This window comes from Salipiger bermudensis (assembly GCF_020171625.1).
Classification (GTDB): Bacteria; Pseudomonadota; Alphaproteobacteria; order Rhodobacterales; family Rhodobacteraceae; genus Salipiger; species Salipiger bermudensis_B.
In genome coordinates this window covers 55660-110783 of the sequence record NZ_JAIUZY010000012.1, presented here as the reverse complement: position 1 = coordinate 110783, position 55124 = coordinate 55660, and the positions used below count along the sequence as shown (strand labels likewise).

At 66.2% G+C, this 55124-nt stretch carries 58 protein-coding genes and 2 pseudogenes (2 of these 60 only partly in view); 35 read left to right on the top strand and 25 right to left on the bottom strand.

Annotated features, from left to right (window positions below; genetic code table 11):
* Positions 1–438: the final stretch of a hypothetical protein gene (locus LCM15_RS18250; RefSeq protein ID WP_224858952.1), read on the top strand. 621 nt of this gene lie to the left of the window's left edge; 438 of the gene's 1059 nt are visible here — the last part of the coding sequence; its start codon lies off the left edge, out of view; the stop codon is at positions 436–438.
* Positions 439–448: 10 nt separating this feature from the next.
* Here LCM15_RS18250 and LCM15_RS18245 read toward each other — a convergent pair whose 3' ends face one another.
* Entirely contained in the window at positions 449–1114 is a 666-nt protein-coding gene (locus tag LCM15_RS18245) for a helix-turn-helix domain-containing protein (protein ID WP_224858950.1), read from the bottom strand.
* 158 nt (positions 1115–1272) lie between these two features.
* On the opposite strand from LCM15_RS18245, the gene LCM15_RS18240 reads away from it, so the two are divergent.
* The 7 genes from LCM15_RS18240 (at position 1273) to LCM15_RS18210 (ending at position 7027) form a co-directional block, all read left to right on the top strand.
* Positions 1273–1548 (top strand): MucR family transcriptional regulator, encoded by a 276-nt coding sequence (locus LCM15_RS18240; RefSeq protein ID WP_224858948.1) that lies wholly within the window; start codon positions 1273–1275, stop codon positions 1546–1548.
* Positions 1549–1668: 120 nt separating this feature from the next.
* Positions 1669–2097: a MucR family transcriptional regulator gene (locus LCM15_RS18235; RefSeq protein ID WP_224858946.1), complete on the top strand. Its 429-nt coding sequence runs from the start codon at positions 1669–1671 to the stop codon at positions 2095–2097.
* Positions 2098–2107: 10 nt separating this feature from the next.
* On the top strand, positions 2108–3097 hold the full coding sequence (locus tag LCM15_RS18230) for a flagellar motor protein MotB (RefSeq protein WP_224858944.1): 990 nt from the start codon (positions 2108–2110) through the stop codon (positions 3095–3097).
* A gap of 331 nt (positions 3098–3428) precedes the next feature.
* Positions 3429–4196, top strand: coding sequence for a hypothetical protein (locus LCM15_RS18225; RefSeq protein WP_224858942.1), 768 nt, complete (start codon positions 3429–3431; stop codon positions 4194–4196).
* Positions 4197–4281: 85 nt separating this feature from the next.
* On the top strand, positions 4282–5022 hold the full coding sequence (locus LCM15_RS18220; protein WP_224858940.1) for a sigma-70 family RNA polymerase sigma factor: 741 nt from the start codon (positions 4282–4284) through the stop codon (positions 5020–5022).
* Complete coding sequence (locus LCM15_RS18215) at positions 5022–6338, top strand: flagellar hook-length control protein FliK (protein ID WP_224858938.1); 1317 nt, start codon at positions 5022–5024, stop codon at positions 6336–6338. Before LCM15_RS18220 ends, LCM15_RS18215 begins: the two co-directional genes overlap by 1 nt.
* Positions 6339–6355: 17 nt before the next feature.
* Positions 6356–7027, top strand: coding sequence for a flagellar hook assembly protein FlgD (locus tag LCM15_RS18210; RefSeq protein WP_224858936.1), 672 nt, complete (start codon positions 6356–6358; stop codon positions 7025–7027).
* A 25-nt stretch (positions 7028–7052) separates the two neighbouring features.
* Here the strand turns inward: LCM15_RS18210 and LCM15_RS18205 are convergent, their stop codons facing one another.
* The 5 genes from LCM15_RS18205 to LCM15_RS18185 form a co-directional block, all read right to left on the bottom strand.
* On the bottom strand, positions 7053–7724 hold the full coding sequence (locus LCM15_RS18205) for a hypothetical protein (protein WP_224858934.1): 672 nt from the start codon (positions 7722–7724) through the stop codon (positions 7053–7055).
* An 86-nt stretch (positions 7725–7810) separates the two neighbouring features.
* Positions 7811–8572, bottom strand: a complete 762-nt coding sequence (flgH, locus tag LCM15_RS18200) for a flagellar basal body L-ring protein FlgH (protein WP_224858932.1) — start codon at positions 8570–8572, stop codon at positions 7811–7813.
* Positions 8569–9231, bottom strand: coding sequence for a flagellar basal body P-ring formation chaperone FlgA (gene flgA / locus LCM15_RS18195; RefSeq protein ID WP_224858930.1), 663 nt, complete (start codon positions 9229–9231; stop codon positions 8569–8571). The genes flgH and flgA overlap by 4 nt, the downstream gene beginning before the upstream one ends.
* 4 nt (positions 9232–9235) lie before the next feature.
* Positions 9236–10021, bottom strand: a complete 786-nt coding sequence (gene flgG, locus LCM15_RS18190; protein ID WP_224858928.1) for a flagellar basal-body rod protein FlgG — start codon at positions 10019–10021, stop codon at positions 9236–9238.
* 15 nt (positions 10022–10036) lie between these two features.
* Positions 10037–10786, bottom strand: a complete 750-nt coding sequence (locus tag LCM15_RS18185; protein WP_224858927.1) for a flagellar hook basal-body protein — start codon at positions 10784–10786, stop codon at positions 10037–10039.
* A gap of 135 nt (positions 10787–10921) precedes the next feature.
* Here LCM15_RS18185 and LCM15_RS18180 point away from each other — a divergent pair, with 135 nt between their 5' ends.
* From LCM15_RS18180 to LCM15_RS18165, 4 genes are all read left to right on the top strand, one after another.
* Entirely contained in the window at positions 10922–12745 is a 1824-nt protein-coding gene (locus tag LCM15_RS18180) for a hypothetical protein (RefSeq protein ID WP_224858925.1), read from the top strand.
* Between the two features lie 140 nt (positions 12746–12885).
* Positions 12886–14187 carry a flagellar hook protein FlgE gene (locus LCM15_RS18175; RefSeq protein ID WP_224858923.1) on the top strand — a complete coding sequence of 434 codons (1302 nt, stop codon included), beginning with the start codon at positions 12886–12888 and terminating at the stop codon, positions 14185–14187.
* Positions 14188–14216: 29 nt separating this feature from the next.
* Positions 14217–15629 (top strand): flagellar hook-associated protein FlgK, encoded by a 1413-nt coding sequence (gene flgK, locus LCM15_RS18170; protein WP_224858921.1) that lies wholly within the window; start codon positions 14217–14219, stop codon positions 15627–15629.
* A gap of 14 nt (positions 15630–15643) precedes the next feature.
* Positions 15644–16705, top strand: coding sequence for a flagellin (locus LCM15_RS18165; RefSeq protein WP_224858919.1), 1062 nt, complete (start codon positions 15644–15646; stop codon positions 16703–16705).
* Here the strand turns inward: LCM15_RS18165 and LCM15_RS18160 are convergent.
* The gene (locus LCM15_RS18160; protein ID WP_224858917.1) at positions 16673–17446 is read right to left on the bottom strand and encodes a winged helix-turn-helix domain-containing protein; all 774 of its coding nucleotides are present in this window, start codon (positions 17444–17446) and stop codon (positions 16673–16675) included. The genes LCM15_RS18165 and LCM15_RS18160 overlap by 33 nt on opposite strands.
* A 185-nt stretch (positions 17447–17631) precedes the next feature.
* Between LCM15_RS18160 and LCM15_RS18155 the strand changes: the two genes are divergently transcribed.
* The 8 genes from LCM15_RS18155 to LCM15_RS18120 all read left to right on the top strand — a co-directional run bounded on the left by LCM15_RS18155 (position 17632) and on the right by LCM15_RS18120 (position 23411).
* Entirely contained in the window at positions 17632–18744 is a 1113-nt protein-coding gene (locus LCM15_RS18155) for a flagellar basal body P-ring protein FlgI (protein ID WP_224858915.1), read from the top strand.
* 11 nt (positions 18745–18755) lie between these two features.
* Positions 18756–19067 carry a hypothetical protein gene (locus LCM15_RS18150; protein WP_224858913.1) on the top strand — a complete coding sequence of 104 codons (312 nt, stop codon included), beginning with the start codon at positions 18756–18758 and terminating at the stop codon, positions 19065–19067.
* Between the two features lie 5 nt (positions 19068–19072).
* Positions 19073–19483 carry a hypothetical protein gene (locus LCM15_RS18145; protein WP_224858911.1) on the top strand — a complete coding sequence of 137 codons (411 nt, stop codon included), beginning with the start codon at positions 19073–19075 and terminating at the stop codon, positions 19481–19483.
* 114 nt (positions 19484–19597) lie between these two features.
* Positions 19598–20587, top strand: coding sequence for a flagellin (locus LCM15_RS18140; protein WP_224858909.1), 990 nt, complete (start codon positions 19598–19600; stop codon positions 20585–20587).
* A 116-nt stretch (positions 20588–20703) separates the two neighbouring features.
* The gene (locus tag LCM15_RS18135) at positions 20704–21630 is read left to right on the top strand and encodes a flagellin (RefSeq protein WP_224858907.1); all 927 of its coding nucleotides are present in this window, start codon (positions 20704–20706) and stop codon (positions 21628–21630) included.
* Between the two features lie 143 nt (positions 21631–21773).
* The gene (locus tag LCM15_RS18130; RefSeq protein ID WP_224858905.1) at positions 21774–22211 is read left to right on the top strand and encodes a flagellar biosynthesis regulator FlaF; all 438 of its coding nucleotides are present in this window, start codon (positions 21774–21776) and stop codon (positions 22209–22211) included.
* Positions 22180–22590, top strand: coding sequence for a flagellar biosynthesis repressor FlbT (locus tag LCM15_RS18125; RefSeq protein ID WP_224858903.1), 411 nt, complete (start codon positions 22180–22182; stop codon positions 22588–22590). The genes LCM15_RS18130 and LCM15_RS18125 overlap by 32 nt, the downstream gene beginning before the upstream one ends.
* The gene (locus LCM15_RS18120) at positions 22587–23411 is read left to right on the top strand and encodes a DUF1217 domain-containing protein (protein ID WP_224858901.1); all 825 of its coding nucleotides are present in this window, start codon (positions 22587–22589) and stop codon (positions 23409–23411) included. Before LCM15_RS18125 ends, LCM15_RS18120 begins: the two co-directional genes overlap by 4 nt.
* 22 nt (positions 23412–23433) lie before the next feature.
* Here LCM15_RS18120 and LCM15_RS18115 read toward each other — a convergent pair whose 3' ends face one another.
* From LCM15_RS18115 to fliF, 5 genes are read right to left on the bottom strand one after another with little or no spacing between them, the layout of a single operon-like run.
* Complete coding sequence (locus LCM15_RS18115; protein WP_224858899.1) at positions 23434–24498, bottom strand: flagellar motor switch protein FliG; 1065 nt, start codon at positions 24496–24498, stop codon at positions 23434–23436.
* Between the two features lie 20 nt (positions 24499–24518).
* Entirely contained in the window at positions 24519–25367 is an 849-nt protein-coding gene (gene fliP / locus LCM15_RS18110; protein ID WP_224858897.1) for a flagellar type III secretion system pore protein FliP, read from the bottom strand.
* Entirely contained in the window at positions 25364–25708 is a 345-nt protein-coding gene (locus LCM15_RS18105) for a FliM/FliN family flagellar motor switch protein (protein WP_224858894.1), read from the bottom strand. The genes fliP and LCM15_RS18105 overlap by 4 nt, the downstream gene beginning before the upstream one ends.
* Complete coding sequence (locus LCM15_RS18100) at positions 25705–26379, bottom strand: hypothetical protein (protein WP_224858893.1); 675 nt, start codon at positions 26377–26379, stop codon at positions 25705–25707. Before LCM15_RS18100 ends, LCM15_RS18105 begins: the two co-directional genes overlap by 4 nt.
* A complete protein-coding gene (fliF, locus tag LCM15_RS18095) occupies positions 26376–28061 on the bottom strand; it encodes a flagellar basal-body MS-ring/collar protein FliF (protein ID WP_224858891.1) in 1686 nt (561 codons plus the stop codon). The genes LCM15_RS18100 and fliF overlap by 4 nt, the downstream gene beginning before the upstream one ends.
* Positions 28062–28209: 148 nt before the next feature.
* Here fliF and fliL point away from each other — a divergent pair, with 148 nt between their 5' ends.
* The 4 genes from fliL to LCM15_RS18075 are packed head-to-tail and all read left to right on the top strand — an operon-like array spanning position 28210 to position 30705.
* On the top strand, positions 28210–28794 hold the full coding sequence (gene fliL, locus LCM15_RS18090; RefSeq protein ID WP_224858889.1) for a flagellar basal body-associated protein FliL: 585 nt from the start codon (positions 28210–28212) through the stop codon (positions 28792–28794).
* Entirely contained in the window at positions 28791–29732 is a 942-nt protein-coding gene (locus LCM15_RS18085) for a flagellar motor switch protein FliM (protein ID WP_224858887.1), read from the top strand. Before fliL ends, LCM15_RS18085 begins: the two co-directional genes overlap by 4 nt.
* Positions 29716–30087 (top strand): flagellar motor switch protein, encoded by a 372-nt coding sequence (locus LCM15_RS18080; protein WP_224858885.1) that lies wholly within the window; start codon positions 29716–29718, stop codon positions 30085–30087. The genes LCM15_RS18085 and LCM15_RS18080 overlap by 17 nt, the downstream gene beginning before the upstream one ends.
* 6 nt (positions 30088–30093) lie before the next feature.
* Positions 30094–30705, top strand: a complete 612-nt coding sequence (locus tag LCM15_RS18075; RefSeq protein WP_224858883.1) for a MotE family protein — start codon at positions 30094–30096, stop codon at positions 30703–30705.
* A gap of 254 nt (positions 30706–30959) precedes the next feature.
* Here the strand turns inward: LCM15_RS18075 and LCM15_RS18070 are convergent, their stop codons facing one another.
* The 10 genes and pseudogenes from LCM15_RS18070 to LCM15_RS18025 form a co-directional block, all read right to left on the bottom strand.
* Positions 30960–32519: an acyl-CoA dehydrogenase family protein gene (locus LCM15_RS18070; RefSeq protein WP_224858882.1), complete on the bottom strand. Its 1560-nt coding sequence runs from the start codon at positions 32517–32519 to the stop codon at positions 30960–30962.
* A gap of 1 nt (position 32520) precedes the next feature.
* Positions 32521–33393 (bottom strand): amidohydrolase family protein, encoded by an 873-nt coding sequence (locus LCM15_RS18065; protein WP_224858881.1) that lies wholly within the window; start codon positions 33391–33393, stop codon positions 32521–32523.
* A gap of 12 nt (positions 33394–33405) precedes the next feature.
* On the bottom strand, positions 33406–35280 hold the full coding sequence (locus LCM15_RS18060; RefSeq protein ID WP_224858879.1) for a feruloyl-CoA synthase: 1875 nt from the start codon (positions 35278–35280) through the stop codon (positions 33406–33408).
* A 21-nt stretch (positions 35281–35301) separates the two neighbouring features.
* Complete coding sequence (locus LCM15_RS18055) at positions 35302–36069, bottom strand: crotonase/enoyl-CoA hydratase family protein (protein ID WP_224858877.1); 768 nt, start codon at positions 36067–36069, stop codon at positions 35302–35304.
* Positions 36070–36092: 23 nt separating this feature from the next.
* On the bottom strand, positions 36093–36860 hold the full coding sequence (locus LCM15_RS18050) for an SDR family NAD(P)-dependent oxidoreductase (protein ID WP_224858875.1): 768 nt from the start codon (positions 36858–36860) through the stop codon (positions 36093–36095).
* 11 nt (positions 36861–36871) lie between these two features.
* Positions 36872–38152 carry a TRAP transporter large permease gene (locus tag LCM15_RS18045; RefSeq protein ID WP_224858873.1) on the bottom strand — a complete coding sequence of 427 codons (1281 nt, stop codon included), beginning with the start codon at positions 38150–38152 and terminating at the stop codon, positions 36872–36874.
* Positions 38152–38691, bottom strand: coding sequence for a TRAP transporter small permease (locus LCM15_RS18040; protein WP_224858871.1), 540 nt, complete (start codon positions 38689–38691; stop codon positions 38152–38154). Before LCM15_RS18040 ends, LCM15_RS18045 begins: the two co-directional genes overlap by 1 nt.
* A gap of 82 nt (positions 38692–38773) precedes the next feature.
* The gene (locus LCM15_RS18035) at positions 38774–39877 is read right to left on the bottom strand and encodes a C4-dicarboxylate TRAP transporter substrate-binding protein (protein WP_224858869.1); all 1104 of its coding nucleotides are present in this window, start codon (positions 39875–39877) and stop codon (positions 38774–38776) included.
* A gap of 48 nt (positions 39878–39925) precedes the next feature.
* Positions 39926–40408 carry a MarR family winged helix-turn-helix transcriptional regulator gene (locus LCM15_RS18030; RefSeq protein WP_224858867.1) on the bottom strand — a complete coding sequence of 161 codons (483 nt, stop codon included), beginning with the start codon at positions 40406–40408 and terminating at the stop codon, positions 39926–39928.
* 874 nt (positions 40409–41282) lie between these two features.
* A pseudogene (locus tag LCM15_RS18025) lies at positions 41283–41411 on the bottom strand (IS5/IS1182 family transposase); the annotation flags it as partial.
* Between LCM15_RS18025 and LCM15_RS18020 the strand changes: the two are divergent.
* The 6 genes and pseudogenes from LCM15_RS18020 to LCM15_RS17995 form a co-directional block, all read left to right on the top strand.
* Positions 41412–41579 (top strand): annotated as a pseudogene (locus tag LCM15_RS18020) (transposase); the annotation flags it as partial.
* A gap of 315 nt (positions 41580–41894) precedes the next feature.
* Positions 41895–43400, top strand: coding sequence for an alpha-N-arabinofuranosidase (locus LCM15_RS18015; protein ID WP_224858865.1), 1506 nt, complete (start codon positions 41895–41897; stop codon positions 43398–43400).
* A 3-nt stretch (positions 43401–43403) separates the two neighbouring features.
* A complete protein-coding gene (locus LCM15_RS18010) occupies positions 43404–44477 on the top strand; it encodes an ABC transporter ATP-binding protein (RefSeq protein ID WP_224858863.1) in 1074 nt (357 codons plus the stop codon).
* 68 nt (positions 44478–44545) lie between these two features.
* Positions 44546–45832 carry an extracellular solute-binding protein gene (locus tag LCM15_RS18005; protein ID WP_224858861.1) on the top strand — a complete coding sequence of 429 codons (1287 nt, stop codon included), beginning with the start codon at positions 44546–44548 and terminating at the stop codon, positions 45830–45832.
* A 79-nt stretch (positions 45833–45911) separates the two neighbouring features.
* Positions 45912–46799, top strand: coding sequence for a carbohydrate ABC transporter permease (locus LCM15_RS18000; RefSeq protein WP_224858859.1), 888 nt, complete (start codon positions 45912–45914; stop codon positions 46797–46799).
* Positions 46796–47626, top strand: a complete 831-nt coding sequence (locus LCM15_RS17995) for a carbohydrate ABC transporter permease (RefSeq protein ID WP_224858857.1) — start codon at positions 46796–46798, stop codon at positions 47624–47626. Before LCM15_RS18000 ends, LCM15_RS17995 begins: the two co-directional genes overlap by 4 nt.
* 168 nt (positions 47627–47794) lie before the next feature.
* Here LCM15_RS17995 and LCM15_RS17990 read toward each other — a convergent pair whose 3' ends face one another.
* Positions 47795–48574, bottom strand: a complete 780-nt coding sequence (locus tag LCM15_RS17990) for a FadR/GntR family transcriptional regulator (protein WP_224858855.1) — start codon at positions 48572–48574, stop codon at positions 47795–47797.
* A gap of 266 nt (positions 48575–48840) precedes the next feature.
* Positions 48841–49857 (bottom strand): LysR family transcriptional regulator, encoded by a 1017-nt coding sequence (locus tag LCM15_RS17985; protein ID WP_224858853.1) that lies wholly within the window; start codon positions 49855–49857, stop codon positions 48841–48843.
* 63 nt (positions 49858–49920) lie between these two features.
* On the opposite strand from LCM15_RS17985, the gene LCM15_RS17980 reads away from it, so the two are divergent.
* The 3 genes from LCM15_RS17980 to LCM15_RS17970 are packed head-to-tail and all read left to right on the top strand — an operon-like array spanning position 49921 to position 51841.
* A complete protein-coding gene (locus LCM15_RS17980) occupies positions 49921–50643 on the top strand; it encodes an aminotransferase class IV (RefSeq protein ID WP_224858851.1) in 723 nt (240 codons plus the stop codon).
* A gap of 26 nt (positions 50644–50669) precedes the next feature.
* The gene (locus LCM15_RS17975) at positions 50670–50813 is read left to right on the top strand and encodes a hypothetical protein (RefSeq protein WP_224858849.1); all 144 of its coding nucleotides are present in this window, start codon (positions 50670–50672) and stop codon (positions 50811–50813) included.
* Positions 50810–51841 carry a P1 family peptidase gene (locus LCM15_RS17970; RefSeq protein WP_224858847.1) on the top strand — a complete coding sequence of 344 codons (1032 nt, stop codon included), beginning with the start codon at positions 50810–50812 and terminating at the stop codon, positions 51839–51841. Before LCM15_RS17975 ends, LCM15_RS17970 begins: the two co-directional genes overlap by 4 nt.
* A gap of 85 nt (positions 51842–51926) precedes the next feature.
* Here LCM15_RS17970 and LCM15_RS17965 read toward each other — a convergent pair whose 3' ends face one another.
* Entirely contained in the window at positions 51927–52964 is a 1038-nt protein-coding gene (locus tag LCM15_RS17965; protein WP_224858845.1) for a dipeptidase, read from the bottom strand.
* Positions 52965–53235: 271 nt separating this feature from the next.
* On the opposite strand from LCM15_RS17965, the gene LCM15_RS17960 reads away from it, so the two are divergent.
* Together LCM15_RS17960 and LCM15_RS17955 are read left to right on the top strand one after the other, a co-directional pair.
* Positions 53236–54834, top strand: coding sequence for an ABC transporter substrate-binding protein (locus LCM15_RS17960; protein WP_224858843.1), 1599 nt, complete (start codon positions 53236–53238; stop codon positions 54832–54834).
* Positions 54831–55124, top strand: the 5' end (the start) of a protein-coding gene (locus tag LCM15_RS17955) for an ABC transporter permease (protein WP_224858841.1). 720 nt of this gene lie beyond the right edge of the window; 294 of the gene's 1014 nt are visible here — the first part of the coding sequence; it begins with the start codon at positions 54831–54833; its stop codon lies beyond the right edge, outside the window. Before LCM15_RS17960 ends, LCM15_RS17955 begins: the two co-directional genes overlap by 4 nt.

Sequence of the window (55124 nt, the reverse complement as noted above, 5' to 3'; positions counted from 1 at the left end):
GTCGACATCAAGACCTGCACCCGTCTGGTGCAGGAGGTGGGCTTTCGCGATGACCTGTCGCGCTTCGTTTTGCCGCGCAAGGCGGTCGAGGGATGGCAGCCGGGCGAGCCTCTGGTGATCGACATCCCCGAGGAGCGCTTCCCCGCCGGGCTGCGGGCCCGGTTCTCGGGCGCGGCGCGGGTGGCCGAGGTGACCATCACCGCGCAGGGCGTGTTCGTCGCGCCGGGCGCGGTGATCCCCGAACCCGAGCCCGCGGTGTCCGAGGCGGACCTCAAGGCACCGGTGCGCCGCCGCCGCTTCCTCACGCCGCTGCGCGTCGCGGTGGTGCTGCTGACCGGTGTCGGGCTGACCGCCGGAACGGTGATCAATGCGGTCGCGAGCCCGGACCGACCGGCGGCGGCGGTAAGCCTCGTCGCCTTCGATGACAGCGCGGACTGACACTCCCCGATCAGGACCGCGGCTCGCCGTCCATCACATAACCTTGCGCGCGCACCGTCCGGAGCGTCACCGCGCCCTCGAAATGGGCGTCGAGCTTGCGTCGGATGCGGGCGATATGAACGTCGATCCGCCGATCCCCGTAGCGCCACTCCTCTTCGCCCAGGGCCTCGGCCAGCGCCGGGCGGCTGACGATCTCGTTGCGGCGCGCGTTCAGCACCGAGAAGATGCGTTCCTCGAGCGGCGTCAGCCCGAGCTGCGCCAGCCACGCGGCGCGCTGCCCGCCCTGCGCGGCGTTTTGCAGGCGCGCGGCCAGCCGGGCGCGCAGCTCGGAGGGATCGTGATCGGCGCGCAGGGCATCGTCGGCCCCGGCGGCAAAGGCCTCGGCGGCGCCGCGCGGGCGATTGCCGTGGTCGACCGCAAGGATCACCGCGCCCGGAACCTGTCTGCGGACGCTCGCAATCAGCGACAGCATGGCATCATCGCGCGGCCCGTGCGCCGTCAGCCCGACGATCATCGCGCTGAGCGGCGCATCCGGCGCGATCAGTTCGCTCATTTCAGCCGGGCGGGCGCGGCGGAGAACGCGGCGCAACCCGGCGGCCCTCAACAGGTCCGCCCAGTCATTCCGGCGGGCGGTGTCGCGCTCCAGCACGACCGAGAAGGAAGCTCTTTTCTTCATCTGACCGTTCTGATTGTATTGTGTCCATGCGCTGGCAAGATTCGCGCAGAATTTTGAAACTTTTCACCAACGATTAACCTTACCTTCCTATTTCTAAACCGATGACAAGGCCACGACGTCATCGCGCTTAACAAGTAACAACAAGAAGAGAGCCGGGTATGAGGATTAACCTGCGCCACATATTACAACGTCTGGTCCGCGCGCGCCGCGGAGGTCAGCCACAGTTCGCCATTGGTGACGACCGGCCGGGCACATTGCTTTGCCTCGAAACCGGGCAGCGGCGTCCCCTTCTGCGGCGCCATCTGCGCGAGACATTGGGCATGAGCCCGGAAGAGTATCGCAAGAAGTGGGGCCTTCCGGACGACTACCCCATGGTGTCGGCGGCCTATGCGGCTCGGCGAAATGCCGCCAAATCCATGAAGCTCCAAGGATAAGCTTGGAAAACCGCGGAGGGCCTCTAATTATACTTCACAAGCCCTCGGATGAACTTGCGACCAGCGGGGCGACAGCGCTCCCGGTCCAACAAGTACAAGAATAAAGGCAGGTACCTTAGCATGAGTGCAGAGGATCAGATGCAGGACAGGATCAGCCATATTGTGGCGGCCTACGCCTCGCGCCCCGATGTCAGCCCCGACGAGATCGTGGCGCTATACCGGCGGCTGGCCGGAGAGTTCGACGAAGCACCGCAGGCGGCAACCGTGGTACGCGCCCCGGAAACGCCGGGGCTGCAGCCCGCCCTGCCGCTTGAGCAGGCCGTGACCGAGGACAAGGTGTACTGCCTGTGCTGCGGGCGCGGCTTCAAGATGCTCAAGCGCCATCTCGGGGCAGAGCATGGCATGACCGAGGCGGAGTATCGCACTGCCTTCGGGCTGGCCGAGGACTTCCCGCTCGTGGCGCCCAGCTATTCGCGCAAGAAGGCCGCCCACGCCAAGGAGGCCGGGCTTGGCAAGTATGATCGGACGCATCCGATCGGACAGGTTTAAGCCCTAGCCCATGGCCGGTAACAACGAGCAGACCATCATCATCAAGCGCGTCGAGGAAGAGGACGGGCACGGCCATCACGGCGGTGCGTGGAAGGTGGCCTATGCCGACTTCATGACGGCGATGATGGCGTTCTTCCTTCTGCTCTGGATTCTCGCCGCCTCGGACGAGGAAAAGCTTCGCGGGCTGGCGGACTATTTCACCCCGAGCCTGTCGCAAAGCGGTGGCCGCGGCGACGGCCTGCTCGACGGCACCGTGCTCGCCGCCGACGGCGTGATGAGCGGAACCGACGGGCCGGCCACACCGGTGCAGCTGCCGAGCTTCGGTCAGGAGAACCCGCTGGCGGTGTTCGACAGCCGGCTGCGCGACACCAATCCCAACATCCAGGTCGAGTATGATACCCGCCCGGAGGGCCGTCAGGAAAGCGCCACGATCAACCAGGGCAGCGACCCGATGGAGGACGCCCGCGCCGAGGCCGAAGCCGAGCGCGCCCGGCAGGACTGGGACGCGGCGCAGGATCGCCTCGAGCAGCAGATCATGCAGGAGGTGGTCGGCAGCCCGGAGCTCGAAAGCTATTCCGACAACCTGCGATTCGACCGGACCGAGAACGGCCTCGAAATCCAGATCATCGACAAGGGCGGAGAATCGATGTTCGCCACCGGGAGCGCCCGGATCCAGGACCGCACCCGCGACCTGCTCCGGATCATCGCCGATGCGGTCGTCGATCTGCCGAACGAACTGACGATCTCGGGGCACACCGATTCGGTGCCCTACACGCGCTCTGCGACCTACTCGAACTGGGAGCTGTCAGCCGACCGCGCCAACGCCACCCGCAGGGTGCTTATGGCCAACGGAGTCAGCCCCGAACGCATCACCCGGATCTCCGGTCTGGCGGACACCGACCCGCTGACACCGGGGTCGCCCGACGCACCGGAAAACCGGCGCATCAGCGTCTCTGTGCAGTACCCGCAAGCGCTAACAGGCGCACCCGCGCAAGACTGAGTCCCTATTCCCGGGCTCACTGTTGCAGATTTCACCACATCTAGTGTTGCCGGCGGGCGCTTCTCCATTATATCCACACGTTTTTTTCTGAATGTTAAGGAAAGTCCGAGGGTGTGGAGGGGGATTTTGCGCAATCCCCCTCTTGGCTCGGTGATATTTATCAGGCAAATACAAGGCGTTGACCCGCCGCGCCCGCAATCCCTATATAGCGCTCGGCGCTTCGGCTTCTCCTATATCTTGTCAGATGCTTAACATTTGGTGGCTTTCCCGGTCACGACCCCAGAAATAGGGTTAAGACAGGTTGTCACAGGACATAGGGAAAAGGCCGAATATGCGTAGCGGAGAGGTGCTCAGTCTGATCTGGCAGGATGGCGTCGCGCTTCCCATCCACGATGGCTACCGTGCCTTCGAGACCATGTTCAGCCGCATTCTTCCGGTCCGTGTGGTGTGCCTTCTGGCCGGCGAGTCCTGCCCCCGCCCGCTCGCGATGTCCGACGAACTCGAGCTTGCCCCTGCGCTGCCCCTCGGGGACGTGCTGGTCGAGGAACTGCCGGTCGATCTGCCCTATGGCACGCTTGTCCTGTTCCTGCCCGAGCGTGGCTCCGACCTGTCGTCGCTGCTCGGTGCGGCGGTCGGCGAAGCGCTTCAGCTCATGCTGAACCAGGGCGGCCTGCCGATGGAGCGCGAGACCGATGCGCTCTACCTGCTGGCCCATGCGGCGATGCGCCGGGCGGCCAGCCTGCTGGCGCAGGGCAGCCCACTCGATACCGAAGCCTTTGCGCGGGGGCTCGGCCAGAGCCTCGAGCGGCATTGGGTGGCAGAGCAGGGCGGGCGCCTGCCCGACCCGACCGTGTTCTCGCGGCCCGACTTCCTGTGGCAGCCGTCGCTTCAGGGCTACCTGTCCCGGCTCGATCCGGGATTCACCGCGCCCGATCCGCGCATGGTGAACGGAGACCTGCTGCGCGTGGCCGAAACGCCGCTGGTGCTGCCGGAATGGGTCAGCCGGATGGAGGCGGTGCTGCGCGCGGTGTTGGGCGCCCCGGAGCGCCAGACTCCGACCCTTCAAAGCCGTCTCGCAGCGCGCTTTAACCTCCAGTAAATCATTAAGTCCTTCCGACATATCGGGATTTATGCTTACCTGTTCTTGCAGATAAGGATGGTTTTGCTTTTTCTCCATGATGTCGATGTCGTATCACTCCGCGATGCGCGAGCCGCTGCTCAGCTTCGAGCAGGAGCGGGCGGCGATCTGCGGCTGGCAGGATCGCGGCGACCGCGCGGCGCTCGAGGTGCTGCTGCGCTCTCATGCGCGGCAGGCCTGGTCGCACGCGGCACGGTTTACCGACAATCCGGTGCATCTCGAGGATCTTGCGGCGGAGGGCGTGATGGGCTTGCTGCGCGCCGCTGACAGTTTCGACCGGGCGCAGGACGTGCGGTTCGCGACCTACGCGGCGTGGTCGGTGCGCAACGCGGTGTCGTCGGCGCTGTCGCGGATCAAGGCGGTGATCGACATTCCCGCGCGGACCTATCTCGACGCCCAGATGGGCAAGCTGCCCGACGAGGATGTGTTCATCGTCCAGCTCGCGACGCGCGGGACCGTCGCGCTCGACAGCCATCACGAGGACGCCGGGCGCGAACCGGGGCAGCTTCTGGTCTCGAACGAGCCCGACCCGGAGGAACATGCCAGCCTGAAAAGCCAGCGCCGGATGCTGCTGCGGCTCATCGACGATGCGCTGGCGCGGATGGAGCCCGAGGAGGCCGCGGTGATCCGCCGCCGCCGGCTTGCCGCCGAGCCGGAGACACTGGCGGGCATCGCCGCGGATCTCGGCATCACGCAGGACCGGCTGCGGCAGGTCGAACGGCGCGCAATGATGCGCCTGCGCCGGGTCTTGATCGACTGCGGCTTTTCGCGGACTGTGCTGTCATGATGAAATTTCTTTCTCTCTTCGGAACGATGCCCGAGCCCGCCAAGGGCGCGGATGGCGCGGCGCGGACCGGCGAGGGCGACGGGGCCTTCGCCTCGATCATGGCGTTCCTGCGCAGCGACGAGGGCATCGCGCCGGCGCAGGAGGGGGCAGACCTTCCGGCGATCCTGTCGGAGGCAGAGGAGGCGCTCGCCGATCCCGATCTGACGGATGACGAGCTCGAGGATATCCTTGCGCCGATGCTCGAGGACCTCGCGACGGCGCTGGCGGCGGTCCCAGCCCGGATGGAGCAGCTGCGCACCGCTTTGAGCGAGGCGGGGATCGAGCCTGCGCCAGCAGAGCCGGGCAGCTTGGATGCCCTCAGCCTTCGGGCCGAAGCGGTGGCCACCGGCGCGGCGGTGCCGCTGGCCGGGCTGCGCCCCGAGCCTGCGGCGCCGGATGCCAGCTGGCGAACGCTGGCCGAAGCGATGCCGCTGTTGCGCGCGGCTTTGAAAGAGGCGCCCGTCACACCCAGTGCGCTGACCCGCGAAGTGGCCTCCGAGCCGGGCGTGCAGGCGCTGGTGGGGCGGGTGCTCGGACTGGCGGAAGAGATCGCGCAGCCCGTCCGCCGGGCGCAGCTTTCGGAACTGGCAGTGACGCGCCTGCCCGATGCCGAGCCCGCGCCGGACGGCGCCGCGTTCGAGCGCGCCGAGACACCTGTCGGCATGACCCAGCGCGCCGCGCAGCCGCAGGTGGTGCCGGTCGTGCAGGCCGCAGGCCCGGTCACGCCGGAGGCACCGCAGACCGGCCAGCAGATCCAGGTCGCTGTGGTCGCGCCGATGGCGGGCACCTCGGAGGCCGCGCCGGTGCTGCAGACCGAGGCGCCGCGTCCGGTCCAGACGCCCGCCGCGCCGAGTTCTGACCAGATCCTGACCCAAGTCCGCGCCCAGGTCAGCGAGACCGGGCGCATCCGTGTGGAGCTCAAGCCCGAGGGCATGGGCACGCTCGAGATCGACCTCGCGCCGGACGAGTCCGGCGCGCTCAAGGTGACGGTGCGGGCCGAGCAGGCCTCGGTGCTGACGGCCCTGCGCAGCGACCGCGACGGGCTGGTCGCGCTGCTGCGCGAGGCGGGGCATCAGGTCGATGACCGGTCGCTGAGCTTTTCCGATCTCGGCGCGCGCCAGTCGGGGCAGGGGGCGTCGCACGGACAGTCGCAGGGGCAGGGGGCTCCGGGCGCGCGTGGGTTCGGCCTCACTGCAGAGGCCGCGGGCGCCGAGCCCGAGGTCGAGATGAAACAAATCGTGCTGCCGCTGGCCGGCGGCGTCGACATCCAGGTTTGAAGCAAGAGGAGAGCGCCGTGGCGATCGACCCATTCGGCACCGGAAGTGTAACCGGCGCAAACACCACCGCCTCGTCTTCGATGAGCCAGCTCAGCGCGGATTACGAGAGCTTCATCACGCTGCTGACGGCGCAGATCCAGAACCAGAACCCTCTGGAGCCGATGGACAGCACCACCTTCATCTCGCAGCTCGCGCAGCTCAGCCAGGTGGAGCAGTCGGTGGCGGTGAACGACAATCTCGAGGGGATTGCCTCGCAGCTCTCGAGCATGTCGGCGATTGCCGGGCTCGACCTCATCGGGCGCAGCGTGGTGGCCCCGTCGGAACAGATCGCGCTCGAGGGCGAGGGCGCGGCGGTGGCGAGCTACCGGCTCGCGGGCGAGGCCAGCAACGTCGCCCTGTCGATCGTCTCGGCCGACGGCACCTTGCTGCGCAGCTATGACGGCCTGTCGGGCGCTGCGGGAGAGCTGCACGACGTTGCTTGGGACGGCATGGATTACGAAGGTTTGCCGCTGCCCGAGGGCAGCTATTACATGACCGTGACCGCCACGGATGCTGCCGGCAACAGCGTGCCGGCCCAGACCTATGCCGCCTCGAAGGTCACGGGCATGACCTATGAGAACGGGCTGGCGACGCTTCAGATGGCCAACGGCGACACCACGCTCGCCGGCCTCATCGAAGAGATCCGCTAAGGCAGGATAAACGTGCCGGCGCGGCTTAGCTGCGCGGCACGTCGGCCTTGACCAGCGACAGGAACAGCACGTCCGACACGCCCTCGCCGAAATCGGCCTTGAGGTCGGAGACCAGTGTCTTCGTCAGTTTCTCGGTGTCGATGTTCGGCCCCTGCATGGCCGAGGTTCCGGCGGCCTTGTGCATCGAGGCGAGGATCACGTCACGCAGGCGCGAAGCGTTTTCCGCGACGTTGAACACCTCGGCGGTCTCCCGGTCGCGCATCGCGACGCCGACTTCCGAGACCACGTAGGTCACGCTACTGGGGCGATAGACCGGCACGCTGACGCGGCCAAGGCGCACGACGCTGCTGTCGCCGAAGGGATCCTTGCGGATCAGGCTGACGGACTTCTGCTCGGGATCTGCGCCATGGCCGGCATCGGCCTGGCTCGGGGCGTGGCCGGGGGTGCCGCCCTCTTCCTCGGGGAGGTTGTCGGGTGCGGAGCTGGCGAGGTGGTCGAGCACTTTCTCGGCCTCGCTGCGGCCTCCCGTGTCTTCACTTTGGGCGACGCCGTCAGGACCGGCGCCGGGCGCCGGGGTCTGATGGGCGGTCTCTGCCCCCACCTCGGCCTTGGCGGAGGGGATGAATTGCCCGCCCGCAAAACCGGCGGCCCCGAAAAGGACGGGCAGCGCCGCAAAGGCAATATAGGCTTTCTTCATAACCGAATCCCGCATGTTGCTGGTCAGGGTCGGTTATGCGGGCCAATTCGGGCGACAGTTTTATGCAAACATGGCTCAAACCGGAATTAATACGGCAAGATGATGTCCAAGACGTCCTCGCCGTAGCCCCGTGTCTGCTGGCGGCTGATCGCGCCGCGCCCGCCATAGCCGATCCGGGCCTCGGCCATCTTGTCGTAGGGGATCGAGTTGTCGCGGTTGATGTCCTGCGGGCGAATGATGCCCGAGACGCGCAGCTCGCGCAGTTCCTCGTTGACCTTGACCTCCTGACGGCCGAGCACCACGAGATTGCCGTTGGGCAGCTGCTGCACGACGAGCGCGGCCATGCGCAGCGAGATCGCCTCGTTGCGCTCGACCGAGCCGTCGCCGGAGGCGCCAGTGGTCGAGGTGATGTCGACCAAATTGCCCTCGGGCAGATCCTCGGGTCCGACGCCGGGCAGGATCTTGTCGATCTGGGTGCCGTAGCCGAAGAACTTGGGGAAGGCGAGGGTGCTGCGGCCTGTCCGGCTGCGGTCGGATTCGTTGCTGAGGCGCGCCTCGTCGTCGATCTCGATGATGATGGTCAGGATGTCGCCGACCTGCGTGGCGCGCTGATCGCCGAAAAAGCCCGCCGAGCCGCGCTCCCAGAGCGAGGCGCCCTCGGCGCGGTAGGGCACGCGCACAGCCTCGGGGGGCGGCATCGGCACGGACACATTGCGCGCGGCGGCCAGCTCGCCGGGGTCGACGCCGACCGGGCTTAGCTCGGGGTCGCGGTCGAAGGCGGGGCTGCTGCAGCCGACGAGAACGGTCAGGGCCGAGCCCGTGAAAAGCGCGACGCGCAGGGTTGTCATCGGATCACCTCCACAAGCCCATCCTCGCGGGCGATGGCGGTCAGCGCGTTGTTGCTGACCAGATTGACGATGCGCACGTCCTGCCCGCGATGGGCATCGGTGAGCGCACGGCCCGGGGCGGTTACCACCAGACGGCCATCGTCATAGAGAATATTCACCTTGTCGCCGCGCCCGATCACCAGCGGCTCCATCACCGACTGGCGCATCACCGGGCGGCCCTGCGCGAGCATCCGCCGCACCTGCATCCCCTCGAGCATCTCGGCATCGGTCAGGGTGAAGGCGCCGACGCGGGCGACCGGAAGGTCGACGGTCTTGATGTCGGCCCCCGAAACGATCTCGCCCGGCATCAGGCGGCGGGTCGGCACCGGCAGGCTGAGCGTCGCCAGCGCGAGGCCCTGCAGCCGATGGGTGATGCCGTCCTGCGTCACCGCGTTGGCGAGGAAGCTGCCGGTGTCCTTGTCCATCCAGAACGCCGAGATCAGCTCGGCCTCGTCCACCGGGCCGGCGCTGAAGCGGATCTGGATGCTGGCGTCGACGGGGAGCGTGTCGCCCCAGGTGTCGCGCACCTGCTCTTCGATCAGAACCTGCGTGGTCTCGGCCAGCGCGGGCAGGGCGGTGAGCGTCAGGGCGCAAAGCAGGGCGGCGAGGCGGCGGCGCATGGGCTTACTTGATCTGGTTGGCGGCGGACATCATCTGGTCCGCGGTCTCGATCGCCTTGGAGTTCATCTCGTAGGCCCGCTGCGCCTGGATCAGGTCGGTGATCTGGCGGATGATGTCGACGTTGGAGGCCTCGAGATAGCCCTGCCGCAGGATGCCGACCCCGGCATCGCCGGGCAGCGCCGGAATCGCGTCGCCGGAGGCCACGGTGGCCTCGAGAAGGTTGTTCCCCATCGGGCGCATCCCGGCATCGTTGACGAAGGTGGTTAGCGTGAGCTGGCCGACCTCGACCGGGACCGGGTCGCCCTCGACATAGGCGCTGACGATGCCGGTCTCGCTGATCTCGACCGCGGTGGTGTTGTCCGGCAGCACCACGCCCGGATCGACCTCGAAGCCCTGATGGTTGACGATCTGCCCCTCCGCCGACAGCCGGAACGAGCCATCTCGGGTATAGGCCTGATTGCCGTCGGGCAGGTTGACGGTGAAATATCCGCGCCCGTCGATGGCGAGGTCGAGCTGGCTTTCGGTCTGGGTCAGGCCGCCCTGCGTGTTCAGACGCAGCGTGCCCACCGAGCGCACGCCGAGGCCGATGTCGAGGCCGATGGGGCGGGTGGTGCCCTCTTCGGCGGTCACAGCCCCCTCGCGCGACTGGTTTTCGTAGATGAGGTCGGTGAACGAGGCCCGCGCACTCTTGAAGCCGGTGGTGTTGGCGTTGGCGATGTTGTTCGAGATCACGTCAACATTCGTCTGTTGCGCCATCATGCCGGTGGCGGCGATGCCCAGTGCCTTCATCTTCCAGTCCCTCGCTTAGCTGTTCCGACCGATGCGGGTCAGCATCTCTTTTTTCAGTTCGTCATCCGATGCGACCAGGTTGAGCGCGTGCTGGTAGGCCTGCTGGATGTTGATCAGCCGCGTGACCTCGGTCACCGGCTGCACGTTGCTGCTTTCCACCGCGCCCTGAATGACGCTGGACCCGGTCTCGTCGGGGGCCAGCCCCTGCGCCTCGGCGTTCGGCACGAACATGCCGCTGCCGCCACGGCTCAGCGTCTGCCGGTCGGGCAGCTCGAAGATGCCGACCTGCCCCATCACGCCGCCCTCGGGCGAGGAGATCACGCCATCGTCCGAGATCGTCACCGAGGCGGCGAATTCCGGCGGGATGTTCAGCGGCGCACCGCCAAGGTCGAGGATCCGCGCGCCGCTGGCGGTGGTCACCTGCCCCTGTGCGTCGAGCACGAGCTGGCCGTCGCGGCCATAGGCCATGCCGCCATCGGGCATCTCGTAGGCGAACCAGCCCTGACCGGTCAGGGCAAGGTCGAGCGGATTGCCGGTCTGCACCACGACGCCGGGCGTGTCGTCGACATAGGAGCCGCGGTCGAGCACGTAGTTCGTGCCCTCACCCGTGAGTGCCGCATCGTCCTTCTGCAGGTAGGTCTCGAACAGGACACGCTCGGCCTTGAAGCCGCTGGAATTGGCATTGGCGATGTTGTTCGACGTCACGTCGAGCTGGCGCTCGAGCGCCGTCAGCTTGGAGAGTGCGACGTAGGTCGAATTATCCATGCGCCATGCCTGCCAATGTTTGCCCGTTCATTCTTTTCTTGCGAAGAATGCGGGCTTTGCTAGGATAACGCAAGTATTAACATGGCGAGGCGTTCAAAGAAAGTGGCCTATCCTTGCGTCCTTCGAGGCTCTTTCTTGGCCGGCTTTGCGGGTCTGCTTTGCGCTGCGCCGGCGCTGGCCGAGCGCGAGGCCGCCGTCGCGGCTGCAGCTTTCGACGGGGGCGTTTCGCAGGCGCTGTTCGATCCCTTGGACGGGATCAACCCACCGCCGCTCTATCTCGATCGCCGCGAGGCGCCGCCGTTTCTCGAGGAACGCCGCGCCCTGATGGGCAAGCTGCGCGAGGTCGGTGACGGCACGCCGGCGCAGGCCCGCGCGCTCACCGATCTGGCGGAATTCTACTTTGCGCACGGGCTTGCGTCCGAAGGGCTGTCGGTGCTCGCCGCGGTGCAGGGGCCAGACCTGCCCCTGGCCCACGCGCTGCGCGCCAGTGCTTTCGAGCTGGCCCTCGGTCTGATTGATCCGCTCGAGCGCCCCCTCACCGAACGCGCCCGCGCGCTGCTCGCGCCGCGGCACGAAGAGTGGCCCGACCAGCCGCTGTTTCTGGTCCTGGACCATCTGCGCGAGGGGCGCTGCGAGGCGGCTGGTGCGCTGCTCGACGCGGCGGTGACGCGTCTGGCGCGGTTCTCCAGGCCGGTGCAGGAGCGGGTTCTGCCCTCCCTTCTGGAATGCGCCATCGAGACACGACGGTGGCGGCTTGCCCGGGATCTTGCCGCGGCGTTCGAAGCCTATCCCTCGCTCAAGCGCGGGTCGGCCTATCACTTCCTGCTGGGTCGGGTGGCAGAGGCCGGGGACGCACCGCTCGCGGCGTTCGACAGCTACGTGCAGGCGCAGGGCGGCCATGACCTCTGGTCCCACCGGGCGCGCCGGGCGCTGATCGATCTGGGGCTCGCGCACGACGCGCTCCCGCCGGAGGAGGCGGTTGCGCTGCTGGCGCAGGAAGCCGAGATGTGGCGCGGCGGCGAGGAGGGGGCGCAGACCCTGCGCGACCTCGGGTCGCTGCAGCTCATCGCCGAGGACGCCGCGGGTGCGGTGGAAACCTACGGCCGGATCATCGTGCGCCATCCCAAAAGTCCCGAGGCGCAGGAGGCACGGCAGAAAGCGCGGGTGCTGATCGACGAGCTCTACCGCAAGGGCGCCGCGCACGAGATCACGCTCGGGCGCTTCATGGCCAGCCACGAACGCATCGCGCCGTTCTTCCGCTTCAATGCCGATTTCGCGGAGGCGGCCGAGTTGCTTGCCGACACGTTCCTCAAGGCGGGTGCGACGACGATGGCCGCGCGCGAATACAGCACCACGCATGACTACCTCACCGCCGGGCAGGATCTTGGCATCAGCGATCCGGGCGAGGGCCATCTCGAGCGGCTCAAGGTGAAGGAAGCCGAGGCGCTGGCGGCGGGCGGGCAGTGGGACACCCTCGGCGCGCTTCTGGCGCAGCCCCTGACGCCTGCCGATGCCGCTCTGCGCGAGCGCTACGACATGGTCTCGGCGCGCTACCTGCAACACACCGGCCGGGTGAGCGAGCTGCTCGGAGGCGACGGCGAAGGCGCCCCCGAACAGGTGCTGCGCCTGCGCGCGCAGGCCCGCTTCGACGAGGGCGACTGGCCTGCCGCGGTCGCCGCCTACGGTCGCCTGCACGACCGGCTCGGCGACGCCATGCCGCTGCCCGACAGCATCCGCTACCTGCTTGCGGCGCATCGCAGCGAGGACATGGCGCAGACCGCCGAGATCGCGCGCGCCTTTCCGGCGCTGACCGAGTTGCCCGCGTGGAAGGATATCGAGCGCAGCCTCACCCGGGCCGCGCCCGAGCTTCTGCCGCTGCGCGAAGACACCGCCCGGGCAAGGATCGACGGTGGCGCGGACCTGCTCGAAACCTTGCCGGGATCAGAACAGGTCAACTAACGCGCCTTGAAAGCTCAAATTCTCGCAAGATTCGCGTGAATTTCGCCAAGTAAACAGTTCTTTAAACATGGTGTAACCGGGATCTGGTATTTGGTTCGGGAACGGTGGGCTATCACCGGCACAGAAAAGGCGAGGCGGACATGAGCATTTCCAACGCGATGGCATCCGGGGTCAGCGGCCTGATGGCGAACTCCAAGGCTGTCGAGAAGATCTCCTACAACATCGCGAACGCGGACACCGTCGGCTATCGTCGCAGCTTCTCGCAGATGGTCACGTCCGGCTCGACCTCGGCCTCCGGCAGCTTCTCGACCGGGGTCGCCACCCGGGTGACCCACTCGAACACCGCCGAAGGCGGGTTCATGGACACCGCAGTCGCCTCGAACCTCACGATCACCGGCAGCGGTTTCTTCGTGGTGAACTCGAACATCGACGCGTCGCACACCTCGGGCAACATGTTCACCCGCGTCGGCAGCTTCGAACCCGACGAGAACGGCAATCTGGTCAATGCAGCCGGCCTCTACCTGATGGGCTTCGGCTATGGCGATGACGGCACTCTCGGCGCCGTGGACCGGGCAAGCTTCAACGATCTCGAGCCGGTGAACATCGCCAACCAGACGATCAAGGGCACCGCAACGAGCGCGGTCTCGGTCTCGGGCAACCTGCCGTCGCAGGAGACCGGCCTCGACACCCCGGGCGACGCTTTCGTGACCTCGGCGGAGTATTTCAACGCGCTCGGCGAATCCGAGCGGCTGACGCTCTCGTTCCAGCCCTCCACCAACAACGACGAGTGGGTGGTGACGGTCTCGGACAAGACGACCGAGTACGGCAGCTTCACGATGTCCTTCAACGACACCGGCGCAAATGCCGGTGCGCCGGCGGGCTACGGAAACGTCAACGTCAGTGCCGCGGCGCCGGCGGGCTTTGCCTTCGACCCGGCCACCGGCGAGATGACCCTGACGATCGACAACGGCACCGATCCGCAGGTCCTCACCATGTCGCTCGGCGCGCCCGGCAGCTTCGACGGCCTGACCCAGTTCTCGGGCGACTACACCCCGATGACGGTCAAGCCCAACGGCAGCGAGAGCGGCACGCTCACCCGGGTCGAGTTCGACGAGTTCGGCGATGTCTGGGGCGTGTTCGACAACGGCACCCGCAAGACGCTCTACTCGATCCCGCTGGCGACCTTCGCCAACCCCAACGGGCTCGAGACCAGCAACAACTCGACCTTCCACGTGTCGAACACCTCCGGCAGCTACTACCTCGGCCAGCCCGGCACCGGCGAAACCGGCACGATGACCTCGGGCGGGGTGGAGTCGGCCAATGTTGACATCGCCGAAGAGCTCACCAGCCTGATCCAGCGCCAGCGGGCCTATTCCTCGAACGCCAAGATCATCACCACGGCGGACGAGATGCTGAACGAAACCGTGAACCTCAAGCGCTGATCGGCGCGGTCGCCGGATAGGAATACCCCATGAGCCTGATCTCCGCCCTGAACGCGGCGCGCAGCGGGATGAGTACCAGCTCCCGCTGGGCGGAAACCGTGTCGACCAACATCGCCAACGCCAACAACGCCAGCTACGCCCGGCGCGAGGCGCAGATCACCACCAACGGGCAGGGCGCCGCGCAGGTGAGCGAGATCACCCGCGCCGTCGAGAGCCGGCTCGACGCCATGTACCGGGGCGAGGTTGGGCGCACGGCGCGGCAGGATGCCATCGCGGCGGGGCTCGAAAACTACACGAGCTTGCTCGGCAATACCGAAAGCACCGACACCGTGCTGACCCGCCTGACCGATTTCCAGAATTCGCTCAGGCTTCTGGCGGTCTCCCCCGCCGACACCGCGCTGCAGCGGGCCACCGTGGGCGATGCGCAGGAACTGACGCAGGCGCTGAACCGCGCCGGCGACAATCTCGAGGCGGCGCTCGACGGGGCCGGGGAGGGCATCGCGTCCGACGTGGCGGTGGTGAACAGCACGCTCACGAAGATCGCCGGGCTGAGCGAACGGCTCGCCGGTCAGGGCCAGTCCGCCGAGGCGCGGCTGGCGCTGCAGGACGAGCTTGGCGCCGAGCTCGACGCGCTGTCCGAGCACATGGATTTCACCACCCGCACCGACAGCAAGGGCCGCATCGAGCTGTTCACCGGGGGCGGCACGGCGCTGATCTCCGGCGGCGAAGCGGAGACGTTGAGCTTCGATGCCAATACCGGCATCCTGAGCGCGGGCGCCATCGAGATCACGCCCGGCGTCCCCGGCAAGCGCGGCATCTCGGAAGGGTCCCTGTCTGGCAAGATCGAGCTCTTCAGCACCGTCCTGCCCGAGATGCAGAGCCAGCTCGACGAAGTGGCGCGGGCATTGATCGACGGCATGGTCGAAGCCGATGCCAGCCTTGCCGCCGGCGAGGCGGGCCTTTTCACCGACAACGGCGCGGCGCTCTCGGATCCGTTCGAGCCGGGGCTGGCCAGCCGGATCTCGGTGAACGACGCCGTGGTGCCGGAAGCGGGCGGCTCGCTCTGGCGCATCCGCGACGGCGTGGGCGCGGCGGGCCCCGGCGCCGCCGGCGACAATACGCAGGTGACGGCGTTCATCGACACGCTCGACGGCGCGATGAGCTTCGACGAAAGCCTCGGGCTGGGCGACAACAAGAGCCTGCCGAGCTACATCTCGACGCTGATCGCCAGCCAGAACACCACCCGCGCTAGCGCCGAGACCTCGGCCGAGAGCCTCGCGGCGGGCGCCATCGCGGTGCAGAGCTCGCGGCTGTCCTTCATGGGCGTCAATGTCGATGACGAGCTGCAGCAGCTTGCGTCGATCCAGCAATCCTACAATGCCAACGCGCAGACCCTGTCGGTCGTCTCCGAGATGCTCGACACCCTGCTCGGCGCCATCTGACCCCGGAGCCCGCGATGATCGGTTTCACCCGTGCCCCCTCGACGCTCTACAGCAATCTGCTGCGGCGCAATGCCAATGCCGAGATGCAGACCCAGCTTGCCAAGGCCGAGCAGGAGCTGGCGACCGGCATCAAGAGCGACATCTACAAATCCCTCGGTCCGAGCGCCTCGGAGGCGCTGAACGTGAACGCGGCGCTCGAGCGCGACAAGGCGCAGATCGCCGCCAACGCGCTTCTCGGCGGCCGCCTCGACACCATGAGCGGCGCGCTGGGGTCCATGGGCGAGGCAATCCAGAGGACGCTGGATCTCTCGATCGCCAATGCCGGCACCAATGGCGGCACCGCCGAGGGTATTCAGATCGAGGCCAAGGCCTCCCTCGACGCCCTGCTGTCGATGGCGAACGTCAATTACGGCGGCATCCCGCTGTTCGCCGGCCCCAGCGACGGCACCTCGGCGATCCACGACTACGACAGCCCGCGCGCCGATACCGGCCTGACCCCCAAGGCGGTGATCGACGGCATTCTCGCGCGCGGTCTTGGCACTGCCGCCGAGGCGGGCGCCCGCATTGCGGAGCTTGACGCGATCTTCGACAACACCGCCGCCGACCCGGATCAGACCTTCGATGGGCTGTTCTACACCGGCGCCGCCGGGGGCGCCCCGATGTCGGTGGGCATCGGTGACGGCATCACCGTGACCTACGGCGTGCAGGCCAATGACGAGGCGTTCCGGCAGGTGTTGCAGGGGCTGACGATGCTGGCCTCGACCGACGTGTCCGAGATCGACGATCCCGCCGCCTACGAGACCTGGATCTCGACCGCCAACGATCGTCTCAGCACCGGGCTCGCGGGCCTGCTCGACAGCCGGATGAAGCTCGACACCGCGTCGGTCAGGATCGACGAGGCCAACACCCGGATGGAAGACCGGGCCAGCCTCTACAAGGCGCGCGTGGCGGAGATGGTCGAGGTCGACAGCTACGAGGCGGCGACCACGATCACCGCGCTCGAGACCCAGCTTCAGGCAAGCTACGCGGCCACGGCCAGACTGTCACAGCTGAGCTTTCTGAACTTCATGCGCTGATCCCGAACCGGCGGCGACGCGGAGGCGCGCGGGACGGTCCTGCGCGGTTTCCGCCTCGCTGTCCGGGGCGAGCTTGTAGCCGCGCCCGCGAATGGTGCGGATATGCGGGTCGCCCGAGGGAGACATCTCTTCGATCTTCTTGCGGATCCGGCAGATGTAGACGTCGATCACCTTGTCGAAGGGTTGGTCCTGCGCCATGCCGTAGACCGCGTCGTAGATCACCGATTTCGACACCACCCGCGGCGCCGCCAGCGCGATCTGCTGAAAGATCGCCAGCTCGCGCTGCGACAGCTTCATCGGCTGGCCGCCGACATCGGGGTCGCGGCCGTCGAAATAGGCGGTGATGTCGCCGATCCGCAGGGCACCCGCGGCATGTCCGTGGAAGCGCCGGGTGATGGCGTTGACGCGGCTGCGCAGCTCGAGCCCGGTCACCGGCCCGACGATGTCGTCATCGGCCCCCGCATCGAGCGCATCCATCGCCGCTTTCGGGTCGCGTGCCATGCGCAGCACGAGGATGGGATTGCGGCAACCGGCGCGGCGCAGGCGCGAGATGTGTTCCACCAGGCGCGGATGCTCGGCCAGAAGGACCGGGCGGTCGGCGTAGCCATCCGCGCCGAGCAGGTCGAGCTCGCGGTCGAACAGGTCGTCGTTCACGGCCACCGGCTCCCACTGGGCCTCGTCCAGCCTGGACAGCAGGCCCCTGAATGCGTTGGACCGCGGCTCGTAAAGATAGATATGCACCACGCACTCCCGATGGGCCCTCGGACCTTGTTATCCATGAGCGAACACGACGATCATGCTTTGTTAAGGCGGAGCGGTCAAGCATTAGACAAGGATAGTCTGAGTATCCTTGATTTAATCGTTGCTGATGACCCCTGTTCCATGTTTAATCTTGAGGTAACGCAACACGATCCAACCGGAAGCCCATGCGGATTGCAGCCTGCCTCTTTGCGCTTATCGGCGCGCTCAGCCTTGCCCTGCCGGCGCAGGCCGATGTCCGGATCAAGGATATTGCCACGTTCGAAGGCGTGCGTGAGAACCAGCTCGTGGGCTACGGCCTCGTGGTCGGCCTCAACGGCACCGGCGACAGCCTGCGCAATTCCCCGTTCACCGAGAAGAGCATCGAGGCGATGCTCGAGCGGCTCGGGGTCGGCAACCTGTCCGACGACAACATCAAGACCACCAACACCGCCGCGGTCATGGTCACGGCCATGCTGCCGCCCTTTGCGCGCCTCGGCTCGACCATCGACGTTGTGGTCTCCTCGCTGGGCGACGCCACCTCGCTGCGGGGCGGCACGCTGATCGTCACGCCGCTGACCGGCGCCGATGGCGAGGTCTACGCGGTGGCACAGGGGCCGATCGCGGTGGCCGGCTTCTCGGCGACGGGCGTTGCGGCCTCGATCACCGAGGGCGTGCCCACGGTGGCGCGGATCGAGAACGGTGCCACGGTCGAGAACGAGGTCGATTTCCAGCTGTCGTCGCTGGACTCGGTGCGCATCACGTTGCGAAACCCCGATTTCACCACCGCCGTGCGCATGTCGGACGCTATCAACGACCGGCTCGGCGGCAGCTCGTCGCGCGTGCTCGACTCCGGCACCGTCGAGCTTGCCATTCACGGCGCGGGCAAGGGCGACGTGCCCGGGGTGCTGTCGGAGGTGGAGAACCTGCGGCTCGAGCCGGACAGCATCGCCAAGGTCGTGGTCGACGCCAAGACCGGCACGATCGTGATCGGGGCCAATGTGCGCATCGACCGCGTCGCTGTCAGCCAGGGCGGTCTGACGGTGATGGTGCGCGAGGATCCGGTGGTCAGCCAGCCCAACCCGATCACCATCGGCGGCACGACCGTGGTGGTGCCGCGCACCACCGTGGGCGTCGACGAACAGGAGGCGCATTTCACCATCCTAGAAGGCGCCGACGTAAGCCTGCAGCGGCTCGTCGATGCGCTCAACGCCATCGGGCTGAGCGCGACGCAGACGATCTCGATCCTGCAGGCGATCAAGGCCGCCGGCGCCTTGCACGCCGATCTGGAAATCATCTGAGGGGCCCTGCGATGGACGTGAACACCAGCATGGCCGCGCTTCAGGTCACCGGGGCGCAGGTGGCGCAACCCGGTGCCGCCGCACCCGCGGCGCCCGCCAGCGCGATCAAGGAATTCGAGGCGATGTTCCTCACCCAGATGGTCGACGAGATGCTCAAGCAGGTCGAGATCGGCGATTTCGGAGGCGGGCAGGGGGAAGAGACCTGGCGCTTCTTCCTTGCCGAAGCCTTCAGCCGCGAGATCGTCGATCAGGGCGGGGCGGGACTCTCGGCCAGCCTCGAGCGGGCGCTGTCCGCCTACAGCCAGACCCGAGAGATGGAGTGACGCCGATGTCCGAGATGACCCATGCCGAGGCGACGCAGCTCATCGACCGCCTCGCGCGCCTGCTTCGGGACGAGATCGCCGCCATCGGGCAGGGCCAATTGGCGCGCGTCGAAGAGCTGTATCCACGCAAAACCGAGCTTCTGGGCGAAATTGAGACAGCATTTGGATCGGCAGAAAAATATTTCGGGCGTGACGATCCGCAGAGCCAGAAACTGCGCAATAAGCTCGATGAGCTGCGCGATCTCATCCACACCGATCTGGCGCTTCTGAAGCGAATGACCCAAGCCACAGGGGATGTCGCGCGCGAAATCGAAAGAATCCGGGATCGTCAAAGCCTTCGCGGACTCTATGATCGTGACGGCACCCCCAAGGACGGACCTGTGACTCCCTCGCAACGGTTCGACAAGTCGATCTGAATCGACAAAATCAAAAATTTACACTGTTTCGATTTCGCGTGTTACGCCTGCGATACGGCAGGACCGTTTTCGTCAGAAAGACGAAGGACAACGATAGAAATCGGAGCAGAATAAATGTCCTCTATCAATACCAATGCCAGCGCGATGAACGCGCTGTCGACCCTGCGACAGATCAACTCGAACCTCGAGAGCACGCAGGGCCGCATCTCCACCGGCCTCAAGGTCGAGTCGGGCAAGGACAACGCAGCCTACTTCCAGATCTCCGAGACCATGAAGGGCGACAGCTCGGTCTACGCATCGATCAACGAAGGCCTGACCCTCACCAAGAACTCGGTATCCACCGCACGCCTCGGCGCCGAGACCATCAACGGCCTGGCACAGCAGTTCCTCGACAAGGTGGCCTTCGCGCAGGGCGCGACCGGCGGCCATGCCGAGATCGAGAGCGATCTCGCCGAGCTGGTCAAGCAGATGGAAACCACGCTGAGCCAGTCGACCTTCAACGGTGACGACATGCTGGGTGCGGGCTCCTACACCGACATCGTGGCGGGCACCGGTGGCTCGACCAACGCGGTGGCCGGTGTCGACGGCGCCATGGCGACTGCCGCAGTAAACGGCGCAGCAACCGTGGGCGCTGATCGGGAAGTCGTGACCGGCATCAGCCGTGCCGGCACCTACAAGACCACCTCGATCACCGTGGGCACGCACGACATGGCGTCGCTCGTCGCGTCGTTCAAGGCCATCGTCGAAGTCGCCGGCACCACCAACGGCGGCACGGCTGTCGACGGTTTCGGAGAGACCGCAGCTGCCGCCGACGCAACGGACAACTTCCTTGCCACCGCGCTTGCGACCTCGGAAGACCTTGTCGGCCAGGTGACCGACATCGCAACCAAGCTCGGCCAGTCGGAGAAGTCGATCGAGAACCAGCAGGAGTTTCTCTCCTCGGTGGTCGACAACATCGACGCCGGCGTGGGCTCGATGATCGATGCCAACATGGAAGAAGAAGCCGCCCGTCTCCAGGCGCTTCAGGTGCAGCAGCAGCTGGCAACCCAGTCGCTGTCGATCGCCAACCAGGCACCGCAGAACATCCTTTCGCTGTTCCGCTGATCCAGTACCACCCGATCCGCCAGTCCGGGCGTACCGGGCTGGCGGGTCTCCCCACTTAAAATAATAGGTTTCCGTCAGAATGACGGACAGTAACGATAGAAAACGGAGCAGTTACAATGTCTTCCATTAATACCAATGCAAGCGCAATGAGCGCGCTGTCGACCCTGCGTCAGATCAACTCGAACCTCGAGAGCACGCAGGGCCGCATTTCCACCGGCCTCAAGGTCGAGTCCGGCAAAGACAACGCCGCATATTTCCAGATCTCCGAGACCATGAAGGGCGACAGCTCGGTCTACGCGTCGATCAACGAAGGCCTGACCCTCACCAAGAACTCGGTTGCCACCGCGCGCCTCGGTGCCGAGACCATCAATGAGCTGGGGCAGCAGTTCCTCGACAAGGTGGCCTTCGCGCAGGGCGCCACCGGCGGCCAGGCCGAGATCGAGAACGATCTCAACGAGCTGGTCAAGCAGATGACCACCACGCTGGAGCAGTCGACCTTCAACGGCGACGACATGCTTGCAGCCGGGGCCGCAGCAGGCACCGCGGCAGCAGTCGCTGCCGCGACGGGTGTCCTGACATCCGCTGGTGACTCGGGCGGCGCCGCTCCGACGGACCGCAACGTGGTGACCGGCATCAGCCGTGCCGGCACCTACAAGACCACGTCGATCACCGTGGGCACCCACGACATGCAGAAGCAGGTCGCAAACTTCGCGGCCATCGCGACGGGCTTTGCGGCCAACGCAGAGGCCGCCACCGGCGAGGCCTTCCTTGCCGGTGTTCTGGCGTCGACCGAAGGTGTTGCCGGTGCTGTCACCGACATCGCCACCAAGCTCGGCCAGTCCGAGAAGTCGCTCGAGAACCAGCAGCAGTTCCTCTCCTCGGTGGTCGACAACATCGACGCCGGCGTCGGCTCGATGATCGATGCCAACATGGAAGAAGAGGCGGCCCGTCTGCAGGCGCTTCAGGTGCAGCAGCAGCTGGCGACCCAGTCGCTGTCGATCGCCAACCAGGCGCCGCAGAACATCCTGTCGCTGTTCCGCTGATCCGGCCGGGTGGCGCTGACCACCGGCTGACCTGACAATGGGGGGCGCCTCCGGGCGCCCTCTCACCAACGGAGCTCCGGATCAACCGGGCCCGCGTGACGGAACACCCCGCGACGAGCCGGGGGAGAAAAGGCAATAATCGAATGAGCATCTCGGCATACAAACGCACGATCCGCGAGAGCGCCTCGCCGAAGCAGATCGAAGCCCGCGTCTTCGCCCGCATCACCGGCGCAATGGAGCAGCATCGCCCGAACTGGCTCGCGGCCCGCGACAAGTTCGCGCGCACTGCGGTTCTGGCGCATGGCCTGCGCGACGCCGTGGCGGAGAACCGCGTCCTGTGGAGCAGGCTCCGCACCGATCTGAGCGATGACAACAACCAGCTTCCGGCCGACCTGCGCGCCAACCTGATGTCGATCGCCCTGTGGGTCGATCGCACCTGCGGCGTGGTGATCGGCGGCGGCGACGGCCTTCCGGCCCTGATCGACGTGAACCAGAACATTCTCGGCGGCCTCGCCGGCCAGCGCCCGACCCCAGCAGCGGTGAACCAAGATGGCACTCAATCTCACGCTCAAACCGTTTGAACGCTTCGTCGTCAACGGCTGCATGATGCGCAATGGCGGTCGCAAGTCGACCGTCACGGTCGAGAACCGCGCCGACATCATTCGCGAAACGGATCTGCTGAAACCGGATGCGGCCTCGACGCCCGTCCGGATCGTGTATTTCCTGATCCAGAACGCGCTGATCGAGCCGGCCCGCCGCGAGCGGCTGCTCAAGGAAATCCAGACCCGCCTCGCCGCGCTGGTGCCGGTGTTCGGAGACGAGCTGCGCCAGCATGTCTTCGAGGCGGCCAACAATGTCAGCCGGGGCGAGTACTTCACCGCGCTGCGCGACCTGCGCCCGCTGATGAAGCGCGAGGACGAGGTCTTCGGGCCGAACACGTCGGAGCTTGCCGACGCATGATCTCGATTGCGGGGATGTCGAGCACGGTAGCGCTGCAGCTGATCAACGCCACCGAGGACAAGGATCAGGAGCTGATCCGGAAGGAGCCGCAGCACGCCCGCGAGATCGCGTATTTCCTCGACAACATCGGCGACGTCGAGAATGTCGAGGATCTGACCGGCGATTACCGCCTCTACAGCTTCGTGATGAAGGCCTACGATCTCGAGGACCAGATCTTCGGCAAGGCGATGATGGAGAAGGTTCTTAAGAGCGACCTCACCGACCGCAGCGCGCTGGTCAACCGGCTGACGGATTCCCGCTTCAAGGAGATCCACAAGGCCATGGGCTTCGGCCCCGAGGGGCAGGGCAACCTCAACACCATCGATGCCAGCTGGAAAGCCGCGGTCGTCGACAAATATGTCGACACGCAATACGTCAACGGCAAGGATGACGAGAACGGCGCCATCGGCACGGTGCTCGAGTTCCGCCGCAAGGCCGGCGGCATCAAGTCCGCCTATGACATCCTGCGCAACAGCGACCTGTCCGAGTTCTTCCGCACGGCCTTTGGCCTGCCCGAGGCGCTGGCGGGCATCGACATCGACAGGCAGGCCGCGATCATCAACGACAGGATCGATCTCGAAACCCTGTCGGACCCCGAGGTCGTCGACGATCTGGTGCGGCGTTACGTGGCGATCAGCGATGCGACATCGGGCACCGCCACCAGCTCGAACGCGGCCGTGACCCTGCTGTCGGGTGCGCTCAGCGCCGCGTCGGGGAGCTATATTCCCGCCACCATCGACATCACCGCGATCCAGGGCTTCGGCGGCTACAAGACGCGCTAGCGCCCCGGGCCTCCGGTCAGCCTCAGAAGATGTCCTCGTCGTCCTCGCCGAAGGGCAGGCGGACCTGATCGTCGTCGGCAAGCTGGCGGGCGTAATCGAGCATCAGGGCCTGCGCCGCGTTCACGTCGCGCCGGCGCACCGCGCCCATGGTCTCCATCTCTTCGGTCAGCATGTCGCGCGAACGCGCGGGCAGCGCGGCGAGGAAGGCGTCGCGGGCGATGTCGGTGGCGCCGCGCAGCGCCGTGGGCAGGGTGTTGCCCGGCACGCCGCGCATGATCTTGGCGAGGTCCATCGCCTCCATCTTGGCGAGATCCTCGAAGGTGAACATCTTGGCGCGGATGGCGTTGAACGTGTCGGGGATTTTCTCCTCGAGCTCGGGCGCCATGTTGTCAAAGGCGTTTCGGTCGAGCTTGTTGAACAGGTCGGCCATGCGCTGGTGCTGCTCGGCGGTGGTCGGCTGGGCGCCGGCGTTCATGATGTCGGCCTGCAGCGATTCCTCGATCTGCTGCATCATGTGATGCGGCACCGCTTCCATGCGGATCATCCGCTCGACCACGTTGTGCATCTTCTCCGGGCCGAGGATCGGCAGCACCTTGGCGGCGACGTCGGTGTTCACGTTCGACAGGATCGCCGCGATGGTCTGCTCGTGCTCGCCCTTGAGGTAGTTGGCGATGACGTTCTCGGAGAGCGCGTTGAACCGGGCCCAGAGATCGCGCTCCTTCAGCGGGCCGCGGATGTCCTTGAGGATGCCGTCGACCTTGTCGCCCGGCATCAGCGAGCGCAGCAGGTTCTCCGCCGCCGCGAACGAGCCGACGACGCCGGCGCCATTGGTGATGTCCTGCACGAAATCGGTCAGCACCTGCTCGACGGTCTCGGACGAGATCGAGCCCAGCCCCGACATCGCCCGGGTCATCTGCTGGATTTCGTCGTCGTCGAGCTGCTGCAGCAGCGCCGAGCCGCGTTTCTCGCCCAGAGACAGGAACAGCACCGCGGCCTTCTGCGGGCCGGTCAGCTTCTTCGGGCGCCGGGCCGGTTTTCCCGAACCCGTCGACGAGGAGGTCGCGCGCTTGATGTCTGCAGCGGCCATGGCCTGCACCCTTCCTTACGCTACCCGCCGCCTGCGAGCGGGAGATAGCTTTCCATGAGAGACCCGGCCAGCATGTACCAGCCGTCGATGAGGACGAAAAAGATCACCTTGAACGGCAGCGAGATCAGCACCGGCGGCAGCATCATCATGCCCGCGCTCATCAGCACCGAGGCGACGATCAGGTCGATGACCAGAAACGGCAGGTAGATCAGGAACCCGATCGAGAAGGCCCGCCGCAGCTCCGAGATCATGAAGGCCGGCACCAGCTCGCGCCAGCCCACGTCCTCGGCGCTTTGCGGTGCCGGTGCGCTTTCCTCGGCAGGCACGCGGCCCTCGCTGCGCGCCGCGATATCGCGGAACAGCGCGAGATCCTTCTCGCGCGTGTTGGCATACATGAACAGCTTGAACGGCTCGCCGACCCGCATCAGGGCCTGTTCCTCGGTGATCGAGTTGGCCATCAGCGGCTGCACGCCGCCTTCCCACGCATCCTCGAAGACCGGCTGCATGACGAAGAAGGTCATGAACAGCGCCATCGAGGTCAGCACCATGTTGGGCGGCGACTGGTTCAGGCCGAGCGCCGAGCGCAGCATCGAGAACACGATCACGAAGCGGGTGAAGCTGGTCATGATGACCAGCAGCCCCGGCGCCAGCGACAGCACGGTCATCGCGGCGATGAGCTGGATGATCCGTCCCGACAGCGTGGCGCGCTCGTCCGAGCCCGCTGGCGCCGAGCTCAGCGCGTCGCCGATGGCGCCCAGCAGGTCCGAGCCTGCCGATTGCGCATGGCCCTGCGTCGCGGCCAGCCCGCACAGCCCCGCTGCCAGCAGGCAGAGAGGGACCGCTCTGGAAAGGCCGCCGCACCGGATCATGTCTCGGACACGTAATCCTTGACGATCTCGATCAGCGAAACGCCAAGCCGGTCGTCCTCGAGCTTCACCAGATCGCCGCGCGCGACGAGCCGGTCGTTGATGACCACCTCGACCGGCTGGCCGATGCTCTTGTCGAGTTCGATGATCGAGCCGCGGCTGAGCTTGAGAAGCTGCGCGATCGGCATCCGGGTCTGGCCCAGAACGATCTGCACGTTCAGCCCGACATTGAGCATCGCGTCGATGCTGTTGCTGCCGCCCTTGCTGGCTTCTTCGGCGGCGGCCTCTTCGGCCACGGCCTGCACCACGGTGTCCTGCCCGTCGTCTCCGAGCTCTTCGCTCATGTCCTGCTCTCCTGCCTGTCCCGTTCGAGGCTTCGGTCGATCTCGTCCCGCGTCTTGCCCAGCGAGGACAGGATGCGGGCACAGATGTCCTTGAAGCTGTAGGCCATCACGCCGTGATCCCATTCGGCGCGCACGTCGCCGGCGGCCAGATCCGGGTCCGCCTTGATGTCGATGCGCCCGCCAAGTCCGGCGACCCGCGCGGCGTGCTGCACCTCGGCGCCCGAGCTCTCGACCGCGCCGGGGGCGAACCAGATCCGCAGCACCGCCGAGCCGAGCGCCATGCGCACTGCGTTCTTCGCCTCGCGCTCGGCCTGTCCCGTGGCGAGCGCCGCCAAGACATCCGGGGCGAGTTGCTCGAACACCTCGAGCACGAAGCCCACCATCTGGGCCTCGAGCGTGGCGTGGTGCCGGTCGGCATCATCGATGAGCTGGCGCAGGGCCGGGGTCACCGCCTCGAGCGCAGACAGCTGGCGCTGGCTGGCCGAGGCTTCGGTGGCCTGCAGCGTCTCGGTCTGGCCTTGCGCAATGCCGGCCTCGAAGCCCTCGCGGCGGGCGTTGACCACGGCCTCTTCGAATTGCGCGCGGGTGAACACCGCGCCGATCACCGGCTCTTCGCCGCGGCGGGCGGCGTCGATCTCGGCGTCGAAGTTGCGGTCGAAGACAAAGCTCATGCGTTCGGCCCTTCCGCCAGCCACGATCGGACCACGGTGATCGCGCCCTCGGGTTCGCGTTCAATGAGCTCGCTCACGGTGTTGATCAGGCCGCGCGGCACGCCGCCCTGAACCGCCGCCAGTTCGACCATCTCGTCGACGCCGGGGGGCAGGGGGTCAAGCACGGTGCCGCTCTGGTAGACCGGCGGCTCGCCGCTGCCCTGCGCGCTCGCCCCGCCGGAGGCTGCCGCCGTGCTCGTCGCCGGCAGGTTGGCGGAAGACGAGGCAAGGCTGGGCAGGTCGGCGCCACCAGCGTCGGCCAGCGCCGGCTGGTCGAACACCCGGTTCAGCGCCGGGCGGACGCCAAGCGCCAGCACCGCCGCCACCAGCGCCAGCGCGAACACGCCGCGCAGGATGGTGCCGGTGTTCTCGCTCAGGGTCTGGGCAAAGCTGCGCGACACCGGCTCGCCGACATCCATCGAGTAATCCATGAAGCGCAGGCTCACCACCTCGACGCTGTCGCCGCGGGCCTCGTCGAAGCCGATGGCGCTCTGCACCAGCGCCTCGAGCCGCTGCAGCTCTTCCTGGCTGCGCTCCTCGTAGTCGACCGAGCCGCCATCCTGCACGTTGTAGATGCCGTTCACCAGCACCGCGACCGAGACCTTCTCGATGTCGCCCGGCTCGCGCACCGTCTCGGAGGAGGTGCCGCCGATCTCGTAATTGACGATCTCGTTGGTGCTGTTGGCCGTATTGCGGTTGTTGCCCGGCACGTCGGCGGCCAGCGCCGCGGGGATGTCGTCGGCAACGCCGACCTCGCCCCGTGCAGCGGACTGGTCTTCGCGGGTTTCCTCGCGGGTTTCGGTCGAGCGCACGACGCGTTGCTCGGGGTCGTAGGTCTGTTCGCGCACCACCTGCCGCTCGGTGGTGAGCTCGACGCTGACCTGCACCCGCGCGTTGCCGGCGCCGACGCGGGCGCTCAGGATCTGGGCGATGCGCTGGCCGAGCCGGTCCTCGATCTGGGCGCGGGCCGATTGCAGCGAGGCTTCGCTGCCCGCCTCGCCATCGTCGGAGAGGATGGTCTCGCCGGTGGCCGACAGCACGGTGACCTGCGCCGGCGCGAGATCGGGCACCGCCGAGGCGACCAGGGACCGGATCGCTCGGGCCTGCCGCACGCCGACCTGACGCGAGCCGCGTACGATGACCGAGGCCGAGGGGCGCGGGCGTTCGCGCGAGAACGGCTCGCGCTCGGGCAGGACGAGGTGCACGCGGGCGGCCTCGACCCCGTCGATGGTCTGGATCGAGCGGGCCAGCTCTCCCTCCATGGCGCGGGCACGGTTCACCCGTTGCATGAAGGTGTTCATGCCAAGCCCGCTTGCCTCGTCGAAGATCTCCCAGCCCGGGGTGCCGTCGTTCGGCAGGCCCGCACCGGCCAGCAGCATTCGCGCCCGCGCCATATCCTCGCCGGGGACGCTGACGGCGGTGCCCGCCATGTCGGTCCGGGACCGGATGCCGGCCTGCTCGAGGGATTCGACCATGCGCCCAGCCTCGGCGGGAGAGAGGTCCCGGTAGAGCGCCACGTAGTCCGGCGTGGTGACCGCGGAAAGCCCGAAGAACATGGCGAAAACCATCGCGATGCCAGCCCCGCCAAGGACCGACAGGCGTTTCCATCCCAGCGATTTCAGATTGTCTAGAATGCCCTGCACGCGAAGTTCTGCCTATTCCCCTATCTCGTCCAAGGATAACCATAATTATTCTTGACCGGCAAGAACTAGCTCACCTTTTATACTTGTATTGAATGCTCGTTCTGCGCATTGTGGTGCAAGATTAGAACAGCTTCGAAGAACAGGGGCGATGACCGACTCAACCGGGACATCCCAAGACGCCAAGACGCCGAAAAAGAAGACGCTGCTGCGCGTCCTCGCGTTGCTGTTGCTCTGCGTGGCAGCGCTCGCGGGCGGCTTCGTGGCGTCGGTCGGGCCGCAGGGCGCGCTCAAGCTTGTCGGACTGGCGGGCGAGTCCAAGGACGACGCGGCGGCCTCTGACGAGGCGGCTGCCGACGGTCACGGTGACGGACACGGCGCCGCCGCCTCGTCCCACGCGGGCCTTCCGGGCGAACACATCGTGGTCACGCCGTTCCAGGAGATCATCGTCAACATCACCGCGACCACCGCAACGGGGCGGCAGACCACGCGCTTCCTGAAGCTCAACCTTGCGTTGGCCTATGACACCCGGATTTCCGGCGCCGAGAACATCGAGAGCCGCAAGCTCTTTCTGCGCGACAGCTTCCAGGAATACCTGCGCCAGCTCAACGAGAACGACCTGCAGGGCTCGATCGGACTGGTGCGGCTCAAGTCCGAGCTTCTGCGCCGCGCCCGCGCCATCTCGGACAGCGACGCGCCGCAGGAATTCCTCATCGCGGACCTGATCGTACAATGAGCACCGCACGCGCCCTCACCCCCGACACCCGCGCCGTCGAAGAGCTGATCGTCGAACGCGCGAGACTTTCCTACGCCCGGCAGCCGATGCTCGAGGTGGTGTTCGACCGCTTCGCCCTGTCGCTGGCGCAGACGCTGAAAAGCTATCTCGGCGCGATGGCCGAAGTCAGCCTCGGCGGCATCGACTATCTCAGCTGTCAGGACGCGCTCAAGGACCAGCCCGATCCCGCGTTGATCGCGGTCACCACGGCGGAGGAATGGGGCGGCACCATCGCCGCGATCATGCCCCCCGAGCTGCTCTTCGGGATCATCGAGATCACCTTCGGCGGGCGAACCGTCGCCGCGGGCGAGAAGAAGGCGCGCAACTTCACCAGCATCGAGAAGCGCATCGGTCAGAATTTCACCGAGAAGGTCCTGAGCGAGCTGTCGGACGCCTTTGCCAAGGTCACCCCGGTATCGTTCGCCGTCAGCCATCTCGAAACCAACCCGAAGGCGCTGCTGCTGGCCCCGCCCACCAGCGCCTGCGTGCGCGCACGCCTGACCATCGACATCGAGGGGCGGGTCGGCGAGATGGTCTTCGTCCTGCCCAACACCGCCTTCGAGAAGGTCAGCCACATCCTGTCGCAGCAGTTCACCGGCGGGCAGCTCGGCGGCGACAGCGGCTGGCGGCTCAAGATGACCGACATGCTCGGTCACACCAACCTGCCGATGTCGGCGGTGATGGGGCAAGCGGTCCTGCCGATGCGCGATGTTCTGGCCTGGGCGCCGGGGCAGGTGCTCGATCTCGGCATCCAAGTGGATGACCCGGTGACGCTGTGCTGCGCCGGCAAGGATATCGCCCGCGCCGAGGTCGGCCACCGCAAGAACGGGCGGATCGCGCTGAAACTCTCAGAAAAGCTCTACGAAGAAGAGGACTCCTCCGATGGCCGTCGTGATTGATATCGCTATTCTTGTGTTGCTTGTGGGTACCTTGACCTATGCTTGGGTGGTGGATCGTCGGGTGCGCAACCTGATGCGTGTCCTGCGCGAAATGGAGCCGATGATCGGCACCTTTTCCGAGGCCGTGGATCGCAGCGAGAGCACCGTTTCGGTGCTGCGCTCGCTGGGCCAGCAGGCCGAGCCCAAGGCGCGGCCGCAGCGAGAACGCGAGCGGGAGCCGGAGATGACGCGGGCCGAGCCGTCCTTCCGCACCAGCCGCGAGCGGCCGTCGCGCCCGGCCGGAGCCACCAAGGCCTCGGGCAAGTCCGAGCTGGTGCGCGGCTTCTTCGAAACCGTCCGTCAGCGCGAGGCCTGATCCCGAATGCGTCCGATCACCTTCGTTCTCGCCGGCCTCGCCCTCGCGGTGGTGGCCAAGATCGGCGTCACGCTGATGGATGAGCCCGGCTTTCCGAGCGCCGACGACAACGCGCCCTTCGTGAGCGCCGCCTCCGCAGCCGCCACCGATGACGACACCTCTGCGACGACGCCCGAGCCGAAGGTCTGCAAGGCCCCCGAAGAGCTTCTCGCCTCGATCCAGCAGGAGCGCGACCTGCTCGAGGCGCAGAAGGCGCAGCATGCCGAGCGCGAGGCCGAGCTGGATCTCGTGGCCGAGACGCTCGAGGTGGAGCAGCAGCGGCTCGCCGATCTCAAGACCGAGCTCGAGGCGCTGCTCGACAAGGTGAAGGCGGCGCACACGTCGGATGTCGACCGGCTCGTGGCGCTCTACCGGAACATGAAGCCCAAGGACGCCGCGGCGATCATGAACGATCTCGACATCGAGGTGTCGGTCATGGTGCTCGGCACGATGAACGAGCGCGACGCGGCACCGATCATGGCGGCGCTGACACCGGTGCGGGCGCGGGCGATTTCGCAGATCATCCTCGAGCGCTCCAAGCTGCCGGGCGATCAGCGACTGGGCGACATCAAGCTCTGAGGTCTTCGGGGGTCGGCCCGGTGCTGCAGACCCGCCGGGTCGGCTCGCGTTCCGCTCAGGGGGCCTTGTCCCGGCTAAGGCACAGAGGCGCAGAGCGCGCGGCTTTGCGTCACCGCGCCGGGTCTTGATGATAGCCTTGAAAGCGACCGGCTGGCGCGGACGCCGCAGGGGCGGTCGCGCCCTCCTCCCTCAGGAGACCAGCACCCCCGCTCAAGCACAAAGCCCCATAACATCGCGCAAGAACGCGCGCGGCCCTACCACACCGCGCGTTGTGCTTTGACCTTGCCGGCCAGCCTCTGCAGCCGCGCGGGGTCGGATGCGTGATCGCCGCCCGCGGCGATGCGGGCCCATGCCGCCCTGTAGGCGAGCGCGCAGGTCGCCTCCATGAAGGAATGCGCCTCCTCCCCTGCCTGAGCCGAGGAGGCGATGCGCTTGGCCTCGGCCTCCCATTGCGCCGCGGCCTCTGCAAGCGACGGGTCGCTCTCGCGCAGGAAGGCGGCAAAGGCCTGCGCCCCGGCTCCGTCGTTGCGCGTCAGCGAGCGGGTTGCGGTGGTGCGGGCCTGGATGCCGTTGGTGCCTTCGTAGATGGCGCAGATCCGGCTGTCGCGCCAGTTCTGCTCGGCACCGTATTCGCGCAGGTAGCCGTAGCCCCCCATCACCTGAATGGCGAGATCGGCGGCGCGGCTGCCGGCCTCGGAGCAGAAATACTTGCACACCGGGGTCATGAACGCGACGAAATCCGGCTCGGTGCCAAGCTCCTGCGCGACCAGCGTGATATGGCAGAGCGCCCGCCCGCCAAGTGCCAGCGCGTCGCACGCGTCGATCATCCGCGCCACGTCCGGGTGCCGGTCGATGCTGACAGCCGCCCCGTCCCCACCGCGGCTCTGCTTGCGCTCGGCGGCGTAGGTCTTGGCAAGGTCTGCCGCGCGGGCCGCGTGGGCGACGCCCTGCAAGCCCACGTCGAGCCGGGCGTGGTTCATCATCGCGAACATGGCCGCGAGCCCGGCCCCCTCGGCCCCCACGAGCTCGGCCTGCGCGCCATCGAAGGCAAGCTGGCAGGTGGGCGAGGCGTGCAGACCGAGCTTTTCCTCGATCCGGGTCACGGTGACGGCATTGCGCGATCCGTCCTCAGCGATGGCCGGGCAGGCAAACAGGCTGAGCCCGCGGATCCCGTCCTCGGGGGCGCCGGTGCGGGCGAGCACGAGATGCAGGATGTTGTCGGTCATGTCCTGATCGCCGCCCGAGATGAAGATCTTCTCGCCCGTGAGGCGCCAGCGCGCGCCGTCGCGGGTCGCCTTGGTGCGGATCGCCGACAGGTCGGAGCCGGCGCAGGGCTCGGTCAGGCACATGGTCGAGAGCCACGCGCCCGAGGCGAGCGGGGGGATATAGGCCTGCTTCTGCGGCTCCGAGCCAAAGCGCAGCAGCAGCGAGATCGCACCGTGTGCAAGCGAGGTGACCATCTGCAGCGAATGGTTGGCGCCGGTGAAGATCTCGCTCACCGCCGCCAGAACCGGCCCGCCCAGCCCCATGCCCCCGAATGCCTCGGGTGCGGCGATGCCCTGCCAGCCCCCCGCCGAGAGTTCGGCATAGACCTCGGCAAAGCCGTCCGGCATCCGCACGCGCCCGTTCTCGAGCCGACAGCCCTGTGCGTCACCGGGCGCATCGAGCGGCGCGATACGGCCTTCGGCAAACGCGGCGAAATGGCTGGTGATCTCGCCGGCCAGCGCATCGTCCCAGTCCGGCAGACGGTCGGCGCGGGCGACGTGGCGCAGCGAGAACAGGATGTCGTCGGTGGGGGCGTGGAACGTGGTCACGTCAGGCGATTCCGAGCAGCCGCATGGCGTTCTCCTTCAGGATCAGCGGGCGCACCTCGTCGCGGAACTCGGCCTTGTCGAAGGCGTTCAGCCACTTCTCCGGCGCGATCATCGGCCAGTCGGAACCGAACAGCATCTTCTTCTTCAGGATGGTGTTGGCATACTGCACGAGGATCTTCGGAAAGTACTTCGGCGACCAGCCCGAGAGGTCGATATAGACGTTGGGCTTGTGCTGCGCGACCGACAGCGCCTCTTCCTGCCAGGGAAAGGACGGGTGCGCGAGGATGATCGGCATGTCGGGGAAATCCACCGCCAGATCGTCCATGTACATCGGGTTCGAGTACTTGAGCCGCATCCCGTTGCCCGCGCGCATCCCCGAGCCGACGCCGGTCTGCCCGGTGTGGAACAGCGCCGGAACCCCGGCCTCGGCGATCGCCTCGTAGAGCGGGTAGGCCATGCGGTCGTTGGGATAGAAGCCCTGCATGGTGGGGTGGAACTTGAACCCCTTGATGCCGTGGTTCTCGACCAGATCGCGCGCCTCGCGGGCGCCGAGCTTGCCCTTGGCCGGATCGATCGAGGCGAAGGGGATCAGGATGTCCGAGTTCTTCGCGCAGGCGTCGGCGACCTCGTAATTGTCGTAGCGCCGGTAGCCGGTCTCGCGCTCGCTATCGACGGGGAAGATCACCGCCGCGATGTTCATCTCGCGGTAATGCGCGGCGGTCTCGTCGATGGTCGGCGGGTGCGCCCAGGGCGCGCCGAAATACTTCGCCATCGTCGACTGAAGCTCGTCGTAGCCGTCATCGGTGTGACAGCCGCAGGCCTCCTCGGCGTGGGTATGGAAGTCGATCGCGCGGATGTTTTCGAAATCGATCATGGTCAGTCCTCCTCAGACGCGGATCAGCGCCGGGTCTTCGTTGTCGTAGAGCCGCTCGAGCAGGTCGGCCCGGCGGGTCAGGATTTTCTTGATGTTGAGCGAGCCCTTGTCGGTGATCTCCTGATGCTCGAGCGAGGGCGGCTCGGCGAGCACGACGGCCCGGGTGATGCGCTTGGCCGAGCCCGAGACATGCGCGTTCATCTCGCGCAGCTTGACCTCGATCCGGGTCATCAGATGCGTGTCGGTGACCGCGCCCTCGGTGACCTCTCCGGGCTCTGCCACGCCCGGGGCGGGGAAGACGAACAACCCCACCTCGCCGCGGTCATGGCCGCAGATCACCACGTCCTGCGCGAGACCGGCCAGCTCCTTGAGCGCACTCATGCGCAGGTTGCCGGCCTGCACCCAGGTGCCGGTATCGAGCTTGAAATCCTCCGAGACGCGGCCGTCGAAGACAAGGCCGCGGTTGGCGTCCTCGGGATCGACGAAACGCACCGCGTCGCCGGTGATGAGGAAGCCGTCCTCGTCGAAGGCTTGCGCGGTCTTCTCGGGATCGTCGTAGTAGCCCGGCATGATGTTCGGACCCTTGACCCGGATCTCGCAGCGCATGTCGTCGTCGGGGATGAGCTTCAGCTCGACCGCCGGCAGCGGCACGCCGATCACCCCCGAGCGCCCGAGCGGCTCGTGCACCATGACGCAGGCCGGCGCGGTCTCGGTCAGGCCCCAGCTCGAGATCATCATCGGCAGGCCACCACGGGCGCGCAGGCAGAACTGCTCGAGCGCCTCCCAGACCTCCTGCGGCAGCGAGGCGCCGGCGTAGAACAGCAGCTGCTGGTCCTTGAACAGATGCTCCTGCGTGGCGGGATCGTCCTTGATGGCCTCGACCAGCATGGACCAGCCCACCGGCACGTTGAAGGCCAGCGTGCCCGGGCGGTCGGTGCGGTTCTTCAGCGTGGTCGCAAAGCCGCGCCCGGTGGGCTTGCCGTTGTCGATGGTCAGCGTGCCGCCATGGCTCAGCATCATGTTGACGTTGTGCGAGCCCCCGAACACGTGGTTCCACGGCAACCAGTCGGTGATGCGCGGCGCGTGGTCCTTCAGGAAGGGCAGGGCGACCTCCATCTGAACCTGGTTCACGCAAATCATCCGGTGCGTGGTGAGCACGCCCTTGGGGTCCGAGCTCGAGCCGGAGGTGAAGAGGATCTTCGCCAGCGTGTCCGGCCCCACCCGGGCATGGGCGGCGTCAAGCTCGGGGCTTTCCTCGGTCTGAACCAGCGCCGAGATCGGCGTGACCGGGCGACCGGCCTCGCCGCGCGCGGCGACGATCTCGACATCGGCAAGCTGCGGCAGGGCCAGCGCGGCCGCGTAGCGTGTGGCGTCGTCGACGAAGGCCATCTTGGGCCTCACCTTGTCGAGCACGTAGATCAGCCGGCCATGAGCCTCGGGGATCAGCGAATATTGCTCGGCCAGCGGCACCACCGGGACGCCGATATACTGCGCCGCGAGCGACAGCAGCAGGTGGTCGAGCCCGTTGCCCGACAGCATCGCGATGGTGTCGCCTTCGCCAAGCCCGCGGGCCAGCAGCGCCGAGGCGATGGCCCGGACCTGCTGGAGCAGCTCGAGATAGGTGATGTTGCGCCAGCCCGGCCCCTCGACCGGGCGCTCGGAGACGGCGACGCGGTAGGGCGCCTTCTCGGCCCAGTCATGCAGCCAGACGCCGGTATTGGCGACCGGCTCGGGCAGCTCGTAGCCCGAGCGCAGCAGGATGCTTCCGTCGGCGCGGTCCTCGCGGATCACCTTGTGCGGGACAAACCGCGTCAGGGTGTGGCGGCGCGCCCAGTCGGCCCGGGCGGCCGGGTCGCTGGGGGCGCGTTCGATGAGGTGGGTGGTCATTGGCTCCTCCTCCCGTCGGTCTCAGCGGAAGACCGGGTTGCGCTTTTCGAGGAAGGCGTTGAGGCCCTCCTCGGCGTCCGGCGTGGTCTGCACCAGTGCGGCAGCGAGGCTCTCGGTGAAAAGCCCGTCCGAGCGTGACATGTCGGCGATGCGGGGCAGGGCGTTGACCATGAAATAGTTCGACATCGGGGCGTTGGCGGCGATCTTCTCGGCCAGCTTGCGCGCCAGCGGCAGCGCTTCGCCTTCGCCCACGCTGTAATGGGCAAGGCCGAGCTGCAGGCCTTCGTCGGCGTTGTACTTGCGGCCCGTGAGCATCATCTCGACCATCCGGTCGGAGCCGAGGATGCGGCCCACGCGCACCGTGGCGCCGCCGCCCACGAAGATGCCGCGGCGGCCTTCGGGAAGCTGGAAGATCACCGACGGCTCGGCGATGCGCACGTGGGTGGCGGTGGCCATCTCGAGCCCGCCGCCGATCACCGCGCCGGTCATGGCGCTGACGGTGATGACGCCGCCGTACTGGATCATGTCGAGCACCCGGTGCCAGTTGCGCGAGTGGTAGACGCCGTCCTCGGCGCTGCGCGACACGTGCTCGGCCAGATCGAGCCCCGAGCAGTAGTGCCCGCCTCGACCGTGCAGGACGACCACGCGGACCTCCTTTGGCAGGCTGTTGTAGAAGGTCTCGATCTCGGCCAGAAGCCCGTCGGACATGGCGTTGCGCTTGTCCTCGCGGATCAGTTCGAGCTCGGCGATCTGCCCGTTGTAGGAGGCTTCGGTATAGGTGCCTGTCATGGTGTCTCTCCTCACTTGGGCGGTCATTTGGGGGCAAGGCGGACGGCGCTGTCGATGCGGATGACCTCGCCGTTCAGAAGGGGGTTCTCGACGATCTGCTGCACCAGCATCGCGTATTCGTCAGGCTTGCCCATCCGCGACGGGAAGGGCAGGCGGGCCTCGAGCGAGGCCTTGGCCTCGGGCGGCAGGCCGGCGCTCATCGCGGTCTCGAAGAGACCCGGTGCGACGGTCATCACGCGGATGCCGAAGCGGGCAAGCTCGCGCGCGGCCGGCAGGGTCAGAGACGCGATGCCGCCCTTCGAGGCTGCATAGGCCGCCTGACCGATCTGGCCGTCCTGATAGGCCACCGATGCGGTGTTGACGATGACGCCGCGGGCGCCATCCGCGTCGATCGGCTCGAGGGCCGCCATCTCGCGCGCGGCGATGTTGAGCACCGTGTAGGTGCCGAGCAGGTTGACCCGCAGGGTGCGCTCGAACAGGTCCACGGTCAGCGCCCCGTCCCGCGGAAGGATGCGCGACGCGGTGCCGATCCCGGCGCAGTTCACCACGATGCGCGGGGCGCTGCCGAAGTGCTCCTTGCAACGGGCAAAGGCCGCCTCGACCGAGGCCGCATCCGAAACATCGGCCTCAACGGCGAGACCCTCGCTCTCGGCGGCGACGGCATCTGCGGCCTCGAGGCTCAGGTCCAGCACGGCGACCCGGGCGCCGGCCTTCGCCAGCCGCCGGACGGTCGCGGCGCCAAGGCCGCTGCCGCCGCCGGTGACCAGCGCGATGGTGTTTTGGATGTCCATGTGGGGGCTCCTCAGAACAGGCCGCGGGTCAGCAGCATGGCGGCGACCAGAGCGATGTCGGCGGCGAGAAACGGCAGGATGCCGGCAAAGATCTGCTCGAGCTTGACGTAATCCCGCGCCACCGAGTGGATGACGAAGACGTTGAGCCCGACCGGTGGCGTGATCATCCCGATCTCGAGCAGCTTGGCGACGAGCAGACCGAACCAGATGGTGTCGATGCCATGCGCGGTGGTCAGCGGCAGGAACAGCGGCAGGGTCAGCAGCAGCGCGCCGATCGGCTCGAGGAACATGCCGAGCGCGATATAGATCAGCACGATGATGAGCAGCAGCCCGGTGGTGCCGAGGCCCATCGCCTCGACCAGCATCCCCACTTCCCGCGAAAGCCCCGACATCGCCACGAGGCGGGTGAAGAGGCCGGCCCCGATGGCGATGATGAACAGCGCGCCCGAGGCGAGGATGGTGTCGACGAGGCTTTCCTTGAAGTTGTCCCAGCTCAGGGAGCGGCGCAGCACCCCCAGCACCAGCGCCATGAACGCGCCGAAGGCCCCGGCCTCGGTGGCGGTGAAGATGCCGCCGAAGAGACCGCCGAGCACGGCGGAGATCAGCAACAGCACCGGCCAGATCTCGAGCGTCTTCTTCCAGCGATCCCCCATGGCGTAGGGCTCGACCGCGGGCAGTCGTTCGGGCGTGCGCCACCAGACGAACAGCACCGCCATGACGTAGAACAGCAGCGATGCGAGGCCGAGGAAGATGCCGCCCATGAACAGCGCGTTGATCGAGCTGTTGGACTGGATGCCGAACAGGATCAGGATGATCGACGGCGGGATCAGCGCCCCGATGGTGCCGCCCGCGGCGACCGAGCCCGTGGCGATGCGCAGGTCGTAGTTGTTGCGCTTCATCTCGGGGATGGCGATGCGGCCGATGGCGGCGGAGCAGGCCACCGACGAGCCCGAGACCGCCGCAAAGCCGCTCGCACCGGCGAGCGAGGCGATGGCGAGCCCGCCGGGCAGCCAGCTCCACCACACCCGCGCCGCCTCGAACAGGCCGCGGGTGAGGCCCGAGTGATAGGCGATGTAGCCCATCAGCAGGAACATCGGGATCGAGCTGAGCGTCCAGCTGGCCGAGGAAGTGTAGGGGATGTTCGACAACATGCTCATGGCCGGGCGCAGGCCGGCAATGCCGCAGATGCCGAGGAACGACACGAAGATCAGGCTGACACCGATCGGCACGCGCAGGGCGATCAGGGCCAGCAGCCCGACGAGGGCCAGAAGACCGACGGTGATCGGATCCATCAGTTCGTCTCCTTATGCGTGGCCTGCAGCTCGTCGAGCGGGTCGTCGGCGCTCAATTCGAACCGGCCGGTGGCGACCTCGATCAGGCGCAGCACCAGCACGAGGGACATGAGCCCGAACGAGATCGGCAGGATCCAGTAGGTGGGCCAGGTCTGGAACACCGTGGTCCCGACCTCGACATAGGCGCCCCGGTCGGTCTGACGGAGCGCGTTCTGCGCCGTCCCCCAGGTCATCGGCACGAAGGCGGCGAGCGCCACGGCGAAGCCGAGAAAGGCGATGAACTGGCGCGGGCGGCCGGTGAGGGTGTCGGTGAAGATCGTCGCCTCGATGTGACGGCGGCGGATTTCGGTCATGGCGAGCGGCAGGAAGCTGATCGCGACCATGTAGTAGCGGCTGACGAGATCGGCGGTGGCCGGGAAGCCCGACCCCAGGAAAGTGCGCATGAAGACGTCGACGACGATCTGCAGCATCATTGCCAGCAGGACGAGCGACGCCAGTACGGCGCTGATCCGGCCGATCCATTTCTCGATGAGGTACATGACCCTCTCCGACGGTATTGGGGGGTTTGGAGGCGGTGCGACGAGGGGCGCACCCCGCTCAGGGCGGGGCGCGCCGGCTGGGTCAGGACCCGTAGCTGCCGAGGTCGATCTTGGAGAAGATCTCTTCGTAGCGCAGCTCCGCGAGCTCTTCGTAGCTCATGTCGGTGGAGACCAGCCCTTCCCACTTCTCGATCAGGGCCTTGTAGCGGTCGATCTTGGCCTGCGCGTCCTCGACCCCACGCTCGGCAAGCACATCGGCGGCGGCGGCGAGGCGCTCTTCGTTATAGGTCTCCTTGGCGGCAATGAGGCTCTCGTCGGGGGCGATGAACTCGATGCCCTCGATTTCGCGGGCCTTCTCGGCATCCTCGAGGAAGCCGACGAGGCCCTTGGCGATGCCGTACTGGGTGGCGCGGGCCAGCGCCTGGCGATCCTCTTCCGACATCCGCATCCACAGCAGCGCGCTCACGCCGCCGGCGGCAGCGCCGTTGAACACGCCTTCCTCGATCTCGGTCACGTACCCGATCACGTCGCCAAGGCGGTTGGCGATGATCTCGTGGTTGGCGCTGAAGGTGCCTTCGATGACGCCCTGGCTCAGGCCCTCGAACAGCTCCGAGGAGGGCAGTTGGGTCGGCTCGCCGCCCATCGCCTCCACGAAGCCCGCATAGAGCGGCGCGCCGGTGCGCAGGCGCATCCCCTTCACATCCTCGAGGCTGCGCACCGGCTTGGTGGTCAGCAGGTTGTAGGGCGGGGTGGCATCGGTGCCGAGATAGACCTGGCCGTTCCGGGAAAACTCGGCCTGGCAGTCCTCGCAGGTCGCGATGTACTCGGTCACGGCAGACGAGATCACGTAGTTGTTGGACCCGAGGATCGACAGCTCCGACGGCAGCGCCGCGTCGGGGAATTCCGCCGGGAAGTAGGGCATCAGCAGCGTGCCCATCTCGGTAACGCCGTCGCGCAGGCCCGAGCTCATCTCGTTGGGGGCAACGAGACCCGAGGGCGTGTCCTGCAGATCCCACGCGCCGTCGGTGAACTCCTCGAGGCGGTTACCGATCTCGGGATACACCACGGTGGCCAGCACGTGTGCCGGGCCGAAGCCGCTGGTGGCGCGGATGGTGTCGGCGTGGGCCAGCGCGGTGCAGGCCATGAGGGCACCGGCGGTGGCCAGTGCGGTCAATCTGATGGTCATGTCTTCCTCCCTTGGAACCGCCCACTCCCATTGGGCGGCATGTCCGGCCTAGTCGGCCATTGAACTTTCGATGCGGTTGAGCAGCGTCAGAAGAAGCTGTTGCTCCTCGTCTTCCAACGCGGTCAGGCACGCGGCCTCGGCGGCGGCGATGGCCTCGACGGCCTTGTCGTGCAGGCGGCGTCCGCGCACCGTCGCCTTCAGCTCGAAGCGGCGGCGGTCGGACTTCATCTGCGTCCGGCTCACCAGCTCGCGGGTCTCGAGCTCATCGACCATGACGACGAGGTTGGAGCGCTCGATCTTCAGCAGCTCGGCCAGCGCCGACGGGCTGATGCCCGGGTTGCGCACGATGACCGACAGGCAGCTGAAGGTCGGAATGCGCAGGTCGAACTCGGCGGCAGCCTGCCGCGCGGCGGCGTGCAGCACGAGATAGGCGCGCTTGACGTTGTAGCCCATCAGCCCGCGCACCACGCCCTCGTCGACGTGATCCCTCGCTGCGGTCGTGTCGGGTTTGTCGAGCTCGCGGTGCGGCATGTCGAATCTCCTCTTGGCGCAAGGATGCGGAAAGATTTAGTTATCGTCAATAACTGTTATGCGTCATAACTACTTTCGAGACCTCGAGCGGGACCCATTCAGCTTGAGGTCGCGGCGGCAGATGGTCGTCGACTGCCAATCCCGACCGCCGCGGCGCCTGGAGGCCGTCCAGAGGGCTGCCCTGCATGATGGTCGGCGACTACGGCACTGGAAGGCCCTCGGGCGGAGCAGGTCCTCTCGGCGGCATCCCGTCCTGCAAAGCGCTCACGGCAGGTTCCCGCTTGATGCTGAAATGATGGCCGGTGACGATAGCTGCGCGCGCCGTGGCGCGGAGCTTTGCGGTTTTGCCAGACGAGATTCTGCCCGGGGCTGATCTTTGAACGCTTGACCGAACGATCCGCACGCCACTGCGCGGCAGTGGCCCGACAGTCGAACTCTCCGCTGCGCGTCGACGAGTTGCGCCTGATCTCACCTGAGCTTGTGCTGGATGATCGGCCCAGCTTGCGCGATTGCCCGCACGGCGGGGCCCCGAGCACATTCGGGTGCTATTTCCTCGCGTTCCACGACCGAAAGGCTACGGTGCTTTCGCACAGGAGCCGATGGCGCAAGATGTGTAGGGGGATCCCGCCAGAACTCCGAAACCATCGAGTTCCCGCCGGAGCGGAAACCCCTGTGATCTCCTGCCAGAACCGGCATGAATGCTTACGCAGCCAGACTGGCGGTAGACCTGACGAGGATAAATGGCGTCGTGTCGAACGCTTCAACTTCCGTTTTCCTGCCATCAACAACACCTCCAATAGCGGGGCCTTGCGACGACCAGTTGAGTCCGCGCAATAGTGTTCGGTGGGCTATTATGCTCTGGACTCATTGAGTTTCACAGCCAGTAGATGACGACTGCTGCGAGAGCGATGGCGGAGAAGAATGCCTTGGGGCACCTGTCGTATCGGGTTGCCACGCGGCGCCAGTCCCTGAGCCGACCGAACATGATTTCGATACGGTTAGCTTCGCCGCAATGTGCGGGCTCGGTCCGGTACCGGCGTCGTCAGGGAAGACCGTGCCGCACGGGCTGAACAGGGGTGGTCACCGACCCGCGAACAGCGTGATCCATATTGTTGCCATCAGCGGACCGAGGCTGGATCAGCGAACGCAGGACGACGTTGCCCGCCAAATCGGGGGCGTGTGGCAGGTCAGCTTTGCTCACGTGCGCCGTTCACTCTGGTCCTTTGACGAACGGTGACAGGACGGTCTGAAACCCCGCTCCGGGCGGACCGAGTTGCTTGGCTGAAACCGCTTGACGGAGACGCGCCCGCTGCCGGCGCCAGAGCCAGACTTCCACGCTGGAGCATGGTTTTGTAACTCGCCTGGTGCTGAATTCCGACAGCGTTTTCCAGATCTTGATAGATCCTTTCCGCAGAGTTGGTTGATCCGCTGTTGACAGGTCTCCGATCAGGTTGTCTTTTGTAGTACAAATTAGGAGGAGAGTCGGATGCGGGTCACTGCTGCCATCCATCGCGCGTTTGAAATCGCACAGATCGACGACAGGCTTTACGCGGCATTCATCGAACACATGGGGCGCGCCATTTATTCCGGGATCTACGAGCCGGGCCACCCGGAGGCCGACGGTCACGGCTTCCGCCGGGACGTGGCGCAGATGGTGCGGGACCTGAAGATCCCCGCCATCCGTTACCCGGGCGGCAACTTCGTCTCGGCCTACAACTGGGAGGACGGCATCGGGCCGAAGGAGGATCGCCCGGTTCGTCTCGACCTGGCCTGGCGCAGCAAGGAGAGCAACCAGGTCGGCATCAACGAGTTCGCCATCTGGGCCGAGGACCTGGGCATCGACATGATGCTGGCGGTCAACCTGGGCTCGCGCGGCATCTCGGATGCCCGCAACTTCATGGAATACGTCAACCACCCCTCGGGCACCCACTGGTCCGACCTGCGCCGCAGTCACGGTGTCGAAAAGCCCTACGGCGTTAAGATGTGGTGCCTTGGCAACGAGATGGACGGCCCCTGGCAGATCGGCCACAAGGAAGCCAAGGAATACGGCCGCCTCGCCGACGAGACCGCCAAGGCGCTGCGCCAGCTCACCCCCGGCGCCGAGATGATCGTCTGCGGCTCGTCGAACGACGAGATGCCCACCTATCCCGACTGGGAGCGCGGCGTGCTGGAGGAGTGCTACGAGAACGTCGATTACATCTCGCTGCACAAGTATTTCGGAAACTCGAGCAACGACACGCTGAACTTCTTCGGCAAGGTCGAGGAAACCGGGCGCTACATCCAGTCCATCGCCGGGGTGATCGATTTCGTGAAGGCCAAGAAGCGGGCGAAGAACGACGTCCACATCTGCTTCGACGAGTGGAACGTCTGGTACCACAAGCGCCAGCAGGACTCCGAGAACTGGAAGAGCTGGGACTGGCCCGAGGCCCCGGCGCTGCTGGAAGAGGACTACAACTTCGAGGACGCGCTCTTCGTCGCCTGCCTGCTCAACGAGTTCATCCGCCGCTCGGACCGGGTGAAGATCGCCTGCATCGCGCAGCTGGTGAACGTCATCGCGCCGATCCGCGCCGACAGGGGCGGCAAGGCCTGGCGGCAGTCGATCTACTGGCCCTACCAGCTTGCCTCGCTCTACGGGCGCGGCACGGCGCTGCGGGTCTCGGTGGACGGGCCGACCTACGACTGTGCGGTGGCCGATGACGTGCAATATCTCGATGTGGCGGCGACCCATGACGCGGCGGGCGGCACGGTGACGCTGTTCATCGTCAACCGGCACCTGACCGAAGCCGCAGAGCTGCGGCTGGCGCTGACCGGCTTCGAGGGCGCCTCGGTGCTGGGCCATCAGGTGATGGAAGGCCACGACCTGCGCGCCACCAACGGCCCGGATACGGAGGCCATTGCCCCGGCTGAGGGAAGCGGCCTTGCGGTCGAGGACGGCACGCTCGGCGGCTCGGTCGCGCCGCTGTCCTACCACGTCGTCCGGCTCAAGGTGTAAGCCATGTCGGGCGTGACGCTGACGAACGTGAAGAAGTCCTTCGGGGCGCATGACGTGATCAAGGATGTGACGCTGGAGGTTCCGAAGGGCGAGTTCGGGGTCTTCGTCGGCCCTTCGGGCTGTGGCAAGTCCACCTTGCTGCGGATGATCGCGGGGCTGGAGGAAAGCAGCGGTGGCCGGATCGAGATCGGCGGGCGGGATGTCACCCGTGTCGAGCCCGCCAAGCGCGGCGTCGCCATGGTGTTCCAGTCCTACGCGCTTTACCCGCACCTGAGCGTGGCCGAGAACATGGGCTTCTCGCTGCGGCTCGCCCGCGCACCGCGCCACGAGCGCGAGGAGAAGGTGCGCGAGGCGGCGCGGATCCTGCAGCTGACCGATCATCTCGACAAGAAGCCCTCGGCGCTTTCGGGCGGACAGCGCCAGCGCGTTGCCATCGGCCGCGCCATCGTGCGCCAGCCCGAGGTGTTCCTGTTCGACGAGCCGCTGTCCAACCTCGACGCTGAGCTGCGGGTGCAGATGCGGCTCGAGCTGACGCGGCTGCACCGGCAGATCGGCGCGACGATGATCTACGTCACACACGATCAGGTCGAGGCGATGACCCTGGCCGACGACATCTTCGTGCTGAAGGGCGGCCACGTGATGCAGGCCGGGCGCCCGCTGCATCTCTACGACGATCCGGACAATCGCTTCGTCGCGGGGTTCATCGGCTCTCCCGCGATGAATTTCGTCGACGCCGTGGTCACTGGCAGCGACGCGGGCACGATCACCGCGGAGGCCGAGGACGGCGTTCTGCGTGCGGTGCTGCGCGGGCCGAAACCGGCCGAGGGCAGCCGCGTCGTGCTGGGCGTGCGCCCCGAGCATCTGGTGCCGACCGAGACCGGCGGCCTGCCGGTGACGGTCGATGTGGCCGAGGAGCTGGGCGGCAATTCCTACCTGCACACCCGCTCGGCCTCGGGCGCCGACATCGTCTTCGAACGGCGCGGCAGCCGCGACCGGCTCGAGGGCCAGCGGCTCAATATCGGTGCCGAGCCGGACAAGGTTTTCGCCTTCACGCCCGAGGGCGCGAGGCTTCGCTAAGGTCTGCTGGAGGGCGGACCGACACGGGACGGGGCGCCTTTCGCCCCACGGTCAAGGAGGAGGACCGAATGAAACTGAAGACATTGGCACAGGTCTCTGTAATCGCGGCGCTTGCCGGCATCGGCATGCCCGCCTTTGCGCAGCAGACCGTCACGTGGTGGGATTTCTTCTCCGGCGGCGACGGCGTGCGCATGAAGGCGCTCATCGATCAGTTCAACGAGGAACACCCCGACGTGCAGATCGAGGGCACCACGCTGGAATGGGGCGTGCCCTTCTACACCAAGGTGCGCACGTCCGCCGCGGTGGGCCGCGGGCCGGATATCATGTCCTATCACCTGTCGCGCTTGCCTCTCGGTCTCAGCGAAGGCGTGCTGACCCCGATCACCGATGCTGATCTCGAGGTTGCGGGCCTCAGCGAGGGCGACTTCTTCGCCAGCGCGTTCGACGCGGCCAAGGGCGCGGACGGGTCGCTCTACGCGGTGCCCTTCGATATCCATTCGATCGTGCTCTACTACAACAAGTCCTACCTCGAGGGGACGCGCTTCCTCGACGAGGAGGGCCAGCTGACCGGCATCGAGAGCCTTGCCGACTTCGAGGAGGCGCTGCAGGCCGCGGCCGACAACGGCTCGGAGGTTCCGGTGACCTATGCCACGGGCGACGATGGTGGCACCTACCGCGTGTTCTACACGCTGCTCTCTCAGCAGGGCGGCACCCTGATTTCGGACGAGGGCGAAGTGCTGCCCGGCGACAGCGCCGACAAGGCGGTCAAGGCGCTCGAGATCATGACCAACTGGCACGAACAGGGCTGGCAGCCCGAGCAGGCGCTCTACGAGGCCTCGGTTGCGCTCTTCAGCTCGGGCAAGTCGGCATTCCAGCTCAACGGCGTCTGGGAAGTGCCGACGATGAAGGACCTCGAGAAGAACGGCGACCTCGGCTTCGAATGGGGCGCGGTGGAGATTCCCAAGCTGATGGACACCCGGACGACCTGGGCCGACAGCCACGCCTGGGCGATCCCGGTGCAGGGCGACGAGGAGATGGACCCCGCCAAGCGCGAGGCGGTCATGCAGGTGATCGGCTGGATGGAAAAGCACGCGATCCAATGGGCCGACGCGGGCCATATCCCGGCCTACAAGCCGGTGGCCGAGAGCGAAGAGTTCGAGAGCATGGAGCCGAACGCGACCTACTCGTCGCTGGCCGATGGCGCGACCTACGATCCGCGCAGCGAAGTCGCCGGCGTGGCCTCGCCCGCCTATGACGCGGCGCAGAACATCATCTCGCCGGCGATGCACGGCTACCTGTCGCCTGCCGATGCGATCGAGCAGGTGAAATCCGAGCTGGAAAGCAAGATGAACTGAGGCGCGTCCCGCGTCCTCGTTCCCGCGCGCCGGCACGCGCGCGGGGGCCGAATACCCCCCTGCGAGGAGACTTGACGACATGGCCATGATCCGGAACCGGTCACGGCACAGGCTGGTGGCCTATTCGCTGATCCTGCCCTTCGTGGCGATCTTCGCGCTGGTCTTCGCCTACCCGGTGATCGAGGTGGTCCGCATGAGCTTCACCGACGCGCCGCTCATCGGCGGCGGCGAATGGGTGGGCTTCGACAACTACACGCGGCTGCTCTCCGACAAGCTGTTCTACACGTCGCTGGTCAACAACGGCTATTTCGTTCTGCTGACGGTGATCCCGACGACGGTGATCGCGCTGGTCATCGCGCTCGCGGTGAACCGTCTGTCGGGGCGGATGCAGGCACTGGCGCTGGTGATGTTCTTCATGCCCTACGTGCTGCCGGTCTCGGTGGTGACGCAGATCTGGGCGTGGATGCTCGACTTCCAGTTCGGCATCTTGCAGCCGGTCATAGAGTTCTTCACCGGCAAGCCGGTGCCGGTCTTCAAGAACCCCTTCTGGGTCATGCCCGCCGTGGCGGTGGTGACGATCTGGTGGACCAACGGCTTCAACGTGCTGCTGTTCCTCGCCGGTCTGCGCAACATCCCCGAAGAGCTCTACGAGGCCGCAAAGCTCGACGGTGCGACCCGCAGGCAGCTGTTCCTGCGGGTGACATGGCCGCTGCTGTGGCCGGTGACCGCGCTGGTTCTGACGCTGCAGCTGATCCTGCAACTGAAGATCTTCGATCAGGTCTACCTGCTCTCCGAAGGCGGGCCGTTCAATTCCAGCTACGTGCTGCTGTTGATGGTCTACCGCGAGGCTTTCCAGCTCAACAACGGCGGCTATGCCGCGGCGATCTCGCTCGTGCTGTTCCTGATCATCGTGGTGATCTCGGTGCTGCAATTCCAGATCCTGCGCATCGGGGGGAAAGACAAATGACCCGGCAGAGACGTTTCGAGAACCTCGCGCTGACCGCGATCACGCTGCTCGCGGGGCTGATCTGGATTTTCCCGCTCTACTGGGCCTTCGTCACCTCGATCCGCTCGGAAAACCGGGTGGTGTCCGAGGCGGCGAGGCTCCTCCCGGACGAACTCAATCTCTCGTCCTATGTAGATGCGCTGTTCAACACCTCGCTGATCGACTGGTACATCAACTCCATCGGCACCTCGGTCATCATCACCGCGGTGGTGCTGCTGACCGGCATGATGTGCGCCTATGCGCTCAGCCAGATGCAGTTCCCCGGACGTCGCCTGCTCTACGGCATCGTGTTGGCCAGCTTCATGGTTCCGGCGCAGGCGCTGGTGGTGCCGCAGTTCGTGCTGATGAACGATCTCGACCTGATCAACCGCTGGGGCGGGATCATCCTGCCGCAGCTGGTCGTGCCGGTGGTCATCATCGTCTACAAGCAGTTCTTCGACGCGGTCCCGAAGGAGATGAAGGAGGCCGTGGTACTGGATGGCGGCGGCGATTACACGCTGCTCTTCAAGGTCTACCTGCCGCTCAACTGGGGCATCACCACGGCGCTTGGCATCATCACCTTCATCATGAGCTGGAACGCCTTCCTCTGGCCGTTCCTGGTGGTCACGACCGAAGACATGATGACCATCCCGGTCGGCATCACGCAGGTGAACGACGCCTTCGGCGTGGCCTATGCGCGGATCATGTCGGTGGCGCTTCTGGCCGCCGCCCCGGTGGTCATCGCCTACCTGATCTTCCAGAAGCGGGTGACAGAGGCAGTGATGATCTCGTCGGGCGTGAAGGGATGACGCCGGAGTATCCTCCCGGGCACTCTGGTTCCCGGTTTTGGCCCCCGCCGTGATCGGTGGGGGGCTTTTTCGGTGGGCGGGCGGTCCCGAGAGTGACGAGCGCACCGCCGCACTCCTTTGGCGCGCCTGATGTAGGGGGTCCAAGGACGATTGGTGAAAAAGAGCGGCTCAGACTTTCAGCGTCGGCAGCCCGAGATCGAAGACCGTGGTGCCCTTGGAGTCCAGCAATGCCGTGTCCACCAGTTCGGTCATCAGGCGGCGTGCGCCCACCGGGTCGCGGTTCTCGATCCTTTCAAACACGGCAGCGTGTTCCTCGACAGGGTTTCGAGTGTGAGGGTTGGACATGTCGCGGTACCGAAACGCGGTGGTGTGGGCGACGGCAGCGGTGATCCCCGCGGCGAGCGACAGAAGAACCGGATTGTGAGAACTTATCAGGATGGCGCGGTGAAAATTGGCGTCGGCAGTGTGCCAGCTGTCCTCGGTGATGTCGCAATAGCGCATGGCATGCAGGGCGTCGCGGAAGAGTTGCAGATCCTCCTCAGTGCGGCGCTCGGCGGCGAAGGCGGCGGCGGGCGGCTCGATCATGGCCCGCATTTCGTAAAGTGCCCGAATATACCAGTCGGGCGGCGTGCCGCTCTTGAAGCTCCAGCGCACGACGTCGGGATCGAGAAGCGACCATTGCTCGTGCGGGGTGACCCGGGTTCCGCTGCGGGTGCGCGTCACCAGCATGCCCTTGCCCGCCAAGCGCCTCAGTGCCTCGCGGTAGGCGCCGCGCGAGATACCGGTCTGGGCGAGAAAATCCATCTCTTTCGGGATAGCCTCACCGGCGGCGAACACGCCGCTGACGATCTGGCACCCGAGCCAGTCAGCGATGGACTCGTTTTTGCGCTTTTCCGGCGCTGCCTGCCTGTCGAAGGCGAGCTCGGGAGCGTTCGATTTGTCCGACATATCCGGATTCTAGCCTGTGCCCACGCTGTGTCAATTCGCGTGGGGCCGAGGCGGCAAAGATATACAGATCGTTAGATGTGTTCGACCAAGCAGTCTCAGACTGAATGCTCTGTCCCCTAGAAACTGGAGCCTTTCAAGAAGCTCTCTTGACCGGGAGTGGCGCGTGACAGCATGCCGGCCTCGAAGTTCACGAGGGCGCAGAAGGCCGTCATCCTGATCCGAGTCATACCCCGCCACCGATATCAGACCAGGAGGTCGCGCGCGGGTCATCCCGTCTGGAAGATCCCAGTCCAGAGCTTCTCCACCAAACCGCGTTGTTCCGCGCGCAGGCGATAGAGGCGGATCTCGACGTCAAACGCCCAGTCCGATGATCCGGCCAGAACCAGCGCGCCGCGGTCCAGATCGTCGCGCACGAGTTGCTCGGGCAACCAGCATACGCCGCGTCCGTGGAGGGCAAGTTCGCGAAGGCCCGAGCAGATGGCAGAGCGATGCACCGTTTTGAGGTTGAGGCCGGGGTGGTCGTAGAAGACCCGCTGCAACACCGTTCCGAAAAACGAGGTCGTGCCGTAATCGAGATAGGGAACCTGCATCTGCGACGCCACCGCCAGATCCAGGATGCCCGCGCCGTTCTGGAGGGTCCCGCCCTCGAACTCCAGCTCGGGGGCGGCAACAGGCAGCACCCGGTCCTGTCCCATCACCTGCCAGCTGAAAAGATCGGGGTCGAGCAGCAGCGGCACGAAGGGATGCGCATAGGTCAGGAAGAAATCCGCCTCCCCTTCGGCCAATGTGGCCAGGTTTGCCTCGATGCCGCCGTGGTCGGGGGCGACTTCGCTTCGGATCTGGGGCATCAGACGGCGCATATGGTCAAGGCAGTGGGGCAGGGCGGTCAGGGACAGCGTGTGCAGGGCTGCGATCCGGACGAAACTGTCAGCCTCTGCAGCATCGGGGTGCAGCATCTGGCGGGCGCCGTAAACCGTGCGGATCATCTCCTGCGCCATCGGCAGAAAGGCGCGCCCCTGAGGCGTGAGTTCGGAGGGCAGGATCGAGCGATTGACCAGAGTGACGTTCAGCCACGACTCGAGCTGCTTGATGCGGCGGGAGAAGGCCGATTGCGTCACGCTTCGCGCCTCTGCCGCACGTGAAAAGCTCGCGGTATGGGCCAGCATCACGAAATCTTCGAGCCACTTCAATTCCATGGGTCCGACCTTCCGTTCTGCGAGCTGCGCGGGGCATCGCTCCGGCAGGTTATGCATTTTTCGACTGATCCGCGCGAAAACCAGCATTGGCCGCTCGTCGGGGCGGTCTCTATGCTTGAAGCCGGCAATTCTCAAGGACATGCAGGCATCATGCGGATCATCTATGTAAACGGGGCCTACTTGGCCGAAGACTCGGCCCGGGTTCCTGTCATGGACAGGGGCTTTCTGTTCGGTGACGCGATCTATGAAGTGACCGCGATGCTCGATGGACGGCTCATCGACAACGATCTGCACCTGGCGCGGCTTGAACGGTCGCTCAAGGAGCTGGGCATCGCGCAGCCGTGGTCGCGCGCGCAGATCCGGGAGGTTCAGCACGAGCTGGCACGGCGCAATGACATGCACGACGGCACGATCTACATCCAGATCTCACGCGGGACGGCCGAGCGCAGCTTTACCTTCGCCTCCGACATGGTTCCCAATATCGTCGCCTTCACGCAGCCCAAGGTGCTGCACGGGACCGCGGCCCAGAGGCAGGGCATCTCGGTCGATCTGATCGAGGACCCGCGCTGGTCGCGCCGCGATATCAAGACCGTGCAGCTTCTGGGGCAGGCCCTGGCGAAACAGGCCGCCCAGGCCCGCGGGTTCGGGGATGTCTGGATGCACGAGGATGGCGTCATTACCGAAGGGGCCTCGAACACCGCCTTCATCGTCACGCAGGACAATGTCCTGCTGACACGTGCAAACAGCCACGCGACCCTGCCAGGCTGCACGAGGCTGGCCGTCGAGCGGCTGGTGGCCTCGCGGACCGGGCTGCGCTTCGAGGAGCGGGTTTCACCCCCGAAGAGGCCTGTTCGGCCGCCGAGGCCTTTCTGACCAGCGCCTCGAGCTTTGTCACCCCTGTGATCCGCATCGCCGACCGGGTGATCGGCAACGGCCAGCCGGGGCCAGTGACGCGCGACCTTCAGGCGCTCTACCTGCAGGCCGCGCGCGAAAGCGCGGAGTGCATCGATTGGGAGCGGTCGGTCTCGGAGGTCGAGGCATGAGCCGACGCGCCAGCGATTTCGGCCTGCGTCCGGGCATCCTGCGGCCAGGCCCGCGCAACATGATCACCGACGTGCCGGGGGTGAAGGTCGGGCAGGTCACGTTGCAGGGGAACGGCCTGAACACCGGAGTGACGGCCATCGTGCCGGCGCCGGGCAACCTGTTCACCGAGAAGCTCGTGGCCGGTGTCTCGGTGATCAATGGCTTCGGCAAGAGCGCGGGGCTGATGCAGCTTGCCGAGCTGGGCACCCTCGAGACGCCGGTGGTGCTCACCAACACCTTCGGTGTCGGCACCTGCGTCAATGCCCTGATCCGCCGCGCCATTTGTGAGACGCCCGAGATCGGACGGACGACCTCCACCGTCAACCCGGTCGTGGGTGAGTGTAATGACGGCGCCCTGTCGGACATCCAGGCGATGGCCGTGACCGAGGCGCATGTTCTGGATGCGCTCGATCAGGCGTCTGACTTCGTGGCGGAAGGCAGCGTGGGCGCCGGCACGGGGATGAGCTGTTTCGGCTTCAAGGGTGGCGTGGGCACGGCCTCGCGCCAGATCGAGGTGGAGGGACAGGTCTGCCATCTCGGAGCGCTGGTCGTCGCCAACTTCGGCCGGGCGGGCGACCTTGTTCTGCCCGACGGGCGGGTCGCCGATCCCAAGCGCCTCCCTGAGGCCGAGAAGGGGTCGATCATGGTGGTGCTGGCGACGGACGTGCCGCTGGACAGCAGGCAGGTGACCCGCGTCTGCCATCGGGGCGGGGCAGGGATCGCGCGGCTCGGGGCCTTCTGGGGCAATGGCTCCGGGGATATCGTGCTGGGCTTCACCACGGCGAACCGGATTGCCCATTCGCCCGACGCAGACTGTGCCCCCCTTCGGCGCCTTGGCGACCATCGGATTGATGACCTGTTCCGCGCCGCTACCGAAAGCACGCAGGACGCGATCCTGAACGCGCTCTGCATGGCGACGGCGGTGGACGGGCGTGACGGCGCAACCCGCCCGCTGCTCTCGGACTGGCTGGCGCGGGCCGGAGGATAGCGTCAAAGCCGCAGTTTCGGGACGGACGCGGCGACGACACGGGATTGGGCAGGGGCGGCGATCCGCGCCCCTGCCCGTGCATCGCCTAGGCGCCCCAGGTCTGTTCCAGGACCCGCAGCCAGTTGCCGTTGGTGATCTTCTCCAGATCGTGTCCCTCGTAGCCACCGGCTCTGAGCGCATCGATCAGCTTGGGCAGGTCGCGTGCATCGCGCAGGGCCTCGGGAATGCGCGTGCCGTCGAAATCCGACCCGAGGGCGACATGGTCGATGCCGATGCGGTCGACGATGTAGTCGACGTGGCGCACCAGCATCGACAGGTCCATCGCCAGATCGCGTTTGCCCTCGGGATGCAGGAACGACACGCCGAAGTTGATCCCGACCAGCCCGCCACTGTCGCGGATCGCGTCGAGCTGGCGATCGGTGACGTTGCGGCTGTGGCCGCAGATCGCGTGAACATTGGAATGCGACGCCACCAGTGGCGCATCCGACAGTTTCGCCACCTCCCAGAACCCGGCCTCGTTGAGGTGGGACAGGTCGATCATGATGCCCAGCTCGTTGCAGCTTCGCACAAGCGCCTTGCCATAGCTCGACAGGCCGGGCCCGATATCGGGCGAGGACGGGTAGCGGAACGGAACCCCGAAGGCAAAGATGTTGGGGCGCGACCAGACCGGCCCGAGCGTGCGCAGACCCATGTCATAGAGCGCGTAAAGCAGGTTCAGGTCTGCCGTGATCGCCTCTGCGCCTTCCAGGTGCATGACGCTTGCGAAGCTGCCATTCGCGAAGGCGGTGCGGATGTCCTGCGCGGTGCGGCAGATCTTGAGCGCGCCCTGCGACTCCCGCTCCGCGCGCGCCAGCAGCCCGGCCTGGGCCATGGTCACCTCCAGCGCCTCCGCGCGCGTGGGGGTGGGGAAGTTGCCATCGTCGTCCAGAACCCGCTCCGAGGGGACGTAAATCGCGCAGAGGCCGCCCCCCAGCCCGCCCGTGGCGGCGCGTGGGAGGTCGATATGCCCCTCGTCTTCGCCTGAAACGAAGCGCTGGACCGCGTCGCTGCGGCCCGACTTCCAAAGTCGCAAAAGCGCATCATTGTGACCGTCGAAGACGACCGGATTAGAATCTCTGGACATGAAATCTCCTGTGAGAGCAGGTTGGATGCCCCCGCCTAACGACCAAAAATTCATCAACGCAAGAGGAGGTTAAATTTGAGCAGCGCTAGGCGCCTCTGTAAGTATTTGAATTTAAATCGGTATGAAAAATTCGCAACGTGCTTGCCGAATTACACATTGGTTGCTTCAAAAATAAGCGTGCTATCGCGGCGCCAGAAACGGTGACGTGCCCTCCGGCAGGTCACAGACGGAAGGCGCCTCGACAGGGCCGATACCTAGCAGAGAGACCAAGATGATCACACGACGCAAGTTCCTCGCCACCGCAGCGGCTGTTCCGGCTGTCAGCTATCTCTCGCTGGCCCAAGCTTATGCCGACACGCCCAAGTCCCTTCTGGTGGTGGCCCAGCAGCTCGACAACATGACGACACTTGATCCGCATGTCAGCTTCGAGGCCGTCGGCTCGGAGATCATCGGCAACATGTACCAGCAACTGGTCAAACCGAATACCGAGGACCCCGATGTTGTGGATCCGGATGTTGCGGAAAGCTGGGAAGCCTCCGAGGACAACAAGACGTTCACCTTCAAGATCCGTGACGGCATCACGTTCTCGTCCGGCAACGAGCTGACCGCCGAGGATGCGGCGTGGTCGTTGCGCCGGACCGTCAAGCTCAACAAGTCCCCTGCCTTCATCATCACCCAGTTCGGCTTCACCCCCGAGAACGTCGACGAGTTGATCCAGGCGACGGACCCGCGCACGCTGGTCATCAAGACCGTCGAGCCGACCTCGATCGGCTTCCTGATCTACTGCCTCTCGGCCAATATCGGCTGCGTGGCAGACAAGCAGACCGTCATGGCCAACGAGGTCGATGGTGACATGGGGTCGGCCTGGCTCGACAAGAATTCGGCGGGTTCGGCCACGTTCATGCTCGACACCTGGCGCCCCTCGGACGTGGTCGTCATGACCGTCAATCCCAATGCCGGCTACGACGGCCCGATCGAGCGGGTCATGCTCCGCCACATCGTCGACCCGTCGTCGCAGATGCTCATGCTGACCAAGGGCGACATCGACATCGCACGCGACCTGACGGCCGAGCAGCTGCAGAGCATTGCTTCGAACGACTCGGTCAAACTTCTGCGCAAGCAGCAGGCTTCGATCATGCAGCTGTCGATGAACGTCTCCCACGAGAAGCTCTCCGACCCCAAGGTCTGGGAAGCCGTGAAATGGGCGATCGACTACGACGGGATCAAGCGCAACATCCTCGGCGACACCTACGAGGTGCATCAGTCCTTCGTGCCCAACGGTCTGCCGGGCGCGCTGAACGACACCATCTTCACTCAGGATATCGAAAAGGCCAAGGCGCTGCTGGCGGAAGCCGGTTACCCCGACGGGTTCGAGATCGAGATGGATCACTATTCGGCCCAGCCCTACCCCGATATCGCGCAGGCGCTGCAGGCCAACCTTGCCGAGATCGGCATCAAGGCCAAACTGATCTCGGGCGAGAACCGTCAGGTTCTGACCAAGATGCGGGCCCGTCAGCACCAGATGATCCTGTCCGCTTGGGGCACGGATTACTTCGACCCCAATGCCAATGCCGATCCGTATATCATCAACAAGGACAACAGTGATGACGCGGCAAGCAAGCCCTTCGTGTGGCGGTCGCACTTCCAGGACGAGGAGCTGATCGCGCTGGCCGAAGACGCCCGCGACGAAAGCGATCCCGAGGTCCGTATCCAGAAATACCTCGACCTTCAGAAGAAGTTCGTCCACGCGTCGCCCTTCGCGATCATGTTCCAGAAGACGGCAACGGTCGCCATGCGCACCAACGTCGATGGCGTCATCCTGGCCCCGCTGCCGAACAACAACTCCTACGAAGAGGTCACGAAGGCTTGAACCAACGAGCGAAATCCTTCGCCGCTACGCTCGGCAGCGTCCTCGTGACGCTGTTCGGGCTATCGGTGATCACCTTCATGATCGGTCGGGTGATGCCCGTCGACCCCGTTCTGGCGGCCGTAGGGGACAACGCACCGGCGGATGTCGTTGCGGCCGCCCGCGCGGCGATGGGCCTGGATGATCCGCTGGTCGTCCAGTACTGGTCTTATATCAGCAACGTGCTGCAGGGCGATCTGGGCCAATCCGTGCTGACCCGGAACCCGGTCGTCAGCGATATCGCGCATTACTTC

Bases quoted from the DNA above. Each gene is read 5' to 3' on its own strand.
- LCM15_RS17960 (WP_224858843.1), top strand. From the start codon at position 53,236: ATGATCACACGACGCAAGTTCCTCGCCACCGCAGCGGCTGTTCCGGCT.
- LCM15_RS17985 (WP_224858853.1), bottom strand. From the start codon at position 49,857: ATGCTGGTTTTCGCGCGGATCAGTCGAAAAATGCATAACCTGCCGGAG.
- LCM15_RS17995 (WP_224858857.1), top strand. From the start codon at position 46,796: ATGACCCGGCAGAGACGTTTCGAGAACCTCGCGCTGACCGCGATCACG.
- LCM15_RS18155 (WP_224858915.1), top strand. From the start codon at position 17,632: ATGCGGATTGCAGCCTGCCTCTTTGCGCTTATCGGCGCGCTCAGCCTT.
- LCM15_RS18005 (WP_224858861.1), top strand. From the start codon at position 44,546: ATGAAACTGAAGACATTGGCACAGGTCTCTGTAATCGCGGCGCTTGCC.
- LCM15_RS18115 (WP_224858899.1), bottom strand. From the start codon at position 24,498: ATGGCCGCTGCAGACATCAAGCGCGCGACCTCCTCGTCGACGGGTTCG.
- LCM15_RS18235 (WP_224858946.1), top strand. From the start codon at position 1,669: ATGAGTGCAGAGGATCAGATGCAGGACAGGATCAGCCATATTGTGGCG.
- LCM15_RS18085 (WP_224858887.1), top strand. From the start codon at position 28,791: ATGAGCACCGCACGCGCCCTCACCCCCGACACCCGCGCCGTCGAAGAG.
- LCM15_RS18205 (WP_224858934.1), bottom strand. From the start codon at position 7,724: ATGAAGAAAGCCTATATTGCCTTTGCGGCGCTGCCCGTCCTTTTCGGG.
- LCM15_RS18175 (WP_224858923.1), top strand. From the start codon at position 12,886: ATGAGCATTTCCAACGCGATGGCATCCGGGGTCAGCGGCCTGATGGCG.
- LCM15_RS18145 (WP_224858911.1), top strand. From the start codon at position 19,073: ATGTCCGAGATGACCCATGCCGAGGCGACGCAGCTCATCGACCGCCTC.
- LCM15_RS18080 (WP_224858885.1), top strand. From the start codon at position 29,716: ATGGCCGTCGTGATTGATATCGCTATTCTTGTGTTGCTTGTGGGTACC.
- flgA (WP_224858930.1), bottom strand. From the start codon at position 9,231: ATGCGCCGCCGCCTCGCCGCCCTGCTTTGCGCCCTGACGCTCACCGCC.
- LCM15_RS17990 (WP_224858855.1), bottom strand. From the start codon at position 48,574: ATGTCGGACAAATCGAACGCTCCCGAGCTCGCCTTCGACAGGCAGGCA.
- LCM15_RS18075 (WP_224858883.1), top strand. From the start codon at position 30,094: ATGCGTCCGATCACCTTCGTTCTCGCCGGCCTCGCCCTCGCGGTGGTG.
- LCM15_RS18215 (WP_224858938.1), top strand. From the start codon at position 5,022: ATGAAATTTCTTTCTCTCTTCGGAACGATGCCCGAGCCCGCCAAGGGC.
- LCM15_RS17965 (WP_224858845.1), bottom strand. From the start codon at position 52,964: ATGTCCAGAGATTCTAATCCGGTCGTCTTCGACGGTCACAATGATGCG.
- LCM15_RS18000 (WP_224858859.1), top strand. From the start codon at position 45,912: ATGGCCATGATCCGGAACCGGTCACGGCACAGGCTGGTGGCCTATTCG.
- flgG (WP_224858928.1), bottom strand. From the start codon at position 10,021: ATGAAGGCACTGGGCATCGCCGCCACCGGCATGATGGCGCAACAGACG.
- LCM15_RS18030 (WP_224858867.1), bottom strand. From the start codon at position 40,408: ATGCCGCACCGCGAGCTCGACAAACCCGACACGACCGCAGCGAGGGAT.
- LCM15_RS18225 (WP_224858942.1), top strand. From the start codon at position 3,429: ATGCGTAGCGGAGAGGTGCTCAGTCTGATCTGGCAGGATGGCGTCGCG.
- LCM15_RS18120 (WP_224858901.1), top strand. From the start codon at position 22,587: ATGATCTCGATTGCGGGGATGTCGAGCACGGTAGCGCTGCAGCTGATC.
- LCM15_RS18125 (WP_224858903.1), top strand. From the start codon at position 22,180: ATGGCACTCAATCTCACGCTCAAACCGTTTGAACGCTTCGTCGTCAAC.
- LCM15_RS18150 (WP_224858913.1), top strand. From the start codon at position 18,756: ATGGACGTGAACACCAGCATGGCCGCGCTTCAGGTCACCGGGGCGCAG.
- LCM15_RS17980 (WP_224858851.1), top strand. From the start codon at position 49,921: ATGCGGATCATCTATGTAAACGGGGCCTACTTGGCCGAAGACTCGGCC.
- LCM15_RS18140 (WP_224858909.1), top strand. From the start codon at position 19,598: ATGTCCTCTATCAATACCAATGCCAGCGCGATGAACGCGCTGTCGACC.
- LCM15_RS18185 (WP_224858927.1), bottom strand. From the start codon at position 10,786: ATGGATAATTCGACCTACGTCGCACTCTCCAAGCTGACGGCGCTCGAG.
- fliP (WP_224858897.1), bottom strand. From the start codon at position 25,367: ATGATCCGGTGCGGCGGCCTTTCCAGAGCGGTCCCTCTCTGCCTGCTG.
- LCM15_RS18245 (WP_224858950.1), bottom strand. From the start codon at position 1,114: ATGAAGAAAAGAGCTTCCTTCTCGGTCGTGCTGGAGCGCGACACCGCC.
- LCM15_RS18035 (WP_224858869.1), bottom strand. From the start codon at position 39,877: ATGACCATCAGATTGACCGCACTGGCCACCGCCGGTGCCCTCATGGCC.
- flgK (WP_224858921.1), top strand. From the start codon at position 14,217: ATGAGCCTGATCTCCGCCCTGAACGCGGCGCGCAGCGGGATGAGTACC.
- LCM15_RS18015 (WP_224858865.1), top strand. From the start codon at position 41,895: ATGCGGGTCACTGCTGCCATCCATCGCGCGTTTGAAATCGCACAGATC.
- LCM15_RS18050 (WP_224858875.1), bottom strand. From the start codon at position 36,860: ATGGACATCCAAAACACCATCGCGCTGGTCACCGGCGGCGGCAGCGGC.
- LCM15_RS18100 (WP_224858893.1), bottom strand. From the start codon at position 26,379: ATGAGCTTTGTCTTCGACCGCAACTTCGACGCCGAGATCGACGCCGCC.
- LCM15_RS18055 (WP_224858877.1), bottom strand. From the start codon at position 36,069: ATGACAGGCACCTATACCGAAGCCTCCTACAACGGGCAGATCGCCGAG.
- LCM15_RS18135 (WP_224858907.1), top strand. From the start codon at position 20,704: ATGTCTTCCATTAATACCAATGCAAGCGCAATGAGCGCGCTGTCGACC.
- LCM15_RS18105 (WP_224858894.1), bottom strand. From the start codon at position 25,708: ATGAGCGAAGAGCTCGGAGACGACGGGCAGGACACCGTGGTGCAGGCC.
- LCM15_RS18065 (WP_224858881.1), bottom strand. From the start codon at position 33,393: ATGATCGATTTCGAAAACATCCGCGCGATCGACTTCCATACCCACGCC.
- LCM15_RS18060 (WP_224858879.1), bottom strand. From the start codon at position 35,280: ATGACCACCCACCTCATCGAACGCGCCCCCAGCGACCCGGCCGCCCGG.
- LCM15_RS18040 (WP_224858871.1), bottom strand. From the start codon at position 38,691: ATGTACCTCATCGAGAAATGGATCGGCCGGATCAGCGCCGTACTGGCG.
- LCM15_RS18240 (WP_224858948.1), top strand. From the start codon at position 1,273: ATGAGGATTAACCTGCGCCACATATTACAACGTCTGGTCCGCGCGCGC.
- fliL (WP_224858889.1), top strand. From the start codon at position 28,210: ATGACCGACTCAACCGGGACATCCCAAGACGCCAAGACGCCGAAAAAG.
- LCM15_RS18130 (WP_224858905.1), top strand. From the start codon at position 21,774: ATGAGCATCTCGGCATACAAACGCACGATCCGCGAGAGCGCCTCGCCG.
- LCM15_RS18010 (WP_224858863.1), top strand. From the start codon at position 43,404: ATGTCGGGCGTGACGCTGACGAACGTGAAGAAGTCCTTCGGGGCGCAT.
- flgH (WP_224858932.1), bottom strand. From the start codon at position 8,572: ATGACAACCCTGCGCGTCGCGCTTTTCACGGGCTCGGCCCTGACCGTT.
- LCM15_RS18045 (WP_224858873.1), bottom strand. From the start codon at position 38,152: ATGGATCCGATCACCGTCGGTCTTCTGGCCCTCGTCGGGCTGCTGGCC.
- LCM15_RS17970 (WP_224858847.1), top strand. From the start codon at position 50,810: ATGAGCCGACGCGCCAGCGATTTCGGCCTGCGTCCGGGCATCCTGCGG.
- LCM15_RS18230 (WP_224858944.1), top strand. From the start codon at position 2,108: ATGGCCGGTAACAACGAGCAGACCATCATCATCAAGCGCGTCGAGGAA.
- LCM15_RS18220 (WP_224858940.1), top strand. From the start codon at position 4,282: ATGTCGTATCACTCCGCGATGCGCGAGCCGCTGCTCAGCTTCGAGCAG.
- LCM15_RS18165 (WP_224858919.1), top strand. From the start codon at position 15,644: ATGATCGGTTTCACCCGTGCCCCCTCGACGCTCTACAGCAATCTGCTG.